This window comes from Lapillicoccus sp. (assembly GCF_036559105.1).
Lineage (GTDB): Bacteria > Actinomycetota > Actinomycetes > Actinomycetales > Dermatophilaceae > Lapillicoccus.
In genome coordinates, this window is sequence record NZ_DATBTV010000069.1 from 1 (window position 1) to 54,972 (window position 54,972).

The 54,972-nt window shown below is 70.6% G+C and carries 53 protein-coding genes; 34 read left to right on the forward strand and 19 right to left on the reverse strand.

The genetic code is table 11. The features are described from left to right. The 10 genes from VIG79_RS08905 to VIG79_RS08950 form a co-directional block, all read left to right on the forward strand. Positions 1–208, forward strand: a 208-nt coding sequence (locus VIG79_RS08905; protein ID WP_331884714.1) for a hypothetical protein, incomplete at its 5' end; no start/stop codon positions are given. Positions 209–428: 220 nt separating this feature from the next. Further along, on the forward strand, positions 429–1,454 hold the full coding sequence (locus tag VIG79_RS08910) for an ABC transporter permease (RefSeq protein ID WP_331884716.1): 1,026 nt from the start codon (positions 429–431) through the stop codon (positions 1,452–1,454). Positions 1,455–1,602: 148 nt separating this feature from the next. Then, positions 1,603–3,339 carry an ABC transporter substrate-binding protein gene (locus VIG79_RS08915; protein WP_331884718.1) on the forward strand — a complete coding sequence of 579 codons (1,737 nt, stop codon included), beginning with the start codon at positions 1,603–1,605 and terminating at the stop codon, positions 3,337–3,339. A 165-nt stretch (positions 3,340–3,504) separates the two neighbouring features. Beyond that, positions 3,505–4,518 (forward strand): ABC transporter permease, encoded by a 1,014-nt coding sequence (locus VIG79_RS08920; protein WP_331884720.1) that lies wholly within the window; start codon positions 3,505–3,507, stop codon positions 4,516–4,518. A gap of 72 nt (positions 4,519–4,590) precedes the next feature. After that, positions 4,591–5,676 (forward strand): ABC transporter ATP-binding protein, encoded by a 1,086-nt coding sequence (locus tag VIG79_RS08925; RefSeq protein WP_331884722.1) that lies wholly within the window; start codon positions 4,591–4,593, stop codon positions 5,674–5,676. 10 nt (positions 5,677–5,686) lie between these two features. After that, positions 5,687–7,114: an oligopeptide/dipeptide ABC transporter ATP-binding protein gene (locus VIG79_RS08930; RefSeq protein WP_331884724.1), complete on the forward strand. Its 1,428-nt coding sequence runs from the start codon at positions 5,687–5,689 to the stop codon at positions 7,112–7,114. Positions 7,115–7,140: 26 nt separating this feature from the next. Beyond that, positions 7,141–8,016 carry an N-acetyl-1-D-myo-inositol-2-amino-2-deoxy-alpha-D-glucopyranoside deacetylase gene (gene mshB / locus VIG79_RS08935; RefSeq protein WP_331884726.1) on the forward strand — a complete coding sequence of 292 codons (876 nt, stop codon included), beginning with the start codon at positions 7,141–7,143 and terminating at the stop codon, positions 8,014–8,016. A gap of 11 nt (positions 8,017–8,027) precedes the next feature. Then, the gene (locus VIG79_RS08940) at positions 8,028–9,044 is read left to right on the forward strand and encodes a zinc-binding metallopeptidase family protein (protein ID WP_331884728.1); all 1,017 of its coding nucleotides are present in this window, start codon (positions 8,028–8,030) and stop codon (positions 9,042–9,044) included. Further along, positions 9,041–9,553 (forward strand): flavin reductase family protein, encoded by a 513-nt coding sequence (locus VIG79_RS08945; RefSeq protein ID WP_331884730.1) that lies wholly within the window; start codon positions 9,041–9,043, stop codon positions 9,551–9,553. Before VIG79_RS08940 ends, VIG79_RS08945 begins: the two co-directional genes overlap by 4 nt. A 20-nt stretch (positions 9,554–9,573) precedes the next feature. Beyond that, positions 9,574–10,494, forward strand: a complete 921-nt coding sequence (locus VIG79_RS08950) for a DNA-3-methyladenine glycosylase family protein (RefSeq protein WP_331884732.1) — start codon at positions 9,574–9,576, stop codon at positions 10,492–10,494. Positions 10,495–10,585: 91 nt separating this feature from the next. On the opposite strand, the gene VIG79_RS08955 is transcribed toward VIG79_RS08950, so the two are convergent. Continuing rightward, positions 10,586–11,566, reverse strand: coding sequence for a GNAT family N-acetyltransferase (locus VIG79_RS08955; protein ID WP_331884734.1), 981 nt, complete (start codon positions 11,564–11,566; stop codon positions 10,586–10,588). A gap of 136 nt (positions 11,567–11,702) precedes the next feature. On the opposite strand from VIG79_RS08955, the gene fdxA reads away from it, so the two are divergent. The 3 genes from fdxA to VIG79_RS08970 all read left to right on the forward strand — a co-directional run bounded on the left by fdxA (position 11,703) and on the right by VIG79_RS08970 (position 14,670). After that, positions 11,703–12,029 carry a ferredoxin gene (gene fdxA, locus VIG79_RS08960; protein WP_331884736.1) on the forward strand — a complete coding sequence of 109 codons (327 nt, stop codon included), beginning with the start codon at positions 11,703–11,705 and terminating at the stop codon, positions 12,027–12,029. Further along, complete coding sequence (gene dapC, locus VIG79_RS08965) at positions 12,026–13,135, forward strand: succinyldiaminopimelate transaminase (RefSeq protein ID WP_331884738.1); 1,110 nt, start codon at positions 12,026–12,028, stop codon at positions 13,133–13,135. The genes fdxA and dapC overlap by 4 nt, the downstream gene beginning before the upstream one ends. A 239-nt stretch (positions 13,136–13,374) precedes the next feature. Next, complete coding sequence (locus VIG79_RS08970; protein ID WP_331884740.1) at positions 13,375–14,670, forward strand: citrate synthase; 1,296 nt, start codon at positions 13,375–13,377, stop codon at positions 14,668–14,670. A gap of 18 nt (positions 14,671–14,688) precedes the next feature. Here the strand turns inward: VIG79_RS08970 and VIG79_RS08975 are convergent, their stop codons facing one another. From VIG79_RS08975 to dapD, 4 genes are read right to left on the reverse strand one after another with little or no spacing between them, the layout of a single operon-like run. Continuing rightward, a complete protein-coding gene (locus VIG79_RS08975) occupies positions 14,689–15,450 on the reverse strand; it encodes a maleylpyruvate isomerase family mycothiol-dependent enzyme (protein WP_331884742.1) in 762 nt (253 codons plus the stop codon). Positions 15,451–15,509: 59 nt separating this feature from the next. Next, a complete protein-coding gene (locus tag VIG79_RS08980; RefSeq protein ID WP_331884744.1) occupies positions 15,510–16,745 on the reverse strand; it encodes an MFS transporter in 1,236 nt (411 codons plus the stop codon). A gap of 28 nt (positions 16,746–16,773) precedes the next feature. Continuing rightward, positions 16,774–17,691 carry a hypothetical protein gene (locus VIG79_RS08985; RefSeq protein ID WP_331884746.1) on the reverse strand — a complete coding sequence of 306 codons (918 nt, stop codon included), beginning with the start codon at positions 17,689–17,691 and terminating at the stop codon, positions 16,774–16,776. Next, complete coding sequence (gene dapD / locus VIG79_RS08990) at positions 17,669–18,625, reverse strand: 2,3,4,5-tetrahydropyridine-2,6-dicarboxylate N-succinyltransferase (protein ID WP_331884748.1); 957 nt, start codon at positions 18,623–18,625, stop codon at positions 17,669–17,671. The genes VIG79_RS08985 and dapD overlap by 23 nt, the downstream gene beginning before the upstream one ends. Before the next feature lie 139 nt (positions 18,626–18,764). On the opposite strand from dapD, the gene dapE reads away from it, so the two are divergent. The 6 genes from dapE (at position 18,765) to VIG79_RS09020 (ending at position 23,340) form a co-directional block, all read left to right on the forward strand. Then, positions 18,765–19,829, forward strand: a complete 1,065-nt coding sequence (gene dapE, locus VIG79_RS08995) for a succinyl-diaminopimelate desuccinylase (RefSeq protein WP_331884750.1) — start codon at positions 18,765–18,767, stop codon at positions 19,827–19,829. After that, entirely contained in the window at positions 19,829–20,626 is a 798-nt protein-coding gene (locus VIG79_RS09000; protein ID WP_414672609.1) for a TIGR00730 family Rossman fold protein, read from the forward strand. The genes dapE and VIG79_RS09000 overlap by 1 nt, the downstream gene beginning before the upstream one ends. Positions 20,627–20,690: 64 nt before the next feature. Next, a complete protein-coding gene (locus VIG79_RS09005; protein ID WP_331884754.1) occupies positions 20,691–21,068 on the forward strand; it encodes a DivIVA domain-containing protein in 378 nt (125 codons plus the stop codon). Next, a complete protein-coding gene (locus VIG79_RS09010; protein ID WP_331884756.1) occupies positions 21,069–21,530 on the forward strand; it encodes an SRPBCC family protein in 462 nt (153 codons plus the stop codon). Next, on the forward strand, positions 21,527–22,120 hold the full coding sequence (locus tag VIG79_RS09015; RefSeq protein ID WP_331884758.1) for a DNA-3-methyladenine glycosylase I: 594 nt from the start codon (positions 21,527–21,529) through the stop codon (positions 22,118–22,120). The genes VIG79_RS09010 and VIG79_RS09015 overlap by 4 nt, the downstream gene beginning before the upstream one ends. Next, the gene (locus VIG79_RS09020) at positions 22,117–23,340 is read left to right on the forward strand and encodes a hypothetical protein (RefSeq protein WP_331884760.1); all 1,224 of its coding nucleotides are present in this window, start codon (positions 22,117–22,119) and stop codon (positions 23,338–23,340) included. Before VIG79_RS09015 ends, VIG79_RS09020 begins: the two co-directional genes overlap by 4 nt. Before the next feature lie 9 nt (positions 23,341–23,349). On the opposite strand, the gene VIG79_RS09025 is transcribed toward VIG79_RS09020, so the two are convergent. Beyond that, a complete protein-coding gene (locus tag VIG79_RS09025) occupies positions 23,350–24,192 on the reverse strand; it encodes an enoyl-CoA hydratase/isomerase family protein (RefSeq protein WP_331884762.1) in 843 nt (280 codons plus the stop codon). Positions 24,193–24,381: 189 nt separating this feature from the next. Between VIG79_RS09025 and VIG79_RS09030 the strand changes: the two genes are divergently transcribed. Next, positions 24,382–24,555, forward strand: a complete 174-nt coding sequence (locus VIG79_RS09030) for a DUF3117 domain-containing protein (RefSeq protein ID WP_331884764.1) — start codon at positions 24,382–24,384, stop codon at positions 24,553–24,555. 123 nt (positions 24,556–24,678) lie between these two features. Here VIG79_RS09030 and VIG79_RS09035 read toward each other — a convergent pair whose 3' ends face one another. Then, positions 24,679–25,311 (reverse strand): O-methyltransferase, encoded by a 633-nt coding sequence (locus VIG79_RS09035; RefSeq protein ID WP_331884766.1) that lies wholly within the window; start codon positions 25,309–25,311, stop codon positions 24,679–24,681. Positions 25,312–25,524: 213 nt separating this feature from the next. On the opposite strand from VIG79_RS09035, the gene sigE reads away from it, so the two are divergent. Genes sigE through VIG79_RS09055 form a run of 4 tightly spaced genes read left to right on the forward strand, consistent with a single transcriptional unit; the run spans position 25,525 to position 28,771 of the window. Continuing rightward, entirely contained in the window at positions 25,525–26,208 is a 684-nt protein-coding gene (gene sigE, locus VIG79_RS09040) for an RNA polymerase sigma factor SigE (protein WP_331884768.1), read from the forward strand. Positions 26,209–26,212: 4 nt separating this feature from the next. Then, positions 26,213–26,839, forward strand: coding sequence for a zf-HC2 domain-containing protein (locus VIG79_RS09045; protein ID WP_331884770.1), 627 nt, complete (start codon positions 26,213–26,215; stop codon positions 26,837–26,839). Between the two features lie 10 nt (positions 26,840–26,849). Continuing rightward, positions 26,850–28,373, forward strand: coding sequence for a trypsin-like peptidase domain-containing protein (locus tag VIG79_RS09050; protein WP_331884772.1), 1,524 nt, complete (start codon positions 26,850–26,852; stop codon positions 28,371–28,373). A gap of 26 nt (positions 28,374–28,399) precedes the next feature. Continuing rightward, entirely contained in the window at positions 28,400–28,771 is a 372-nt protein-coding gene (locus VIG79_RS09055; protein WP_331884774.1) for a twin-arginine translocase TatA/TatE family subunit, read from the forward strand. 129 nt (positions 28,772–28,900) lie between these two features. On the opposite strand, the gene VIG79_RS09060 is transcribed toward VIG79_RS09055, so the two are convergent. The 5 genes from VIG79_RS09060 to VIG79_RS09080 form a co-directional block, all read right to left on the reverse strand. Then, entirely contained in the window at positions 28,901–30,052 is a 1,152-nt protein-coding gene (locus VIG79_RS09060; protein ID WP_414672608.1) for an Mrp/NBP35 family ATP-binding protein, read from the reverse strand. A 43-nt stretch (positions 30,053–30,095) separates the two neighbouring features. Beyond that, positions 30,096–31,559 carry a sugar porter family MFS transporter gene (locus VIG79_RS09065; protein WP_331884778.1) on the reverse strand — a complete coding sequence of 488 codons (1,464 nt, stop codon included), beginning with the start codon at positions 31,557–31,559 and terminating at the stop codon, positions 30,096–30,098. 108 nt (positions 31,560–31,667) lie between these two features. Continuing rightward, the gene (locus VIG79_RS09070) at positions 31,668–32,231 is read right to left on the reverse strand and encodes a DUF1003 domain-containing protein (RefSeq protein WP_331884780.1); all 564 of its coding nucleotides are present in this window, start codon (positions 32,229–32,231) and stop codon (positions 31,668–31,670) included. Continuing rightward, positions 32,224–33,534, reverse strand: a complete 1,311-nt coding sequence (locus tag VIG79_RS09075; protein WP_331884782.1) for a magnesium transporter MgtE N-terminal domain-containing protein — start codon at positions 33,532–33,534, stop codon at positions 32,224–32,226. Before VIG79_RS09075 ends, VIG79_RS09070 begins: the two co-directional genes overlap by 8 nt. 144 nt (positions 33,535–33,678) lie before the next feature. After that, positions 33,679–34,251: a hypothetical protein gene (locus VIG79_RS09080; protein WP_331884784.1), complete on the reverse strand. Its 573-nt coding sequence runs from the start codon at positions 34,249–34,251 to the stop codon at positions 33,679–33,681. An 83-nt stretch (positions 34,252–34,334) separates the two neighbouring features. On the opposite strand from VIG79_RS09080, the gene VIG79_RS09085 reads away from it, so the two are divergent. Both VIG79_RS09085 and VIG79_RS09090 read left to right on the forward strand, forming a co-directional pair. Continuing rightward, positions 34,335–35,396 carry a CoA ester lyase gene (locus VIG79_RS09085; protein WP_331884786.1) on the forward strand — a complete coding sequence of 354 codons (1,062 nt, stop codon included), beginning with the start codon at positions 34,335–34,337 and terminating at the stop codon, positions 35,394–35,396. Continuing rightward, positions 35,393–36,259, forward strand: coding sequence for a CoA ester lyase (locus tag VIG79_RS09090; RefSeq protein ID WP_331884788.1), 867 nt, complete (start codon positions 35,393–35,395; stop codon positions 36,257–36,259). Before VIG79_RS09085 ends, VIG79_RS09090 begins: the two co-directional genes overlap by 4 nt. A 13-nt stretch (positions 36,260–36,272) precedes the next feature. On the opposite strand, the gene VIG79_RS09095 is transcribed toward VIG79_RS09090, so the two are convergent. Continuing rightward, positions 36,273–37,370 carry a beta-propeller fold lactonase family protein gene (locus tag VIG79_RS09095; protein ID WP_331884790.1) on the reverse strand — a complete coding sequence of 366 codons (1,098 nt, stop codon included), beginning with the start codon at positions 37,368–37,370 and terminating at the stop codon, positions 36,273–36,275. A 147-nt stretch (positions 37,371–37,517) separates the two neighbouring features. After that, a complete protein-coding gene (locus VIG79_RS09100) occupies positions 37,518–38,360 on the reverse strand; it encodes a serine protein kinase RIO (protein WP_331884792.1) in 843 nt (280 codons plus the stop codon). 324 nt (positions 38,361–38,684) lie between these two features. Between VIG79_RS09100 and VIG79_RS09105 the strand changes: the two genes are divergently transcribed. From VIG79_RS09105 to VIG79_RS09130, 6 genes are all read left to right on the forward strand, one after another. Next, the gene (locus VIG79_RS09105; RefSeq protein ID WP_331884794.1) at positions 38,685–42,002 is read left to right on the forward strand and encodes a DUF7379 domain-containing protein; all 3,318 of its coding nucleotides are present in this window, start codon (positions 38,685–38,687) and stop codon (positions 42,000–42,002) included. Between the two features lie 86 nt (positions 42,003–42,088). Further along, positions 42,089–42,925, forward strand: a complete 837-nt coding sequence (locus VIG79_RS09110) for a caspase family protein (protein ID WP_331884796.1) — start codon at positions 42,089–42,091, stop codon at positions 42,923–42,925. A gap of 9 nt (positions 42,926–42,934) precedes the next feature. Next, on the forward strand, positions 42,935–43,786 hold the full coding sequence (locus VIG79_RS09115) for a uracil-DNA glycosylase family protein (protein WP_331884798.1): 852 nt from the start codon (positions 42,935–42,937) through the stop codon (positions 43,784–43,786). A gap of 3 nt (positions 43,787–43,789) precedes the next feature. After that, the gene (locus tag VIG79_RS09120) at positions 43,790–45,157 is read left to right on the forward strand and encodes an amidohydrolase family protein (RefSeq protein WP_331884800.1); all 1,368 of its coding nucleotides are present in this window, start codon (positions 43,790–43,792) and stop codon (positions 45,155–45,157) included. A gap of 276 nt (positions 45,158–45,433) precedes the next feature. Then, positions 45,434–46,633, forward strand: coding sequence for an acyl-CoA dehydrogenase family protein (locus tag VIG79_RS09125; protein WP_331884802.1), 1,200 nt, complete (start codon positions 45,434–45,436; stop codon positions 46,631–46,633). A 42-nt stretch (positions 46,634–46,675) separates the two neighbouring features. Next, positions 46,676–47,251, forward strand: a complete 576-nt coding sequence (locus tag VIG79_RS09130) for a general stress protein (protein WP_331884804.1) — start codon at positions 46,676–46,678, stop codon at positions 47,249–47,251. 106 nt (positions 47,252–47,357) lie between these two features. Here the strand turns inward: VIG79_RS09130 and VIG79_RS09135 are convergent, their stop codons facing one another. Next, entirely contained in the window at positions 47,358–48,866 is a 1,509-nt protein-coding gene (locus tag VIG79_RS09135; protein ID WP_331884806.1) for an aminopeptidase P family protein, read from the reverse strand. Between the two features lie 115 nt (positions 48,867–48,981). Then, positions 48,982–50,721: a hypothetical protein gene (locus tag VIG79_RS09140; RefSeq protein WP_331884808.1), complete on the reverse strand. Its 1,740-nt coding sequence runs from the start codon at positions 50,719–50,721 to the stop codon at positions 48,982–48,984. Between the two features lie 292 nt (positions 50,722–51,013). On the opposite strand from VIG79_RS09140, the gene VIG79_RS09145 reads away from it, so the two are divergent. Then, a complete protein-coding gene (locus VIG79_RS09145; protein ID WP_331884810.1) occupies positions 51,014–51,217 on the forward strand; it encodes a DUF2945 domain-containing protein in 204 nt (67 codons plus the stop codon). On the opposite strand, the gene VIG79_RS09150 is transcribed toward VIG79_RS09145, so the two are convergent. Next, a complete protein-coding gene (locus tag VIG79_RS09150) occupies positions 51,204–51,866 on the reverse strand; it encodes a Crp/Fnr family transcriptional regulator (RefSeq protein ID WP_331884812.1) in 663 nt (220 codons plus the stop codon). The two genes, VIG79_RS09145 and VIG79_RS09150, sit on opposite strands and share 14 nt — an antisense overlap. A gap of 195 nt (positions 51,867–52,061) precedes the next feature. Between VIG79_RS09150 and VIG79_RS09155 the strand changes: the two genes are divergently transcribed. Next, positions 52,062–52,220 (forward strand): hypothetical protein, encoded by a 159-nt coding sequence (locus VIG79_RS09155; RefSeq protein WP_331884814.1) that lies wholly within the window; start codon positions 52,062–52,064, stop codon positions 52,218–52,220. Between the two features lie 128 nt (positions 52,221–52,348). Here the strand turns inward: VIG79_RS09155 and VIG79_RS09160 are convergent, their stop codons facing one another. Continuing rightward, a complete protein-coding gene (locus VIG79_RS09160) occupies positions 52,349–53,926 on the reverse strand; it encodes a peptide ligase PGM1-related protein (RefSeq protein WP_331884816.1) in 1,578 nt (525 codons plus the stop codon). Further along, on the reverse strand, positions 53,923–54,972 hold a 1,050-nt coding region (locus VIG79_RS09165; RefSeq protein WP_331884818.1), incomplete at its 5' end, for a response regulator. The genes VIG79_RS09165 and VIG79_RS09160, both read right to left, overlap by 4 nt.

The window sequence follows — 54,972 nt, forward strand, 5'->3', positions numbered from 1 at the left end:
GGCGGCGGAGGCCGAGGGAACGTCCGACACCACGTCCCGCAACCGGGCGTGGGGCGACCTCGACGCCACCCTGACGACGGCCGGCGACGTGGTCCCCCTGGCCGAGCGGCAGCGCGTACTGCTGCGCGGAACCGGCATCCAGGCCTATCGAGTGAGCGCTCTTCTCGGGGGTCTCCCTGACCTTGCGAGCATCACCGTCACCCGCTGACGACGCCATCCCCACCGGCCCCCGGGGCCACCCTCGTACGACCTCCTCACAGAAACGTCCCAGGGACGCCATGGTTCGGTCACGATCCGGCGACGTATTGCGTTCTCGTTTCGGTAGGTGGACGGGCTGGACTATGGTTTCGACGTTCAGGAGGTGTTCACCAGGCGGCCGCGGGACTGCCGAGGGATCCGCCCCAGGCCCCCACCAGTGAGGACGACGGATGACGATTGCCCCGGGTACGGGTCAGGAAGACACCGGCGCGATCCTGGAAGCGGCGGAGACCGCCGCCATCGACGGGGCCGTCGCCATCAAGGGACGTACCCCGTGGCAGATCGTCTGGGGCCGCCTGAAGCGCGACAAGGTCACCATGGTGGCGCTGATCGCCTCGTCGCTCATGATCCTCCTCGCCATCCTCTCGCCCCTCCTGGCTCATTTCGGCATCATCGACCCCGACCTCAACCACCCCGACCTCGTCACCGGCCTCGGGTCGCTGCCCGAGGGCTTCGGCGGGGGGATGAGCTTGGAGCACTGGCTCGGGGTCGAGCCGGGCACCGGTCGCGACATCTTCGCCCGCATCCTCACCGGGCTGACGACCTCACTCACAGTGGCCATTCTCGCGACGATGATCTCGCTGCTCATCGGAGTCATCCTCGGGATCATCGCCGGCTTCGCCCGCGGCCGCACCGACTGGTGGATCAGCCGGTTCATGGACCTCGTGCTCAGCTTCCCGAGCACCCTGATGCTGCTCTCCCTGCAGCTGATCCTCGTCCAGCTGATCGCCGACGCCATGGGCCAGTCGGCCAGCGCTGCACCACCCAAGCTGGTCTTCATGGTCGTCGTGCTCGGCTTCTTCGGCTTCCCGCAGATCGCCCGCATCATCCGCGGTCAGGTCCTGTCCCTGCGCGAGCGCGAGTTCATCGAGGCGGCCCAGTCCTTGGGTGCCAAGCGCGGGCGGCTCTACTTCAAGGAGCTGCTCCCCCATCTCTGGGCGCCGATCCTCGTCTTCTCGACGCTCATCATGCCGGCCAACATCGCTGCCGAGGCGACGCTCGGCTTCCTCGGCGTCGGCCTGAACCCGCCGGCCGCATCGCTGGGGTCGCTGCTCAACGCGTCCGTGAACTACGCGCTGCCGGACCCCGCGTACTTCCTCTTCCCCGGTCTGGCCGTGTTCTTCGTCGTGCTGGCGTTCAACCTGCTCGGTGACGGCCTGCGCGACGCGCTCGACCCCAAGTCGGGACGCTCGTGACGGTGTCCCCCCACGTCGGTGACGCTGCGGTATCACCGACCTCAGTCCGCATCGTGACCGACCCGGGTCACGATGTTCAGCCCGTGGCAATCGTCTCGGGAAGGTCCATCACGCCGTTCGTGGTGGAAAGTGCACACAAGGAGAACACATGATGCGCACCAGGAAGGGCGCGACCGGTCTCGCCCTTGGCGCGGTCGTTGCCCTCGCGGCGGCGGCGTGCAGTAGCTCGGGAGGTGGCGGTGGATCCGCGACGTCGAGCGCTGCGGCCGCACCTCAGAAGGGCGGGACGCTTTACACCCTGAACCTCGGCCCACACAACGGCCTGGACCCGCAGGCGAGCTACGTCGGTGCGGACATCGAGTTCGCCTCCCGCGCGTACGCCCGCAGCCTCGTCACCTACTCGGTGGGTGCGGACAGCAAGCTGGTCCCCGACCTCGCGACCGACACCGGTCAGGTGTCCGACGGTGGCAAGACGTGGAAGTTCACTCTCGTCGACACCGCCAAGTGGCAGGACGGCCAGAAGGTCACCTGCGACGACGTCAAGTACGGGATGTCGCGGACCTTCGCGACCGACGTGATCTCCAACGGCCCGACCTACATCCTTCAGTACCTCGACGTGCCGAAGGACGCCGACGGCTCGTCCGCCTACAAGGGCCCCTACAAGGGCACCGGGCAGGACCTGTTCGACAAGGCGATCACGTGTGACGGCCAGACCCTGACGCTGCACTTCAGCACCCCGTGGGCGGACTTCAACGTCGCCACGGCGTCGCTCGCGGCGTACTCGCCGTTCCGCAAGGACAAGGACAAGGGTGACAAGTCCCTGTTCGACGTCTTCAGCAACGGTCCCTACATGCTCGAAGGCACGTTCGACCCGAACAAGGGTGGCACGTGGGTCCGCAACCCGAACTGGGACGAGAGCACGGACAAGGTCCGCAAGGCCTACCCCGACAAGATCGTCGACGTCGAGGGGATCCAGAGCGAGCAGGTCTACCAGCGGCTGATCGCCGACGGTGGCGAGGACAAGACGGCCATCACCTGGACGACGGCCCCCCCGGCTGCCCTCCCGCAGATCGCGTCCAACCCGTCCGCGGCCGGCCGCACGATCAACACCGACGCCCCTTACGTCGACTACGTGCAGCCGAACGTCACCTCCGAGGTCATGAAGGACCCGAAGGTGCGTCAGGCCTTCGCGATGGCGACCAACCGTGACGCCTACGTCACAGCCAACGGCGGCAAGCAGGTCATGACGCCGACCTACATGATGTGCAACCCGGTCATGAAGTGCTACAACAAGGACTTCAACCCGTTCGGTGCGCCCACTGCGGGTGACCCGGTCGCGGCGAAGAAGGTCCTGCAGGACGCAGGCAAGACGCTCCCGATCAACATCACGGTCGCGTACCGGAAGACCGCCACGCGTGACGCCTCCTTCGCGGCGCTCAAGCAGACGTGGGACCAGGCCGGCTTCAACGTGACGCTCGAGGGCGTGGCCAGCACCGGCTACTACCGTCAGATCTCGAACGTCTCGTTCAAGAACCGTGACGCGTTCTACGCCAGCTGGGGTGCTGACTGGCCGTCCGGCTCGACGGTGCTCCCGCCGCTGTTCGACGGTCGCGTCAACCTGACGCCGACGAGCTCCAACCAGGACTACGGCTGGTACAACAGCGACGCCGTCAACAAGGCGTTCGACGCTGCCTACCTCATCCCGGAGTCCGACGCCCGCGAGAAGGCCTGGGGCGACACCGACCAGCAGATCAGCAAGGATGGCGGTGTCATCCCGCTGGTCAGCCAGAAGTTCACCTTCGTCAACGGCTCCGGCGTCAAGGGTGCCCAGGTGAACGCACAGTTCGGCGGCTACCTCGACCTCGCCACCATCTCGGTCAAGTGACCTAGGACCGTGCGGGTGGGCTCCGGCCCACCCGCACGGTTCGGCGGCACGACACTGCTGACACCACACGCCGTGCCGGGCGGGGGAGTTGCTTCTCCCGCCCGGCATCGCGTAGACACGGAACGTCTCTGAGAGGCAGGTGAGTGGCCCCACCGGGTCTGCGCCATGTTCTTCTACATCGTCCGACGGCTGATCTCCGTCGTCGTCATGCTCCTCGTCATCAGCGCCACGACGTTCCTCATCTTCTTCGCCTCCCCCATCGACCCCGCCTCCCTGACGTGTGGCAAGAGCTGCACCCCTGCGGTCATCGAGGGCAACCGGATCAAGATGGGCTACAACGACCCCGTGCCGGTGCAGTGGCTCAAGTTCATCCAGGGTCTCTTCGTCGGACGCGACTATCCGGACAACCCCGAGGTCAAGGCGAAAACTCCGCAGCTGGTCACGCACTGCGACGCACCCTCGCTCGGCTACTCCACGGTCAAGACCAAGTGCGTGACCGACATCGTCAAGGAGTCCCTGCCGATCACCGCGTCCATCGCCATCGCCGCCTTCATCCTCTGGATCGTCACGGGCGTCCTCTTCGGCATCATCGCCGCGCTCAACCGAGGGCGATGGCCGGACCGATTCCTCGTCGGTCTGGCGCTCGTCGGCTACTCGGTGCCGAGCTTCTTCATCGGCGTGCTCCTGCTGACCTTCGTGTCCATCAAGTGGCAGCTGTGGCCCCTACCGGTCTACACACCACTGACCGAGAACCCGGCACTGTGGGCGCAGGGCCTGGTCCTGCCCGCGCTCGCCCTCGCCGCCGTCTTCGCCGCCAGCTATGTCCGGCTGACCCGGGCATACATGCTCGAGACCATGTCCGAGGACTACATCCGCACCGCGCGCGCCAAGGGTGTCAAGGAGACGACGGTCATCCGTCGGCACGGCCTGCGCGCCGCCCTGACGCCGATCGTCACCGCCGCGGGCCTCGACCTCGGAGGCCTCCTCGGCGGTGCGATCATCAGTGAGCAGGTCTTCAACTTCACCGGGCTGGGATGGCAATCCATCCAAGCGATCCAGAACAGCGATCTGCCGATCATCGTCGCCGTCGTCGTCGTGGCGTCGTTCTTCATCGTCATCGCGAATCTCGTGGTCGACGTGCTCTACGGTGTGATCGACCCCCGGGTAAGACTGTCCTGACGGACCGCAACCCAGCGGACCCCCCAGCATCTGACCGCCGGCCGACACCCAGGGTCGAAGGAGAGCACCACCATGGCAGTGCGCGACGCGACGACAACCGAACAAGCCCCCGCATCCGGCTCCGCGGCAACCGCCGCGGGGTACCTGGAGCTGCGGGACGTCAAGGTCCACTTCCCGACCGACGACGGCGTGGTCAAGGCGGTCGACGGCCTGAGCTTCACGCTGGACCGAGGTCAGACCATCGGGATCGTGGGGGAGTCCGGCTCGGGCAAGTCGGTGACCAGCCAGGCCATCCTCGGCCTGCACCGCCGCAGCCGGGCCAAGACGTCGGGGTCGATCTTCCTCGACGGCGAGGACCTCATGACGGTCAGCACCGAGCGCCTGCGCAACCTGCGCGGCAACAAGATGGCGATGATCTTCCAGGACCCGCTGTCGGCGCTGCACCCGTACTACACGGTGGGCACGCAGATCGTCGAGGGCATCCGGGTGCACCACTCCGACATGTCCAAGGCCGCGGCCAAGAACCGCACCATCGACCTGCTCGGCCGCGTCGGCATCCCGAACCCCAAGAAGCGGTACGACCAGTACCCGCACGAGTTCTCCGGTGGTATGCGCCAACGCGCGATGATCGCCATGGCCCTGGCCAACGACCCGTCGCTGCTCATCGCCGACGAGCCGACGACCGCCCTGGACGTGACCGTCCAGGCGCAGATCCTCGACCTCATGCGCGACCTGCAGCAGGAGTTCGGCTCGGCGATCATCATGATCACCCACGACCTCGGCGTCGTTGCGGAGATGGCCGACGAGATCCTCGTCATGTACGGCGGCAAGGCCGTCGAGCACGGCACGGTCGACCAGGTCTTCTACACCCCGGAGCACCCGTATGCGTGGGGCCTGCTGACGTCGATGCCGCGCCTCGACCGGGTGCGCAAGGAGCGTCTCGACCCGATCCCGGGCAACCCGCCTTCACTCATCAACGTGCCGTCCGGCTGTGCGTTCCACCCGCGCTGCGGGTACCGCTCTGAGGTGCCCGACGACGACTGCAAGACCAAGGTTCCTGGGCTGGACGACGCCGGCGGCGAGCACTTGGTGCGGTGCCACATCCCCCCGCCGCGACGGCGCGAGCTCTACGAGACCGACGTCAAGCCGCGGCTCTGAGGAGGACCCTATGAGCAGCTACGACAACGAGGCCGACAACCCGGAGCAACGCGAGGACCGCCGCGAGGGCAACATCCTCGGCGCGACCCCCGGGCCCTACGACGACACGGAGCAGGCTGAGAAAGACAGCCGCTTCTCGCCCCGCCCGACCCCGGAGGGCGCGGACGACAATGAGCTGACCCCCGAGGAGGCGGCGGAGGAGCGGGCTCGGCTCGCCGAGCACCCTGACGAGCGGGTGACGCCGAGCGCCGAGCTCGAGGCCGCGCGGGTGTCGCAGGAGGTCGCGGACGACGCTCCGCACAGCCTTCCGGCCGATGCCACCACCGAGGAGTTCACCGAGGCGACGACGCCCGACGACTCCCAGGGCACGGCTCCGGTCGACGTCGACGAGGTGGTCATCGTCCGCGACGCCGACACCGGCCGGATCGTCGAGAGCTCGGCTTTCACCGGCCCGCCGCTCTTGAGGATCACCGGGCTGCAGAAGCACTTCCCGCAGTACCGCCAGACGCTCATCAAGCATGTGGACGCCCCCGTCAAGGCCGTCGACGGGATCGACCTCAGCCTGTGGCCCGGGGAGACCGTCGGACTGGTGGGGGAGTCCGGCTGTGGCAAGTCGACGGCGGGCCGCACCCTGTTGCGGCTGCTCGAGCCGACCGGCGGAACCATCGAGTTCGCCGGCAACGACATCACGCACATCAGCGGCGACAAGCTGCGCAAGCTACGTCGTGAGATGCAGATGGTCTTCCAGGACCCCTACGGCTCCCTGAACCCCCGGCAGACGATCGGGTCGATCATCGCCGCTCCCTTCGACATCCAGGGCATCAAGCCCGAGGGCGGAACCCGGAAGACCGTCCAGGGCCTCATGGAGCGCGTCGGGCTCAACCCGGAGCACTACAACCGCTACCCCCACGAGTTCTCCGGTGGCCAGCGCCAGCGCATCGGCGTCGCACGGGCCATCGCCCTGAAGCCGCAGCTCATCGTCTGCGACGAGCCGGTGTCGGCCCTCGACGTGTCGATCCAGGCTCAGGTCATCAACCTGCTCGAGGAGATCCAGAACGAGCAGAACCTCGCTTATGTCTTCATCGCCCACGACCTGTCCGTGGTCCGGCACATCTCCGACCGTGTCGTCGTGATGTACCTCGGGAAGGTCATGGAGGAGGCGCCGCGCGACACGCTCTACGAGCACCCGCTGCACCCCTACACCCACGCCCTCCTCTCCGCGGTCCCCACCCCGGACCCGAACAAGGAGGCCATGAAGGACCGCATCCTCCTCAAGGGCGACCTGCCGTCACCGCAGAACCCGCCGAGCGGCTGCGTGTTCCGGACCCGGTGCCCCAAGGCGCAGCAGAAGTGCGCCGACGAGGTTCCGCTTCCGGTCGAGAAGGCTCCGGGCCACCGAGTGGCCTGTCACTTCCCCGAAGAGCGCCAGATCGTCTGAGGCCGCCCGCACACCAGTCCCGGGCAATGAGTCGGCTGCTGTTCGTCCACGCCCACCCGGACGACGAGACCCTGACGTGCGGCATCACGATGGCCCATCACGTCGCCCTGGGCGACGAGGTGCACGTCCTCACCTGCACCCTTGGTGAGGAGGGCGAGGTCGTCCCACCGGAGCTGGCCCACCTACAGGGCGCGCAGGGCGACCCGCTGGGTCCGTTCCGGCTCGGCGAGGTGCGTGAGGCGATGCGCCGCCTGGGCGTGCACCACGCTGTTCTCGGAGCGGACGAGGCCGCCGGACGGCTGTCCCGTTTCCGGGACACCGGCATGGTGGGTATGCCCTCGGCCGAACACCCTCGCGCGTTCGGGGCAGCGGACGTCGAGGCGGTCGGCTCCCTGGTGGCGGACCACCTGCGTGCCCTGCGTCCGGACGTCGTCGTCACCTACGACTCGACCGGGGGTTACGAGCACCCCGACCACGTGCAGACCCACCGGGTGACGATGGCGGCGCTGCGGCAGCTGGGGGCCGGCGAGCGACCCGCATACGCCTTCCACATCCACACCCTGCGGTCCTGGGTGCTCCCCGACCGCCGTTGGCTGCGGGAGCACGTGCCACCGGGTCTCGGACTCGCCTACCCCGCGGACGACGACCCGATGATCTCCTCGACGGTGGCCGACGACCTCGTCACCCACGTGGTTGTCGACCCGGTGCACCTCCCCGCTCAGATCGACGCCCTCGACGCGCACCGGACGCAGCTGCGGGTGTGGCCCGGTGGGTACTACGCGCTGACCAACGACCTTGCCGCGCGGCTGGCCGGCCGTGAGGCGTTCATCCGGGTCGACCCGGCGACGGGCGAGCGGATCGCGAGCGGGACCGTCGAGAGCGGCCTGCTCCCCGCTCGCTAGGCTCGGACGTTGTGCGTGACTTCGCCTGCCCTCACTGCGGCCAGCGGCTGGCGTTCGAGAACTCGGTCTGCCTCGCCTGCTCGAACGGTGTCGGCTTCGACCTCGACCTGCTCGACTTCATCGTGGTCGACCGGGACGGCACCGTGGCGGGCGAGTCGTCGCGCACCATGTGCGCGAACCTCGACACCGCCGGCTGCAACTGGGTCGTCGCCACCACGGGAACCCTCTGTCGGTCCTGCTCGCTGACGCGTACGCGGCCGGCCGACGGCGACCCGGAGATGCCGGCGTTCGTGGCGGCGGAGCGGGCGAAACGGCGGCTCGTCGTCGAGCTGGTCGAGCTGGGCCTACCGATCACCGACCGGCGCGCGGACCCCGACAAGGGACTCGCGTTCGACCTGCTCTCGAGCCACCAGGTCGCCGTGACCACCGGCCACGACTCGGGGGTCATCACCCTCGACCTCGCCGAGGGTGACGACGTGCACCGGGAGCAGCTGCGCATCTCGATGGACGAGCCCTACCGCACCCTGCTCGGCCACTTCCGGCACGAGATCGGGCACTACTACTACGCCGTCCTCGTCGAGGACGTCGCTGAGCAGCAGGAGTTCCGGATCCGGTTCGGCGACCCGGGAGCGAGCTACCAGGCCGCGCTGGACCGTCACTACTCGCAGGGGGTTCCGGGCGGATGGGAGTCGGACTACGTCTCCTCCTACGCGACGATGCACGCCGCCGAGGACTGGGCCGAAACTTTCGCCCACTACCTGCACGTCCGTGACACCGTCGACACCGCGGCCGCCTTCGGCTTCGCGCCCGCGGGCTCGACGGCGGCCAGCCCGATGAACGGGCCGGGCGGTTTCACCCGGCTCGTGGAGCTCTGGATCCCGTTGGCGTGGGCGCTCAACATGGTGAACCGTTCGATGGGGCACCGCGACCTGTACCCCTTCGCGCTGTCCCCTCGGGTGCTGGAGAAGATGGCGTTCGTGCACCGCCTGGTGACCCAGGTGCGCGACGACGTCGCGGTGGCGTCGTGAGCGCCGCGCATCTCGAGCCCTACCGGGAGCCGTCGTCCGACGTCTACCGGCTGGCGGTCGGGCGCCTCGCCACCGGCGTCACCATCGTCACCAGCCGCCTCGGCACGACCGACCACGCGATGACCGCCAACGCGCTCGCGTCGGTGTCCTTGGAGCCGCTGCTGGTCCTGGTCTGCGTCGAGCGCGAGGCCCGGTTCCACGACGCGATCGTCGAGAGCGGCCTCTGGGGCGTCAGCATCCTGCCGGCCACGGCGCGGGCCACGGCCGACTGGCTGGCGACTCGCGGCCGGCCGCTGCACGGCCAGCTGGAGCGCGTCCCCACCCATCGGGGGGTGACCGGGGTGGCCCTTCTCGACGACTCGCTGTCCACGCTGGAGTGCGAGACGACGGACGCCTATCCCGGAGGCGACCACACCATCGTCGTCGGGCGCGTCGTCTCGGTCGAGATCAGCGACCACGCCGGCGACGCCCTGGTGTACTACCGCGGCCGTTACGACACCCTGGCCTGAGTGCGCTGAGACGGGCTGACGTGGGCTCCGAGCGGCTGGCGCTGCCGCCGCCGTACGACCTGGCCTGGATGACGTGGTACCTCTCGGCCCACGCGGTCGCGGGTGCCGAGCGGTACGAGAACGGCCGGTATGCGGGTGCCGTCCGGACGCCGGACGGTCCGGACGTCGTGGTGCTGGACTTCGGCTCCCGGACCGGCGAGGTGGTCGTGACGTCGGAGCGTTCCGGCCGCCCGGCGCCGGAGCTGCTGACCCGCATCCGGTCGCTGCTCGACCTCGACGCGGACGCGGCCGGGATCGCCGACCACCTCACCGAGGACCCGGCGCTGGCGCCGGCGGTGGGGGCGGCTCCCGGCGTGCGGGTACCGGGGGCCCTCGACGGCTGGGAGCTGCTGCTGCGGACCATGGTGGGGCAGCAGATCTCGCTCGCCGCCGCGCGGACCCACCTGTCCCGGTTGGTGGCGGCCCTGGGCGAGCCGGTCGAGGGCACGGACGACTGGCGGCTCGTCCCGTCCGCGGGTGTGGTCGCGGAGCGGGGCCGTGAGGTGCTCGCCGGACCGCGCGCGCGGGTGGAGGCCGTGGTGGCGGCCGCGGCCGTGGTCGCGAACGGATCTCTCGACCTGTCGGCGGGCCGCGACCCCGACACGCTGCGCGCCGACCTCCTCGGGCTGCGCGGGATAGGCCCGTGGACCGCCGCCTATGTCGCGATGCGGCTCGCGCACGACACCGACGTACTGCTCACGACGGACCTCGTCGCCCGTCAGGGGGCCGACGTGCTCGGCGCCGACCTGGCGAAGTCCGAGCGCTGGTCGCCGTTCCGCTCCTACGCCACGATGCACCTCTGGCGAGCGGCGCTCGCGGCGAGGCCCGGGCACCGCTCGCCCCTCAGGTCAGAGCGAGGTCATGAGTCGTGCCGCGCGTCACGTCACCTCGGCGGCTCGTGATCACGACGACCGGCGTGACATGACCGGGACGTGACCCGACGGGTGACCACCGACGCGGCTCGGCGTCAGCGGCGCCCGCGGTATGCCGGGGTTAGCCGCGACGCAGGTAGGCGTAACGGTGGTGCGGACGAAAACCCTCGGACTCGTACAGCCCGATCGCGACCTCGTTCTCGGCCTCCACCTGCAGGTACATCGACGGCATGCGCCGTTGTCGGGCCAGCAGACCCGCGGCGTGGACGACGGTGCGGCCCAGCCCGCGTCCGCGCAGTGCCGGGTCCACCCAGAGGGCCTGGAGGCCGCCCCACCCGGGATGGACCGACATCCGGGCGACCGCGGTGAGGGCGCCCGTCCGGTCGGCGGTCGAGAGGAACAGCTGCCCGGGCGACCCCGTGAGGAGCTGCTCGGTGACGCCCGGCAGGGTGCTCCGCTGCTTCGCGTAGGTCGCCAGCCACGCCGGCTCGAGCGACGCCGAGACGTGGACGGCCGCGGCGCTGTCGGTCAAGGGGTCGATGTCGGACGACGCCGCCGTCATGACGACGGTCGGCGTGACCTCGCGGTACTCCCGCTCGACCAGGAGCATCCCGAGAGGGTCGTCGGCGGCGTTGCGGCTCGGCGGCAGGTCGAGGTGCACCTGCGACGGCAGCCCGCGCGCGGCGTACCACCCCTCGACGTGCTCGACGGAGCTCTCCATCGACGAGCCCGAGTCGCCCAGCGGGAGAACGGAGTTGCCGCGCCCAGTGAACCCGGACGATGCGCGCAGCACCCAGTCGCCGAGCCACTCCTCCTCCACCGCCCGCCACCCGTCGGCCATCAGCCGTTCGAGGTCCAACGTCGAGATGGCGGTATGCGGACGGCCCCGTCGCACGGGGGCGGGCGGGACGGCCTTGACGACGACGACATCGGCTCGCCGGACGTGCACCGGCCCGGCGATGGCCTCGACCGTGAGCCCCTGGTCGTCGACCGCCGTGACCACGCCGATGACGTCGGTGAGGGGCGGCTGCGAGCCCTCGGGCCGTCGGTACCGGACGACGACGCGCCGGCCCACCTGCTCCGGGCGGTCGGGCACGGTCATCGGAGATCCCCCGGTCGATGTGGCGATGAGATGTGGCGATGAGCACGGTCGCCCTCGCGACCCCGACACCCCGAGAAGGGTGGCGACTCGGCATACTAGGCACTGAACATCCGCCGCGCAGGAGGACTGCAGTTCCATGACCTACGTCATCGCCCAACCGTGTGTAGACCTGAAGGACAAGGCCTGCATCGAGGAGTGCCCGGTCGACTGCATCTATGAGGGCGAGCGGTCGCTCTACATCCACCCGGATGAGTGCGTCGACTGCGGTGCCTGCGAGCCGGTGTGTCCCGTCGAGGCCATCTACTACGAGGACGACGTCCCGGAGCAGTGGACCGAGTACTACAAGGCCAACGTAGAGTTCTTCGACGACCTGGGGAGCCCGGGAGGCGCCGCGAAGATGGGCGTCATCGCCAAGGACCACCCGATCATCGAGGCGCTGCCCCCGCAAGAACACGACGAGTGAGCCGTCAGCTCGCCGCGGAGCTCCCCGACTTTCCCTGGGACACGCTCGAGCCGTACAAGAAGGTCGCGCAGGCGCACCCTGACGGGATCGTCGACCTCTCCGTGGGCACCCCGGTGGACCCGACGCCCGCCATGGTCCGCGAGGCGTTGACGGCCGCGTCGGACGCCCCCGGTTACCCGCAGACCTGGGGCACACCCGACCTGCGGGAGGCCGTTGCCGGCTGGTTCGCGCGCCGACGCGGCGTTCCTGACGTCGATCCGGACGGCGTGCTGCCGACCGTGGGCAGCAAGGAGCTGGTGGCGTGGCTGCCGACCCTGCTCGGCCTCGGCGTGGACGATGTGGTGGGCATTCCCGCGGTCGCCTACCCCACCTATGACGTCGGCGCCCGTCTGGCCCGGGCGACACCCGTGGTGGTCGACGGACTCGCGGCCTACGGCCCGCAGACCACGGCCACCCGACCGAAGCTGCTATGGCTCAACAGCCCGAGCAACCCCACGGGGGCGGTCCTCGGCGCGGCGCACCTTGCCAAGGTGGTCGCCTGGGCTCGCGCCAACGGCGTCGTGGTGGCCTCGGACGAGTGCTACGCCGAGCTGGGCTGGACCGACGCTCCCGTCCCGAGCATCCTCGACCCGCAGGTGTGCGGCGGTAGTCACGAGGGTCTGCTTGCCGTGTACTCGCTGTCCAAGCAGTCGAACCTCGCTGGGTACCGCGCGGCTTTCGTCGGCGGGGACGTGGCGCTGGTGCGCCGGCTCCTCGAGGTGCGCAAGCACGCGGGGATGATCGTCCCGTGGCCGGTCCAGCGCGCGATGCTCGCAGCCCTCGGCGACGACGCCCACGTCGCCGCACAGAAGCAGCGGTATGCGGGCCGCCGGACCTCGCTGCGTGAGACGTTGGAGCGGGCCGGGTTCCGGATCGACGCGTCCGAGGCCGGGCTCTACCTGTGGTCGACGAGGGGGGAGGACGCGTGGGCGAGCGTCGCGTGGCTGGCCGACCGCGGGGTGCTCGTGGCGCCGGGGACGTTCTACGGCGCGGCGGGGGCGCAGCACGTCCGGGTGGCGTTGACGGCGACCGACGAGCGGATCGAGGCGGCCGCCTCCCGCTGGTGAGGCCCAGCCCAGGCCGACCGCTCTTCCGCGACCGGACTCAGATGTTCATCGGTTCGGGACGGCCAAGCTCGAAAACCGGGGGAACATCTGAGTTCGGTCGCCGAAACGGGTAACCATCTGAGTCCGGTCGCGGGACGCCCGGGAAGGTGGACGCCGCATACAGGTCGCTCGCTGCTCTGCGGTAGCGTCGAGAGCCAACACGCCGGCCCACCCTGCGGGCCGGCCGAGGAGGAACCCAGATGAGCACGCACGTTGCCGAGGCCAAGCTCACCGTCGAGGACAAGAGCCTGACCCTGCCTGCTGTCCACGCCACCGACGGTGCCGACGCGTTGGGGATCTCGGCGCTGCTCAAGGACACCGGCACGGTCACCTACGACGCCGGCTTCGTCAACACCGCGTCGTGCAAGAGCGCCATCACCTACATCGACGGTGACGCGGGCATCCTGCGCTACCGCGGGTACCCGATCGAGCAGCTCGCGCAGAAGTCCTCGTTCGTCGAGGTGTCCTACCTGCTCATCTACGGCGAGCTGCCGAGCCAGAGCCAGCTGGCGGACTTCGAGGACCGGATCCGCCGGCACACGATGCTGCACGAGGACCTCAAGGCGTTCTTCTCCGGGTTCCCTCGTGACGCCCACCCGATGCCGGTCCTCTCGTCGGCGGTGTCGGCGCTGTCGACCTTCTACCAGGACAGCCTCGACCCCTTCAACAAGGAGCAGGTCGAGCTCTCCACCGTTCGGCTGCTCGCGAAGCTGCCGACCATCGCCGCATACGCGCACAAGAAGTCCGTCGGGCAGCCGTTCCTCTACCCCGACAACTCGCTGTCGCTCACCGAGAACTTCCTGCGGATGACGTTCGGGTTCCCGGCCGAGCCCTACGAGATCGACCCGACCATCGTCAAGGCGCTCGACCTCCTGCTGATCCTCCACGCCGACCACGAGCAGAACTGCTCGACGTCGACCGTTCGGCTGGTCGGATCGGCTCAGGCCAACATGTTCGCCAGCGTCTCGGCCGGTATCAACGCCCTCTTCGGTCCGCTGCACGGAGGCGCCAACCAGGCTGTGCTGGAGATGCTGGAGAAGATCCAGAACGCCGACTACGACGTCGACACCTTCATGAAGAAGGTGAAGAACAAGGAGGACGGCGTCCGTCTGATGGGCTTCGGGCACCGGGTCTACAAGAACTACGACCCCCGCGCGGCGATCATCAAGGAGACGGCCGACGAGATCATCAGCAAGCTCGGCGGCGACGACGAGATGCTCGACATCGCCAAGCAGCTCGAGGGCATCGCGCTGTCCGACGACTACTTCATCGAGCGCAAGCTCTACCCCAACGTCGACTTTTACACCGGCCTGATCTACAAGGCGATGGGCTTCCCCAACAAGATGTTCACGGTGCTCTTCGCCATCGGCCGGCTGCCGGGCTGGATCGCCCAGTGGCGCGAGATGATCGAGGACCCGGAGACCAAGATCGGCCGGCCGCGCCAGGTCTACACCGGCGCGACCGAGCGCGACTACGTCGAGCTCAACCACCGCTGAGCCGGGTCACGACCCGGCTCAGAACCCGGGGAAGGCCTTCCGGAGGTCGCGCAGCCGCTCAGCGTCGCCGGAGACCGACGACGGGGTGTGCGAGGGGTCGAGCCGGCCGTAGACCAGCCGGACGAAGGCCTCGGCCGGGAGGGTCAGGTCGGCGGCGGCCACGCCGTCGACCAGCTGCACCGACAGGTCCGGCTCGAAGGTGACGCGGTAGGTCCTGGCCGGCTCGGTGGTGGCGACGACGACGGGAGTCGCTCCCGCCCCCGCCTTGGCGGCCCGGCTCGCGGTGGCTGGGAGGGTGTCGACGATGAGGTCGACGGCCTCCGGTGACACCGTGGCTTCGGGGTCCAGCGCGACGGCGATGTCCCACGTGTGGACGGCGTGCTCACTGAGCCGCATCGCGGCCAGCCCGTCGAGATCACGGGTCGCGCCGAACATCTCCACGGCGAACGCGTCCCGCTCGTCGACCGGAATGCCCTCGATGCGCGCCACGAGGCTCTCGTTGGCGGCGACACTGTCGGCGACCTGTTCCGCCGGCGGCTTGGCGTTCCAGCGGTCCCAGATCGCGAGGAACGCGTCGTGGTCCGGGGGCTCGGCCCCGTCGATGCCGGCGTCGAGGAAGAGGTTGAAGATCTCGGCCTGGCTGCCCAGGTGGGAGGCGACGTCGGCGATGCTCCACTCGTCGTCGTAGGAGCGGTCGCGGACCGCGGTGTCGCCTAGCGGGCTGACGACCGAGGCGAAACGCTGCTGGGACTGGCGGAGGGCATCGATGACCGGGCTCATAGAAGGGTCAATCACTTCCGGCCCGGATTTATTCGCCGCCGCTCGGTGTCTGGTCGTCCTCAGTGCCCGGTCGTCAGGTCGGGGGCGCTGCGGCCGAGGAGGCTGGGAACTCGACGCAGCGCCATCGAGCAGCCGAGCGCGGCGACGAACAGCACGCCCACGACCGTGACGACGCGATCCCACCCGCCGCGGCTCCAGGCGACCCCGGACAGGGTGCCGAACACCGAGGACCCGAGGTAGTAGGCGAGCAGGTACAGCGACGCGGCCTGTCCGGGTGCCCCGGCGAGCAAGGCGGCCCGCGCCGACGACCACCCGCTGGCCACGCCGTGTGCCGCGAAGAAGCCCACCGTCTGGACGGCAATGCCGACCACGACGACCCACAACGGCTCGGCCAGGGTGAGGAGCAGGCCGCCGATGGCGATGACGAGACAGAGCGGGAGGACCGCCCGACGCCCGACCCGGTCGACGAGCACGCCGGCCACCGTCGACCCGACGGAGCCCAGCGCATACGTGAGGAACACCAGGCTCGCGACTCCGATCCCGAGCGAGTACGGGGAAGCGGCCAGCCGGAAGCCGAGGGTGTTGTACGTGGCGACGAAGCCGCCCATCGCCAGCGCGGCGACGGCGTAGACCAGCAGCAGTCCTGGGTCGGTGGTGACGGCACGGGTGCGGGCCCAGGCGCCGGCGAGCCCCCCGGTGGAGGGTCGGAAACCCCGAGAGGCCGGGAGGCTGAGCAGCACCAGCGCCGTGCACACCACGCCGAGCGCGGCCACCGACCCTACGGCCCACCGCCAGCCGGCGACCTGCGCGACCCCGCCCGACAGCAGACGGCCGACCATCCCGCCGATCGCGGTGCCGCCGATGTAGAGCCCGGCCGCGCGGCCCTGGGAACCGGCGTCGAGCTCCTCGCGCAGGTACGCCAGGGCCACCGCCGAGAACCCCGCCAGCGCGAGGCCCTGGAGGAACCGCAACGTGAGCAGCACCGGCCAGCTCGGCGCCAGGGCGCACGCGATGCCGACAACGCTGGCCGCCACGAGGGACGCGCGCATGAGTGGCGTGCGGCCGACCCGTTCGGTCAGCGGCCCCACGACCAGCAGCGCGATCCCGATCCCCAGCGTGGCGGCGGAGACACTCAGCGCGCTCCCAGAGGGGGAGAGGTCGAAGTCGGCGGCCAGCTCGGGCAGCACGGCCTGGGTCGAGTACAGCTCGGCGAACGTCGCGACCCCGGCCGCGAAGAGTGACAGGGTGACGCGCCGGTATCCGGCGCTGCCCGGTCGGTACCCCTCGAACGACACGGGCGACAGACTCTCACCCGACGCGGTGTCAGGCCGTGGGCGTGGCCAACCGGATGGTCACCGTCGTGGGGGAGGGCGCGGTCTCCCCGGTCGACCACGACTCGGCCGAGCCGCCGGTGCCCCTGGTCCACGCGCGGTCGCCGACCTGCACGCGGTCGACCCCGTAGGCCTCGGCCCGCGCCACGCCCCACTGCCCGGCCGCCCAGGCGAGCTGGTCCGACGGGGCCGAGATGGTCAGGGTGGAACCGTCGACGGTGGCCGTCACCCCGAGCTGCGAGTCCAGGTCGGCGGCGACCGTCGCGGCGGGGGAGACCGTCGTAGCCGGCCGTAGCTGGCATACGACACCGGCGGGGGTCTGGCCCCGCAGCGTCGAGGCGAGGGTGCGGCCCTCCTGCTCGTGGTCCGCGTAGGCGCCGGGGTAGGCGCTCTTCTGGACCTTCTGGGCGACCTCGGTGATGACCATCGACTCGTACCCGTCGACCTTGACCAGGGCGTCGTAGAACCCGTTGGTCGAGTGCACCGGGTCGAGGATCTGCTCGCGGGTGCCCCAGACCTTCATGCTCGGCCGCTGCTGGAACAGGCCGACGGAGTCGCGGTCGCCGTAGTTGAGGTTGCGCAGCTTCGACTCCTGGATCGACGTCGTGATGGCGATGGACGCGGCCCGCGGCGGCAGCCCGCGCTTGTCGGAGACGGCCGCGATGAGGGCGGCGTTGGCGACCTGCTCCGGGCTGAACGTCACCGACCCGGCGGAGGTGGTGGCGGTACAGCTGGGCGAGAACAGCTCGCCCTGCAGCTTGGTCCAGACGGCGTAGGCCGAGCCCCCGACGATCCCGAGGACGACGAGGATGGTGACCGGCGCGAGCCAGCGACGGCGCCGACCGTCGCGGTGGCGGGTGCGCTCGTCGACGTCCCGGGACCCTCGGTCAGACGTTGGCGTGGAGGACATCGTTCAGCCGGATGCCCGAGCCGGAGCGGTCGCGCGCCTCGACGGTGCCGGTGACCGAGTTGCGGAGGAACAGCAGGTTGTCGCGTCCCGAGAGCTCGCGCGCCTTGACGACCGCCCCGTCGGGCAGGGTGACCTTCGTCCCCGCCGTGACGTAGAGGCCGGCCTCGACCACGCAGTCGTCACCGAGGGCGATCCCCAGGCCGGACTGGGCGCCGAGCAGGCAGCGCTTGCCGACCCGGACCCGGTCCGTGCCGCCACCGGAGAGGGTGCCCATGATCGACGCGCCACCGCCCACGTCGGACCCGTCGTCGACGACGACGCCCTGCACGATGCGGCCCTCGACCATCGAGATGCCGAGGGTGCCGGCGTTGTAGTTGCAGAAGCCCTCGTGCATGACCGTGGTGCCCTCGGCGAGGTGGGCGCCGAGGCGCACGCGGTCGGCGTCGGCGATGCGAACGCCGGTCGGCAGCACATAGTCGGTCATCCTCGGGAACTTGTCGACAGAACGGACCTCGACCGGCCCGTCGGCGAGCAACGACAGGCGTACGGCCTCGAAGCCCTCGGGGAGGCAGGGTCCGCGGTTCGTCCACACAACGTTCGCCAGCTGCCCGAAGATCCCGTCCAGGTTGATGGTGTTCGGCGGCACCAGCCGGTGCGACAACAGGTGCAGGCGCAGGTAGGCGTCGGCGGCACCGTCCGGCGGCGCGTCCAGGTCCACGACGGTCCGGACCACCGCACGGCGGGTGTGCCGCACCGCGTCCTCGTCGACGAGCGCGCGCAGGGCGCGGGGTGGTTCGCCGTCGTCGCCGGGCGGGTCGCCGAGGGCGGGGGCGGGGTACCAGGCATCGAGGACGACACCGGGGCGCGGGGAGGAGTCCGTCGTCACGGTGGCGACGCCGTCACCCCAGGCCTGGAGGGGTCCGTGGCTGGTCATGGCGGCAGCCTAGCCAGCCGCGCCATCACCGCCCGAACCCAGCGGCCGAGAGGCCAAGTTCGGCCGGTATGGGTGGGGTCAGAGCGGCCGAACTTGGCCTCTCGGCGGGCTGGAACGGGTGGGCGCTAGCCTGCGGAGCATGCCGACCCTCGACCTGGACGCCGACGTCGTCACCCTCACCGCGGCCCTCTGCGACATCGCCTCGGTGAGCATGGACGAGGACGCCGTCGCCACCGCGATCGACGCGGCGCTGCGGCCACTCGGCCACCTCACGGTGACCCGCCACGGCAACACGGTGGTCGCCCGCACTGAGCTGGGCCGCGCCGAACGGGTCGTCCTCGCGGGCCACATCGACACCGTCCCCCTCACCGACCCGCCGAACCTGCCCACCCAGCGGGTCGGCGACGAGCTGGTCGGGCGGGGAACCGTGGACATGAAGGGCGGCGTCGCCGTCCAGCTCCGGCTCGCGCAGCAGGTCCGCGAGCCGTCGCGCGACGTCACCTACGTCTTCTACGAGGGCGAGGAGATCGACGGCGAGTTCAACGGGCTGGCCCACCTGGTCCGCGACCGGCCGCAGACCCTCGACGCCGACTTCGCCGTCCTTCTCGAACCCACCAACGGCGCGGTCGAGGGCGGCTGCAAGGGCACCCTGCGGGCCGAGATCGTCACCAAGGGGGTCGCCGCGCATTCCGCGCGCCCCTGGAACGGCCACAACGCGATCCACGACGCGGACCAGGTGCTGCACCGGCTGACCGCCTACGAGGCGCGGACCGTCACGGTGGACGGCCTCGACTACCACGAGGCCCTTCAGGCGGTCGGCATCCAGGGCGGCATCGCCGGGAACGTCATCCCCGACCGTTGCGTCGTCACCGTGAACTACCGGTATGCGCCGGACAAGTCGGGTCCCGACGCCGAGGCCCACGTGCGGGAGGTGTTCGACGGCTTCGAGGTCGTCGTCGCTGACAACGCGCCGGGCGCCCGGCCCGGGCTCACGCTCCCCGCGGCCAAGGCCTTCGTCGATGCGCTCGGCGTCCCGGTGGGACCCAAGGAGGGCTGGACCGACGTCGCCCGGTTCTCGGCCCTCGGGGTCGCCGCCGTGAACTTCGGACCCGGCGACCCGAACCTCGCGCACACCGACGACGAGCGCGCGCCGGTCCAGCAGTACGTCGACGCGGAGCAGGCCATGCTCCGGTGGCTGGCGTGATCGAGCGGCGCCAGCCCGCCGGGGACGATGAGAGCGCCACCTCCGAACCGAGCCGACAGGTCGGACCGGTCACCGTCCGCGGCGACCAGGTCCCGCGGACGACCACCGACCAGCGCCTCCTCGATGCCCCGCCGCCCGGTGAGCTCGCCGACTGGCTGCACGCCGACCCGTGGCGGGTGCTGCGGATCCAGAGCGAGTTCGTCGAAGGGTTCGGGACCCTCGCCGAGCTCGGACCCGCCGTCAGCGTGTTCGGCTCGGCCCGTACCAAGCCCGACCACCCGACCTACGAGCTCGGCGTGCGCGTCGGCCGCGCCCTCGTGGAGGCCGGTTACGCCGTCATCACCGGCGGCGGTCCCGGAGCCATGGAGGCGGCCAACAAGGGCGCCTGGGAGGCCGGTGGGACCTCGGTCGGTCTCGGCATCGAGCTGCCGTTCGAGTCCGGCCTGAACCCCTACGTCGACCTCGGCGTGAACTTCCGCTACTTCTTCGCCCGCAAGACGATGTTCGTCAAGTACGCGCAGGGGTTCATCGTGCTGCCCGGCGGCTTCGGCACGCTGGACGAGCTGTTCGAGGCGCTCACCCTGGTCCAGACCCGCAAGGTCACCTCGTTCCCCATCGTGCTCATGGGGACCGACTACTGGGGCGGCCTGTTCGACTGGCTCCGCAGCACGGCCCTGTCCAACGGCACGGTCAACGCCGCCGACCTCGACCTCCTGAGACTCACCGACGACGTCGACGAGGCCGTCCGACACGTCACCCAGGGGGCCACCGACATCGAGCCGCACCCAGCCGAGTAGGGCGAACCAGCCACGCCGGTCCCTCCCTGAAGCCACTGACGACTCGACGTGGCACCATCGTCCGGTGATCTGGTTGGCCCTCTTCGTCGCCGTCGTCGTGGCGGTCATCACCGCGGCCGCCGTCCTCGGACGGGTCGACGGCTCGCTGGCCGACGCCACGACGACGATGAGCCACGTCCCGCTGCCCGACGACCAGCTCACCCCCGACGACATCGACGCGCTGCGGTTCGACACGGCGATGCGCGGCTACCGGATGAGCCAGGTCGACGCGGTCATCGACCGGCTGCGCCGCGAGATCGGCGACCTCGACGACGAGCTGTCCCGGGCCCGCCAGGCGGGCCGCGCACTGGGTACCACGGCGACATCCCCCGGGTCATCCGAGTCCTCCGAGTCCCCCGAGTCCCCCGACGACCTCGGCGGGACCGAGGCGGAGCGGGCCTGAGTGGCCCCCGTCGAGGTCTGGCGTACCGTCCCCACACCGCTCGATGCGGTGTGGGACACGCTGACCGACTTCGCCGCCTACGGACGCTGGATCCCGCTGACCTCGATGCGCACCGACCCGGGGCCGGCCCGGCTGGGGTGGGGGTTCGGCGGCTTCACCGGTCTCGGCCCGGTCGGCTTCCTCGACTCGATGCTCCTCGTGAAATGGCAGCCACCGCTGGGCGGTGAGGCCCGGTTCGCGGTCCGGAAGACCGGGCGGGTGCTCCGGGGGTGGGCGGACGTCCACCTGGCCGCCACCGGTGCCGGCGGCACCGACGTGGCCTGGCGGGAGGAGATCGTTCCCCGTCCGGAGATCATCGGCCGGCTGGTCGCACCGGCTGCCGACCGCGTCACCGCGCGGCTGTTCGCCGACGCCCTGGACGGCATGCTCGCGGCCGCGGCGACCCGGTCGACGTCGTCATGACCGACGTCACCACTGCTGGGCTGCTGGTCGGACCGGACGGGGTGCCACGGTGCTCCTGGGCCGGTTCCGCCCCCGAGTACCTCGCCTACCACGACGACGAGTGGGGCGTCCAGGTCCACGGCGAGACCGCCCTCTTCGAGCGGTTCACCCTCGAGGCCTTCCAGTCCGGTCTCTCGTGGATCACCATCCTGCGCAAACGGCCCGCCTTCCGTGCCGCCTTCGCCGCGTTCGACGCCGAGCAGGTCGCCAGCTTCGACGACACCGACCGGGCCCGGCTGATGGCCGACGCGGGGATCGTCCGCAACGCGCGCAAGGTGGACGCGGCGATCGCCAACGCCCGCGCGGTTCTGGACCTGCGCGAGGACGGCGGGCTCGACGCGTACGTCTGGTCGTTCGCCCCCCAGCGCCACCAGCCGCCCCGGAGCACCGCGGACTTCCGCGCCACCAGCCCCGAGTCGGTCGCCCTGGCCAAGGGGCTGAAGCACCGCGGGTTCGTGTTCGTAGGGCCCACGACGGCGTACGCGGCGATGCAGGCCTGTGGGCTCGTCGACGACCATGTCGCGGGCTGCTTCCGCGCCGCCGCGACGTGACCCTGCCGCAGCTGGGGACGCGTGGAGGCACCCGCGCTGGGACGGCGAGGTTCCTGACCTACGTGCTCCTCGCGTATGCGGCGTGCCGCCTGGTCAGCGGCGTCCTCCTCGCGATCGTGGCCATGCGGCAGGTCCCGACGGGGTGGACCGGCCCGGACGTCAGCTACCTGACGTTCACCGCCCAGTGGGACGGCCAGTGGTACCTGCACATCGCGGAGCAGGGGTACCCGAAGCGGCTCCCCACCGACACCAACGGGCTGGTCCAGCAGAACGCCTGGGCGTTCTACCCGCTGTTCCCGTTCCTCAGCCGCATTCTCATGGACCTCACGCACCTCGACTTCTACTGGGTCGGCTCGACGCTGTCGCTGCTGCTCGGGTTCGTCGCCGCGGGCGCCATGGCGCTGCTGCTCCGTGACCGGATCGGCTCGCGGTTCACCATCGCGACGGTCGTGCTGTGGGCGAGCCTGCCGGCGGCGGTGGTCCTCCAGGTCGGCTACACGGAGGCCATGGCGATGGCCCTCCTCACGCTGTTCCTCCTCGCGCTGAGCAAGGAGCGATGGCTCTGGGCCATGTCGCTGGCGCTGCTGCTCGGGCTGACGCGCCCCATCGCCGTGCCGATCGGTGCCGTCACCGTCGTGGCGCTCTGGTGCCGGTGGCGGGCCAGGTCCGAGCGGCCGCTGGTGGCCACCGAGATCGGGGCCGGTGTCGCCGCCCTCGCGGGGTGCGTCGTCTCCGGCCTGCTGTGGCCGGCGATCGCCGGCGCGGTGACCGGCCAGGCCGACGCCTACACGGTGACCATGTCGACCTGGCGGGGGAGCCGGGAGATCGTCCCGGTCAAGCCGTGGCTGGACATGTCGCGGTACTACTTCGGCCAGAGCTGGGGCCCCGTCTGGCTGACCGTCCTCTTCGTCGTCATCGCCGTCATGGTGCTCGGCCCGTGGGCGACGCGACTCGGACCGCAACTACGGACTTGGTCACTGGCATACCCGTTGTACCTGTTGGTCGTCCTCGACCCGTTCACCTCGATCTTCCGCTACCTCATCCCGCTGTTCCCGCTGGCGGCCGTGCTGATCGGCGCTGCGGGCTACCCCCGATGGCGCACCTGGCGACGCTGGGCGTGGGTCCGGTTCGGGGTGCTGCTCGCCCTGTTCGTGGTCGGGCAGTGGTACTGGATCGACGTCCTGTGGCGGTTCGTGCCGCCGACCGACTTTCCGCCCTAGGGACGCGACTCAGCGGCCCTCGAAGACCGGCTTCTCCTTCGCCAGGAACGCGTCGACGGCGGCCCGATGGTCCGCGCTCGCCCCGGTGAGCGTCATCAGCTCCGCCTCGTGCGCGAGGGCGGTCTCGAGATCCTGGCCGGCACTCGCGGCCACGGCCCGGCGGATCGACCCGTAGGCCAGGGTCGGGCCGGCCGCGAGGGTCCTGGCGAGCTCGGAGACGGTCTGCTCGAACTGGTCCGCCGGGACGACCTGGGTCACCAGGCCGAGGCTGAGGCACTCGTCGCTCCCGATGGTGCGGGGGAGCATGAGCAGCTCCTTGGCCTTGGCGGTGCCGACCAGCCTGGGCAGCCACCACGAGGACCCGGTGTCGCACGAGAGGGCGATCGCGGCGAACGCGAGGTTGATCCCGGCGCCCTCGACGAGGATCCGGACGTCGCAGGCGAAGGCCATCGACGCCCCCGCGCCCGCGGTCACGCCGTTGAGGGCCGCGACCACCGGCTTGTTCATCGTCGCGAGCAGCATGGCGACCTTGTTGTAGTGCTCGACGACGGTGCTGCCCAGCGCCTCGTCGCCGCGCATCAGCGCGCCGATGTGCTCCTTGAGGTCCTGGCCCACGCAGAACGCCCGGCCGCGGCCGGTGAGGACGACGCACCGCACGGCGGGGTCGTCGGCCACCTGCTGGAGGATCTCGAGCAGCCGGACCTTGAGAGCGAGGTCGACGGCGTTCATCGCGTCCGGCCGGTTCAGCACCACCGTCGCCACGCCGCCGTCGACCCGAAGCTCGACGGTCCGATCGGCAGTGTCGGCCGTGGGCTCGGGGGTCGCTGCCTGCTCCTGCGACGTCGTCGTCATCGGTCCTCAACTCCTTCGTCCGGGCGCTTGCCCCAACCCGGCTCGCCAGTTTCCGCCGCACTCATCATCGTGCCCGACGACCGATTTCGTCTCGCCACAACGGGCAGGTGATAATGGTCTCCAGCAGTTTCCAGGTGATGCTCGGCGTTCTCACCACTCAGGTCGGACCATTCTGAAGGAAGGCCAAACATGGCGGCGATGAAGCCCAGGACGGGCGACGGACCTCTCGAGGTGACGAAGGAGGGTCGCGGGATCGTCCTGCGCATGCCGCTCGAGGGCGGTGGCCGACTGGTGGTCGAGATGACGCCCGACGAGGCCGCCAACCTTCGCGACGCGATCCAGGGGTGCGACGGCGTGGCCTGAGGCCACCGTCAGCGTGACGACGCCCCCCGGCCGACCTCGGTCCGGGGGCGTTCCTCTGCCCGCAGCCTCCGGAGGGGCGGGGATCACCGAGATCGCCGGGCCTCCGGGCCTCCGGGCCCAGGATCAGCGCTTGACCGCGACGAGCAGCCCGTCGCCGGCGGGGAGCAACGTCGTGAAGAACCGCTCGTCCGCGCGGATCGACTTGCCGAGGTCGCGCAGCACCTTCGTGGTGTCGTCACGCGCGGCCGGGTCGGCCACCTTGTCGTGCCAGAGCATGTTGTCGATGACCATGACACCGCCGGAGCGCAGCAGGCGGGACGCCTCCTCGACGTAGCCGGGGTAGCCCTCCTTGTCGGCGTCGATGAGCACGATGTCGTAGGCGCCGTCGGTCATCCGCCGCAGCACGTCGATGGCCCGTCCGGTGATCACCCGGGTGCGCTGGTGGGCGACGCCCGCTGACGCGTACGCCTCCTTGGCCGACCGCTGGTTCTCCGCCTCGATGTCGATGGTGGTGAGGATTCCGTCGGACGGCATGCCCTCGAGGAGCCAGAGCCCCGAGACGCCGGCCCCGGTCCCGACCTCGACGACCGCCCTGGCGCCCACGGCTGCGGCGATCATCCGCAGGGCGGCCCCTCCCCCCGGGCCGATCGGCGTACAGCCCAGCTCCTCGCCGCGGTGACGTGCCTTCTCGGCGATCTCGCTCTCCGCGACGAAGTCCTCGGCGTACCCCCAGCTGGCCGCCTTCTGTGCGCTCATGGCTCGACCCTACTCGGCCGGAATCCTGGGCATCTGCACGAACCGGAGCACGACTCAGCCCCGAGAGGGGGCTCCCAGATCAGGGGCGGGTCAGGGTCGGCCCGGATGGTTGGCTGGCTCCTAGGGGAGGCACAGTAAACTCATCAACTCCTCGGGAACTCTGAGGCATACCGGTTCGTCAGACGACCGGATACCTCTCGAAAGGCGTATCACGTGACCGACACCCTGACCGCACAAGCGGGCCTCAAGGATGCGGCCTCCTCCGACGACTCAAGCCTCGACTCGACCGGCGACTCGACCCTCGACACCGCCGCCTGGACCCCTCCCACCTGGGAGGAGATCGTCCAGCAGCACTCGGCGCGCGTCTACCGGTTGGCCTACCGACTCACCGGCAACCCGCACGACGCCGAGGACCTCACCCACGACGTCTTCATCCGGGTGTTCCGGTCGCTGAACTCCTACACGCCCGGCACCTTCGAGGGCTGGCTGCACCGGATCACGACCAACGTCTTCCTCGACAAGATGCGTCGCAAGCAGCGGATCCGCTTCGACGCCCTCCCCGAGGACGCCGGCAGCCGGATGGCCAGCCGCGAGCCCGGGCCGGCCCAGACCTTCGACGACACCCACTTCGACGACGACGTCCAGAAGGCGCTCGACGCCCTGCCGCCGGACTTCCGCGCGGCCGTCGTCCTCTGCGACATCGAGGGGCTCTCCTACGAGGAGATCGCCGCGACGCTGGGCGTCAAGCTCGGCACCGTCCGCTCCCGCATCCACCGAGGCCGCGCGCAGCTGCGCGAGGCGCTCGCCCACCGGGCTCCGCAGCGCGAGATCGTCGCCGCGGGCTCTACCTCCCGTCCCGCGATCCGTCCTTCCGGTGTGCTGTCGGGGGCGCGCTGACCGGATGTCTCGTCACCTCGGTATGCAGGTCAGCGCGTACGTCGACCATCGGCTCGACGCGCGGGCGGAGCATGCCTTCGACCAGCACCTCGCGGTGTGCCTCGTTTGTCGGCACGCCGCCGACGAGGAGCGGCGCCTGCTGACGTCGCTGCGCTCCGGCCCCACCCCCGGTTTCTCGGCGGACCTCCAGACCATGCTGCTGGCGATGGCCCAGCCCGCTCCGGCGGCTCAGTCCGCCGCGGTCTCCACGGTCCCGGACGAGACGTTCGCCGCGGCTGCGGTCCCCACCGGCTGGCTACGATCGCGCTCCCGGCCGAGCGGCCCACCCCCGATCCCACGGGCTCCCGAGTCGGTCCGCCAGCTGCGCGTCCCGACCGTGGCGCCGGCCTCGCCGGCGCTGCACCGGTCTCCTCGCCGTGCCGCGGCGATCGCGGGTCTCGCCGCGGGCGCCTCGGCGGCCGCCGCCATCGGCCTGGCCGTCGTCGGCCCGGGTCCCGGCGCCTCGGCCTCGCTCCGGTCGACGCCACCTCGGACGTCGGGAGCGAGCGTGACCGCCGTTCCCGTGACGTTCGTCGCGTCCGGACTCACGTCCTCACCACTGCGGCAGGCGCTCCAGCGCCCGGGGCGGTGAAACAGACCTCATGACCGACTCGCGGCCGGACCAGGACGACGACCGGCGGGCCGAGCAGGACGCGCCGGCGTGGCACAGCTTCGGCGTCCCCTACGGCGGCGCGCCCGAGCCGCCGCCCTACACGCCGGCGATGCGCGAGCGGCCGCAGGGGGACCTCACCCAACGAATCGACACGTCGTCGACCCAGGAGGTCCACCCCGAGACGCGGCCCGAGGAGTCGCGACCGGAGGAGTCACGACCCTGGTGGACAACCCCCGGCGACGGCGGTGCGGAGTCCTCCACGACGCGCGCCCCCACTCCGGCCCGATCCCTGCTCCCGACTCCGACCGGCGACCCGTATGCGGCGCCCTGGGCTACCTACCCCACCGCCCCCTCGGACCTCGGAGCCCCGCCCGGGGGGGCGCCGCCCCTGGGACCGGGCGGTCCGCATACCGCTGCTCTACCCGCAGGTTCTCCGCGAGCCGACCGCCGAGGCCGCTCCTGGATGCCGATGGCAGCGATCGCCCTGGTGGCGGCGCTGATCGGCGGCGCCGTCGTGCTCGGAGGGCAGCAGCTGCTGAACCGCACGGGCACGCTCGGATCGTCGGTCCCGGCCCCCGGCCCGGGCTCGACCGCCCGGCCCGACGGCAGCATCGCCAAGATCGCGGCCGACGCACTGCCCAGTGTCGTGACGATCCGGATCAAGACGACCGACGGCAGCGGGACGGGGTCCGGCTTCATCATCGACAACCAGGGGCACATCCTCACCAACAACCACGTGGCAACGGCCGGTGGCGGTTCGGGCACGATCACCGTGGAGCTGAACAACGGCAAGACGCTGCCGGCGACCATCGTCGGGGCGGACGCGTCCTACGACCTGGCCGTGCTGAAGATCGACGCGACCGACATCCCGCCGCTGCAGTTCGGGGCGTCCAAGGACGTCGTCGTGGGCGACGGGGTCATCGCGGTCGGGGCACCGCTGGGCCTGGACGCGACGGTGACCAGCGGGATCGTGTCGGCGCTGAACCGGCCGGTCACCCCCGGCGCTGCGAACGACCAGAGCTTCATCAACGCCATCCAGACCGATGCGGCGATCAACCCCGGTAACTCCGGTGGCCCGCTGCTCGACATGAACGGAAAGGTCATCGGCGTGAACTCGGCGATCGCCCGCATCCCCGGGTCGACGTCGGACTCCGGCGGCAACATCGGCGTCGGGTTCGCCATCCCGAGCGACCAGGCCGCCAAGACCGCGCAGCAGCTCATCACCACCGGCAAGGCCGACCATCCCGCGCTCGGTGTGCGCGTCGACCGGAGCTTCACCGGCGAGGGCGCCAAGCTGGCGTCCGGCGCGGTACAGGGGGGCAGTGCCGCGGACCAGGCTGGACTCAAGGACGGCGACGTCATCCTCGAGTTCGAGGGCAAGAAGGTGCCGGACGCCGACTCCCTCATCGTGGCGATAAGGGCGCGAAACGTCGGCGACACCGTCAAGATGAAGGTCCAACGTGGCAACCAGACCCTGGATGTCACCATGACGCTGCAAGCGGCGTCGAGCTGAGCTGAGAGGGCACGGGAGGTGACGACATGCTGGACGTGAACGGCTGGGAGCTGATCATGCTCGCCGTCGTCGGCATCCTCGTGCTCGGGCCGGAGCGCCTGCCGGAGTACGCGGGCAAGCTCGCCGCGATGGTCCGGCAGGTCCGCAACCTGGCGACGAACGCCCGGTCCCAGCTCAAGGACCAGATGGGTCCGGAGTTCGAGGACGTCGACTGGCGCCAGTTCGACCCGCGCCAGTACGACCCGCGCCGGATCGTGCGTGAGGCGTTGATGGACGACCCGGCACCGGACGAGGCGGCGGACGAGCCCGACAAACCGCAGTCCGGCGTCATGGCTCCAGTACCCCAGCCGTTCCACGACCCGGCCAAACCGACCCCCTGGGACGCCGACGCCACCTGACCCCCTCGAGGTGTGCATCGAGGCGGCGGTCGGCATGATCGTGGGCGCTTGACGACCCCAGAGGGTCGACGATCGTCCACGTCTCCAACGGTGCGTGCGTCGTCGTGGGCTGGGGTGCTGCGCGACCGGTCAGCGGCCGGCGGGGGTGAGACCCAGGGACCGTCCGGCCAGGCCACGCGCTCGCGTCGAGAGTCCGCGCGCCACCGCGCGAAGCGCCACGGCCGCTGCCGAGTCGGGGTCGCCGAGCACCACGGGCAGCCCCGAGTCGCCGCCCTCCCTCAGCCGCGTGTCCAGCGGTACCTGACCGAGCAGCGGGACCGGGGCGCCGATCAGCCGGGTCAGCGAGTCGGCCACGATCTGGCCGCCGCCGGACCCGAATATCTCCTGGCGAGAGCCGTCCGGAAGCTCCAGCCACGACATGTTCTCGACGACGCCGACGAGCCTCTGGTGGGTCTGGAGGGCAATCGCGCCGGCCCGCTCGGCCACCTCGGCCGCGGCCTGCTGCGGCGTCGTCACGACGAGGATCTCGGCGTTCGGGATGAGCTGAGCCACCGAGATGGCGATGTCGCCGGTGCCCGGCGGCAGGTCCAGCAGCAGCACGTCCAGGTCACCCCAGAACACATCGCCGAGGAACTGCTGAAGGGCCCGGTGCAGCATCGGGCCGCGCCACACCACGGGCTGATTGCCGGGGACGAACATCCCGATCGAGATGACCTTCACGTCGTGCGCCAGCGGCGGCAGGATCATGTCGTCGACCTGGGTCGGCCGCCCCGACACGCCCAGCATCCGCGGCACGGAGAACCCGTAGACGTCGGCGTCGACGACGCCCACCCGCAACCCCGACGCGGCCATGGAGGCCGCCAGGTTGACGGTCACCGACGACTTGCCGACGCCACCCTTGCCGGAGGCGACCGCATACACGCGGGTCAGCGAGCCGGGTCGGGCGAAGGGAATCTCCTTGTCGGCCTGGCCGCCACGGAGCTGGGTCTTCAGGGCGGTGCGCTGCTCCTCGCTCATGACGTCGAGGGTCACCTCGACCGACGAGACGCCCTCGACGGCCGACAGCGCTGTGGTGATGTCGCGGGTCAGCGTCTCCTTCATCGGACAGCCGGCCACGGTGAGGAAGATCGCGGCCGCCACCCGTCCGGTGTCGTCGACGTCGACGGACTTGACCATGCCGAGCTCGGTGATGGGTTTGCGGATCTCGGGGTCGTTGACCTTCGAGAGCGCGGTCAGCAGCGCATCCCTGGACGGCAGCACAGTGGTCGGCACGTCGTCCATCGTATGTCCGGCCGGACGACCGCCCGGACGCCGGCCCAGGACCTCAGTGGGGTGCGATCAGCAAGTCGTCGTCCATGTCCTCGAGCTCCTTGCCCTTGGTCTCGCGCACCCACTTGATGACGAAGAACAGGGACAGCAGCGCACACGCCGCGTAGAAGCCGTAGGAGAAGGCGAGCGAGATGTCCTTCATCTTCGGGAAGCTGACCGTGATCAACCAGTTCGCGACCCACTGGGCCATGGCCGCGACGGACAGCGCGGCGGCGCGGATCCTGTTCGGGAACGACTCGCCGAGCAGCACCCAGACCACCGGCCCCCACGACATGCCGAACGCGATGACGTAGACGTTGGCGGCGACGAGGGCCGCGGGACCCTGCCACCCTTCGAGGACCGGGGTGACCGTGCCACTCGCGTCGGTCGTCGTCCGGGCGATGCCGAACACGAACGCCATGATCCCCAACGTGATCGTCATGCCGATCGACCCGATGATCAGCAGCGGCTTGCGGCCGACCCGGTCGATCGTGGCGATGGCGATGAGCGTCGTGACGATGTTGACGATCGCGGTGATGACGGTGATCTTGAACGAGTCGGACTCACTGAAACCGACCGCCTCCCAGAGGACGTTCGAGTAGTAGAAGATCACGTTGATCCCGACGAACTGCTGGAACACCGACAGCAGGATGCCGATCCAGACGATCGGCAGCAGGCCGCCCTTGGGCGCTCTCAGGTCCTTGAACGACGGTTTGTGGTCGGACTGGAGCGAGCTCTGGATCCGCTCGATCCGCACCTCCGTACCGGCCGTACCGAGCATCGTCGTGAGGACCTTGCGGGCCTCGGGGATCCGTAGGTTGGCGATGAGGTAGCGCGGCGACTCGGGGATCGTCAACGACAGCCCGCCGTAGACGATGGCGGGGATGGCCATGGCGAGGAACATCCAGCGCCAGGCCGGCAGTCCCCACACGACCTCGGTCGAGCCGCCCGCGGCCGTGGCGAAGAGGTAGTCGACGAGCAGCGAGATGAAGATGCCGGTCACGATCGCGAGCTGCTGCAGCGAGCCCAGCCGGCCGCGCAGGCTCGCCGGGGCGATCTCGGCGATGTAGGCCGGGGCGATCACCGAGGCGATACCCACTCCGAGGCCGCCGAAGATGCGGAAGACGATGAGCATGCCGACGTTCACCGAGAACCCGGCGCCCAGCGCGCTGATGAGGAAGAGCACCGCGGCGATCTGCATGACCCGAAGCCGCCCGATGCGGTCGGCCATGCGGCCCGCCAACATGGCTCCGGCGGCGGCACCGAGCAGGGCCGAGGCGACCGCGAACCCGAGGGTTGTGGACTCGACGTTGAAGACCTCACCGATGGCGCTGACGGCGCCGTTGATGACGGCGCTGTCGTAGCCGAAGAGGAACCCACCCAGTGCGGCGACCGTGGCCACCTTGATCGACGCTCCGGTGTGGAACTGTTCCTCCGGGGTGACGTCGCCGCCGCCGGGTGCCGCACTCGCCTCAGACATGGAGCCCCGTCCTCACGCCATCGTAGGAGTCGGAAGTTAACGGCGCTATTCTGTACCCGACTATCGGGAAATGGCCGTAGCCCGAGGTAAAAGTTCGTCCTCCCGGGATCAGCGCCGTCCCTCGTCGTCGGGGGCCAGGCGCGGGGACGACATGCCACGCTCCTCCATCTCGTCGAGCAGCTGCCGCAGCTCGGAGCGGAGGAAGTCGCGAGTTGCCATGTCCCGTAATGCGATCCGCAAAGCAGCGACCTCGCGGGTGAGGAACTCCGTGTCGGCGAGGTTGCGCTCGTCGCGGGCGCGGTCCTGCTCCAATGCGACCCGGTCGCGGTCGGCCTGGCGGTTCTGCGCGAGCAGGATGAGCGGGGCGGCGTAGGACGCCTGCAGCGACAGGATCAGGGTCAGGAGCGTGAAGTTCGTCTCGCGGGGGTCGAACTGCAGCGACGGGTTGGCGAAGGTGTTCCACGCCAGCCAGATCGTCACGAACACGGTCATGCCGAAGAGGAACTGCGCCGTCCCCATCCACCGCGCGAAGCCTTCGCTCAATGCGCCGAACGTCTCCTGCGAGAACGACGGTGTCGGCACGAAGCGGCGGCGGAACTCCTGCGGCTGGTCGAGGCGCGCAACGTCCGACGCCCGCCGACGAGGGCTCGGGCGGTCCGGGCGGTCAGCCACGGGTCACCTCGGTCGGGCTCACCGACGGATAGGTATGCGGGTGGTCCTCATGGCGGTCCTCGCGCCAGTCCTCGGGGAGGATGTGGTCGAGGACGTCGTCGACGGTGACCGCTCCGAGGAACCGGCCCTCCCGGTCGACGACCGGTACGGCGACCAGGTTGTAGGTCGCGAGCATCCGGGTGACCTGCTCGAGCGGTGCGTCCGCCGGCATCGGCTCGATCCCGCGGTCCACCACCGAACCCACCGACGAGTGCGGCGGCTCGCGCAGCAGCCGCTGGATGTGGACGACCCCGATGAACCGACCGGTCGGCGTCTCCAGCGGGGGGCGGCACACGAACACGGTCGAGGCCAGTGCCGGCGCCAGCTCCTCGCGGCGCACGACGGCGAGCGCCTCGGCGATGGTGGCCTCGGGTCCGAGGATGACCGGCTCGGTGGTCATCAGACCGCCGGCGGTCTTCTCGTCGTAGGCCAGCAGCCGTCGCAGCGGGGCAGCCTCGTCGGGTTCCATGAGCTGGAGCAGCTGCTCCTGCCGGTCCGTGGACAGCTCGGCCAGGAGGTCGGCCGCGTCGTCCGGCTGCATCGCCTCGAGCACGTCGGCGGCGCGTTCGGTGTCGAGACCGGCGAGGATCTCGACCTGGTCGTCCTCGGGCAGCTCCTCGAGGATGTCGGCCAGCTTGTCGTCGTCGAGGGCCGCGGCGACCTCGGCGCGGCGCTGCGGGGACAGGTCGTGGATCACCTCCGCGAGGTCGGCGACCCGCAGGTCCTCGTAGTTCTCGAGCAGCTTCGCCACGCTCTGCGCTCCGGTGTGGACCTGGAGGCCGGCAACATCCTCAATGTCGACGAGGACCGTCTCACCTCGACGCCGCAGGTGCAGGCCACGCCCGCTGGAGACGGAGTCCTTGCGGCAGAACACCTTGGTGACGTTCCAGTTCCGCCCGCGCGGCTCCATGGCGATGTCCTCGACCGTGCCCGGGAACGACCCGTCGGTCGTGTGCACCGTGACGCTGCGCTCGAGCAGCTCGGCCAGAACCAGCGTCTCGTTGGGCCGCTGCTCGAACCGGCGCATGTTGACCAGTCCGGTCGTGATCACCTGTCCAGCGTCCAGCGAGGTCACGCGGGTCATGGGGACGAACACCCGGCGACGCCCCGGCACCTCGGCGACCAGCCCGATCACCCGGGGCCGGAGGGTCGTCGAGCTGAACGTCACGACGACGTCGCGCACCCGCCCGACGGGGTCTCCCAACGGGTCGAAGACGCGCAGTCCCGCAAGACGCGCGCAGAAGACACGGGGAGCCGGAGCCACGGGGCCAAGGCTAGATCACCCCAGGACGTTCGCCCCACGACGTTCGCCGCTCCGCGTCGAGCCGTCGCGGGGACCCCACGCTTCGCTTCGACACGCCGCGAGGACCCTAGAACGAGCCGTCTCGTTCCCTCGGACCGTCGCGCCTCAGCGGGTCCCGCGCCGTCGTTTGGGACGTCCACCGAGGTGCCACGGATGCCACCGGACGGTCGTCGCCCGGGAGGGCGGCGGAGGTGCCGCCCCGGAACCGTCCGCATACGAGCCGGGCCCTTCGACGGGGTTGCCGAACGGCGTCAGCGCGGTGACCGCGCACTCGGTGCGCCAGCGCTCGACCACGTCGTCGACGGCGTTGAGGCGACCCGCCTGCAGCGCCGTGACCGCCGTCTGCCACTCGCTCGCGGAGTCGGTGAGGACCCGTGCGCGAGCACGCACCCGCAGCAGACGGCCGCCGCTGTCCTGGCTCCGGAGCACCAGGACGACCTCCTCCGGCAGCCACGGCAGGTTCTGCTCACCGGGTCCGTTGACGAGGTACGCGGTCGGCGCGACCCAGGCGTGCCAGACCGGCCAGGCACGGTCGCCCGGGACCTCGACCCAGATCACGCCGGACTTCGTCATCGCCTCACCGACGAGGGCGGTGACGTTGGTGGCGGGCGGCACCGGTGCAGGAGCCGCCACGGGCACGACCGGGGCCACCGGCTCGACGCGCGGGTGCTCGGTCACGCTCCGAGCGTAGGCGACTCGGCCTCTCAACGAGGTGATGGGCGTCATAACCCCCGGCGTCACCGCGCTGCTACCTTCGCCCCGTGCGCAGCCCCAAGAACTTCTTCGCGCCCTTGGCGGTGGGGGCACCGGCGCCGCTCCGCGAGGTCCCGGCCACCGCGTCACGGGTCATCCACTTCCTCGACCCCAGCAACGAGAAGATGACCGCCAAGGTCCCGGCAATGGTGGGCACCGTCGACGTCCTGCTCGGCAACCTCGAGGACGGCGTCAAGGCGGACCGCAAGATCGCCGCGCGGGAGGGACTGGTCCGGCTCGGCCAGAGCGTCGACTTCGGTCCGACGCAGCTCTGGACGCGGCTGAACGCCCTCGACTCACCGTGGTTCCTCGACGACGTCACGACCCTGGTGCCGGCGATCGGCGCGACGCTCGGCGTCGTCATGGTCCCCAAGGTCGAGGGCGCCGAGGACATCCACTACGTCGACCGGCTGCTCGCCCAGCTGGAGGCCAGGGCCGGGCTGACCCGGCCGATCCTCGTCCACGCCATCCTCGAGACCGCTCGCGGCGTCGCGAACGTCGAGGAGATCTGCACGGCATCCCCTCGGATGCAGGGACTGTCGCTCGGCCCGGCCGACCTTGCCGCCTCCCGCCGGATGAAGACGACGCGCGTCGGCGGTGGCCACCCCGGGTACGTCGTCCGTGCCGACCCCACCCCTGGCGATCCCGATGCGCCGCGGGCGAGCGTGCAGCAGGACCTCTGGCACTACACCGTCGCCCGGATGGTCGACGCCTGCGCCGCCGCCGGGATCTACCCGTACTACGGGCCGTTCGGCGACATCGGCGACTCGGTGGGGTGCGAGGACCAGTTCCGGGCGGCGTTCCTGCTCGGCTGCGTCGGTGCCTGGTCGCTGCACCCCAGCCAGATCGCCATCGCGAAGCGGGTGTTCAGCCCGTCAGCGCAGGATGTGGCGCACGCGCGGCGGGTCGTCGCGGCCATGGGTGACGGGACCGGCGCGGTCATGCTCGACGGCCGGATGGAGGACGACGCCAGCCTCAAGCAGTGCCGGGTCCTCCTCGACCTCGCCGAGCGCCTCGCGACCCTCGACCCGGAGCTGGCCGAGGCGTACTCGGCGGAGGCTGGTTCGTGAGCGACGTCCGACCGCGGCGGTCGGTCCTGTATCTGCCCGCGTCCAACGAGCGCGCTCTCGAGAAGGCCAAGAGCCTGCCGGTCGACGGGCTGATCCTCGACCTCGAGGACGCCGTCGCCCCGGACGCGAAGAGCTCGGCACGCGAACTCGCTTGTGCCGCAGCCGTTTCCGGCGCATACGGTATGCGTGAGCTCACCATCCGCATCAACGGGCTGGGTTCGCCCTGGCACGAGGACGACCTCGTTGCGGTGTGCGCGGCCGGCCCGGCCGGGATCGTCGTGCCCAAGGTGAGCCGGGCGGACGAGGTGCGGTCGCTCGCCGCGGCGATGGCGGCGGCCGGGGCGCCCGAGCACACCGCCCTGTGGGCCATGGTCGAGACTCCGCGGGCGATCCTGGACTGTGCAGCGATCGGGGACGCGTCAGAGCGCCTCACCGTGCTCGTGCTGGGCACCAACGACCTGGTCAAGGAGCTGGGGGCGCAGGTCGTCCGGGGTCGCACGCCGCTGGTCACCGTGCTGAGCATGGCGGTCCTCGGTGCCCGCGCTGCCGGCGTGGCGGTCCTCGACGGCGTCTACAACGACGTGCGCGACGCCGACGGGTTCGTGGCGGAGTGCCGACAGGGGCGCGAGCTGGGGTTCGACGGGAAGACCCTGATCCACCCCGGTCAGGTCGAGTCGGCCAACCGCGTCTTCGCACCGAGCGACGACGAGGTCGATACCGCCCGGCGGACGATCGCGGCGTTCGAAGCCGCACAGGCGGACGGCCGCGCCGTGGCGACTCTCGACGGACGTCTCGTCGAGAGCCTCCACGTCGACACGGCTCACCGCGTACTGGCGATGCACGCCGCGGTCATCTCCCGCTGACGGGACAGACCAGTCAGCTGGCCGCGAGCCCGGCGGTCCCGAAGGTGGGTGCACCCTGTGTCGTCCCGAGCGCGGTCAGCGAGCCGTCGCGGGCCACCGCCCACGAGGACACGAGGCCGCCGCCCATGCGGACGTACAGGAAGTGCTGGTCCGCCGAGAGCGCGGCGTCCGTACCGCCGGCGCCGGTGGTCGCGGCGACCGCCGCCTTGAGCGCCAGCGAGCCGTCCTTGGCGATGGTGTAGCTCGAGACCGTCCCGCTGGCGGCGTTCACCGCAAACGCGTACCCACGGGCCACAACCAGCCAGCAGGCGGCCGCCTGGGTGTCGCTGACCGCGGGGGAGATGACCCCGAAGCCGCGGCGGCCGACGTCGTACGAGGACGCGGACCCGCTACCCGCCTCGGAGACGACCGCGTGCCCGCGGGCGTCGAAGTCGAAGCCGTACGGCGTGGTCCCGGCGGCCGCGTGCGGCACCGCGTAGCCCGCGTACCCGCCGCGCACCGCGAAGATGTCGAGGGTGTTGCTGGCCTTCTCGGTGACGAGCAGTGACGATCCGTCCGGGGTGAACTGGATCTGGGCGGCGTCGGTGATGCCACCGGCGGCGTTCGGCGTGAGCGCGCGCGACGACCCGGGCAGCGGCGAGAGGTTGCCGCGTGAGCTGTACCGGAATCCCGTGATCGTGTCGCTGCCCTGGTTCACGACGTACCCGACCCCGTCTCGCGCCGTGACGCTCACCGGCAGTGTGCCGTGGGTAGCGATGGTGTCGCGCAGGACCAGGCCGTGATCGGTGATCTCCAGGGCCGCGACCGTCGCGGAGCCGGCGTTCACCGCGAAGAGCAGGTCGCCCTGACGCACCAGGCCGCTCTGGGAGTGGAGCGACCCACCGCTGCCCGACCCACCGGTTGCGACCAGCCCGGCGGCGGTGAGGCGACCGTCGGCGGCTCGGTCGAAGACCTGGATCGCATTGCCGTTGCTGGCGTTCGTGGTCTCGTAGACGTGGTCTGCGGGTTGGTGCGGACCACCGTGTGCGGAGGCGGCGGTCGCGAACGCGGTGCCGAGTCCGACGGCGAGCGCGGCGGCCGAGAGGGTCCGGCGGGCGAGATGGCGGTGCATGGTCAGGCCTTTCGTGACGGGAGGGTCGCCGACCGCTGCCGGCGACCTCCACATCAAGGCCCATCCATCGGTGCCACAGTCCCTCCGGATGGCCGCCGTAACCGCCGCGTTAGCGGTTTCCGGTCGGTCGTCATCGCCGCGTAATGATCACCACCGAGAGGTCGCGGCGGCGACGAGGTCGCCGAGCAGCTCGCCGGCGTCCACGTCGTGACCGCGCCGGGCGAACCAGTCGCACATGTTCCGGACGTCGCGCTCGAGGAAGTCGAACCCGTGCGGGTTGCCGATGATGTCGACGACCTGCGGCCAGTCGATGACGACGAGCCGCTCCTCGTGGAGGAGGACGTTGTAGGGCGAGAGGTCGCCGTGCGCCCAGCCGTGCAACGCGAGCCGGGCCATCGTCTCTCGCAGCTGCTCGAACAGCTCGGGGAGCAACGCGGGTTCGGGACGGGTCTGCGCCAGCCTCGGCGCGGCCACCCCGTCGGTCCCGACGAACTCCATGAGGATCTCGGTCTCCTGCATCTGGACCGGGTACGGCACCGGCAGATCCATGGACCAGAGCTTCCCGAGGACGTCGAACTCGGTCATCGCCCACTGTCCCGCGATCACGGCCTTGCCGAACTCGGTGCGGCGCCCCATGGCTCGGGTCTCGCGACTGCGCCGGACCCGGCGCCCCTCGAGGTAGCCGGCGTCCCGGTGGAAGAGCCGTCGGTCGTGGCCGCGGTAGCGCTTCGCGGCCATGACGACGTCCTGACGGGGGTCGCCGGGGACCCAGCGGCGGAGCAGGTGGACGTCGGCTTCCTTGCCGGTCTTCAGGACGCCCAGGTCGGCGTCGACCGCGCCGAGCGCGGTGAGGACCCAGTCGGGTCGAGGTTTCGGGCCGTGCATCGACCCGTCCCAGGACGACCAGCGTTCGCCTTCCGGCGGGCCGTCGGGGTTGGTGTCAACGGCGAAGCTGTCGGGCTCCCAGCCGTCGGCGAGATGGTGTGTCACTGCGGTTCTCCAGAGGTGTGAGGGATGGGGTGCGGTGAGCACCCAGGACAGTCGTCGACATGTCGGCCCTCCTCGGAGACGTGACGGTTCGGGTGTGCGCCGGTGGTGGCGCGACCCAGGGAACCTGGCCAGGATGACGTAGCCGGGACGGAGCCGGCAACGGGTTTTCCGGTCGCCGGTGAGGCGCACGTATCGGAATGCCGGGATCCGGCTCTACCTAGGCAGCAGATATGTCCGAATTTCACCCCTCCGGGCGACGCTGAGGTGCACCCTGGTGGTCTTGGTGTCCTTGGGGGGCTTCCACCTGCGTCGGAGGAGGCGAGTGTGGCGACGACATCGTTCGTCGGCGGCCGGCTTCGGGTGACGCACTCCGATGCCTACCGCGCCTCCACGTCCCGCACCCGGTCCATCGACCTGGCGACTGCTGACGACGTCGATGCTCTCCTGGTGGACACGCTGCGGCGCAACGGTTTTGACGCGGTACATCGCGTGGTCGTCGGGCCGGACAAGACAAAATCCCGTGACGTCGGAGCCGGTAAGGGCACCTCGGTCTCGCTCGCCTTGGACGTCGCTCCCGACGAGGACGCCGTCGTCCTCCTCGAGCACGAGGGCTGCTACACCTGGTTACGCCCGCGGCACGAGTCCTCGCGCGACCCGAAGGTCATCGGCCGCGTTGCCGTCTTCGAGTTCGTCGTGCCCCCCAGGGGGGGAGCCACGCGCGACCTGGGCGGCCTGGCCGCCGGGGCTGCCCGCGCGACGGTGTTGTCGTATGCGTCGCCGCTGCTCTCCCAGGCCGCAATCCGGGCGCTCGAGCTGTTCGTCGACCCCGGTCTCGTCCACATCGCCGGCGTCGACCCCTCCGAGTGGCGGCACGTCGGCTCGCTCGCCGACACCGGCCTCTCGCCGGACCGGAACAGCCGGGTCCTGTTGCTCGTCCACGGGACCTTCGACTCGACGGTGGGTGCGTTCGGTGCGCTGGCCGCTACCGAAGCGGGGCGCGACTTCCTGACCCAGGCGCTCGGCGACTACGACGCCGTCATCGGCTTCGACCACAAGACGCTGAGCGTCGACCCGCTCGAGAACGCCCGCGAGCTCGCTGCCGTGTTGACGCCGTTCCGGGGACGACAGGTGACGTTGGACGTGGTCTGCCACAGCCGCGGCGGGCTCACCGCCCGCAGCTTCGTCGAGTCCGTCCTTCCGAGCCTCGCGTGGCGCGGCAAGGTGGACCGGGCGGTCTTCGTGGCCGCCACCAACGCGGGCACCCACTTCGCGGACGAGACCCGCTGGGCCGATCTGGCTGACGTCTACACCAACCTCGTCGCCGCCAATGCGCGGGCGATCGCCGCGCTGCCGGGCGGAGCGCCGATCGCCGCCCTCGTCGTCGGCGCGGTCCGCGGCATCGGTGCGCTGGTCCGCTGGCTGGCCTCGTATGCGACCGACCCCGACAGCGTCCCCGGTATCGCCGCGATGGTGCCGGGCGGGCCCTTCGTCACCGAGATCAACCGGGACCAGCGTGGCCAGCCCCGTTCGGGGACGCCCTGGTTCGTCGTGTCGTCGGACTTCGAGGTGACGGTCAACGACCACCCACCGGAGCTTCCGGCGGCCGTGGTCGCGCGGCTCGTCGACGGTGTCGTCGACCAGGTCATCACCGGGCCGAACGACCTCGTCGTCGACGTCGAGTCCATGAGCGCCATCGACCTCGAGCACGGGGGTGGGTACGTGCGTGGTGCCCTGGCCCTGAGGGCTAACTCGACCGTCTACCACACGAACTACTTCTCCCAGGAGTCCGTGTGCCGGGCTCTGGTGGCGTGGCTCGTCCAGCGGGTCGACCACCTCGAGGGGGAGGAGCGGGCGGCCCCCGTCCCGGACATCGGCGGTGACGACGGTGACCTCGGATGGCGTGGGCCGACGCGCGGACCGTCGCCGGTCGTCCCACCGCCCGTGGTCGAGCCGCCGCCGACAATGGCCGAGCCGCCGCCGACGATGGCCGAGCCGCCGACGATGGCCGAGCCGCCGCCCACCCCAGGCGCCGATCCGCCGCCGACGTCCGGTGCCGAGCCGCCGCCGGAGCCCGGACCTCCGGGACCGCGACCCGAGATCGCCCCCATGCATGCTCCGGGCTCGATCCAGGCCACCTTCGTCGCCGAGCTCCCGCAGAACCCACCGGTGGGGGTGACCACGACGTTGCGGGTCCGGGTGTCGCGCACCGCGCTGGTCGCGGCCGACGGGACCGCCTCGGCGCGAACCGTGCTCGCCGTACGGCCGGACAGCCCCGTCGACGTCCAGGTCATCCCGAGCAAGAACGTGGCCCTGGACGGCCCCGACCTCGATCGGCTGCTGCTTCCGCCCGGCGGCGGCTGGTCGGAGCTGCAGTTCGCGGTACACGCCGTTGCGGCAGGGCCGGTCAGGCTGAAGATCCTTGCGCGCCAAGGCCGCGAGCTGCTGGGCAGCGTCACCCTGGAGGCTGACGCCGTCGACCCCGACGCCGTCATCGGCGGTGCGCAGGCGCTGACCCGCGCGCAGGTCGAGGTGGCGTCCGCGTCGTCGCCGGTGCTCGCGGACGTGGCGTGGCTGGAGATCGCCCAGGTCGAGGCGGACAACGAGACGCGGTTCCGCTACGAGCTGCGGCTGCCGGGGGTGAGCGAACGGATCATCGGGACGTCACCGCCGATCCGCGACGCGGATGGGTTCGTGTCGAGTCTGTTCCGCGAGGTCCAGCAGCTGTGGTTCGACAACTCGGACAAACCCGCGAAGTACCTCGCCGACCTCCAGGACCTCGGCTCGTCCCTGTTCGAGCAGCTGTTCCCGCAGGATCTCCAGGCGGTGCTGTGGAAGAACCGCGACCACCTCGACAACCTGTTCCTCATCGCCGACGAGCCGTTCATCCCGTGGGAGCTGGTGCATCTGAAGCCGCCGGTCGGCCCACGGCAGAAGGCTCCCCGATTCCTCGGCCAGCTCGGGCTCGTGCGCTGGCAGTTCACGCCATTCCCGCCGCAGCCGCAGCTGCAGGCCCGGGCCGGCAAGGTGTTCTCGGTCTGCCCCGAGTACGAGGACCCGTCGCTGGACCTGACCGAGGTGCAGGCCGAGGCGCAGTTCCTCACCACGACGTTCGGGGCGACTGCGGTCCACGCTACGGAGCAGAAGGTGCGGCAGCTGCTGCGCCGGCGTGGCGGGTTCGACCTGCTCCACTTCAGCGGCCACGGCCTCGCCGACCAGGGCAACATCGGCGAGGCCAAGATCGTCCTCGCGGGGCGGACCGTGGGTGGTGCGCTGGTGTCGGACTACCTGACGTCCACCACCGTCGCGGAGAACGCGAAGTTCGGGAACCGTTCCGGCGCAGGCCCGCTCGTTGTCCTCAACGCCTGCCAGGTCGGGCGCTCCGGCGAGGAGCTGAGCAGCCTCGGTGGCTTCGCTCGCGCGTTCCTCGAGGCCGGCGCGTCGGCGTTCGTGTCCTGCCTGTGGTCGGTCAACCAGACGCCGGCGCGGATCTTCGTCGAGACGTTCTACGGGCGACTGCTGGACGGCGACACCGTCGCCATGGCCGCTCTCACCGCCCGCGAGGCGGCCCGGGCCTCGGGGGATGCGACATGGCTCGCCTACGTCATCTACGCCCGTCCGGACGCGGTCCTCGTCCGGACCTGACCCGCGTCCCCGCGTACCCGCATATCTCCGTCCACACCAACCCACCCAAACCTGCGGTACCCACACCCACGAAAGGTCTGAAACCCATGGCTGCACAGGCTTTGTGCGTCGGTATCAACGAGTTCGCCCACCTGCCCAACGCCAACTGGCTGAACGGCTGCGTCAACGACGCGAACGACATGGCGGCGATGCTGCGGACCCAGCCCGGGTTCTCACGCCGCAACATCACCGTGCTCACCGACGCGGAGGCGACCAAGGCAAACGTGATGGCCAAGCTGACCGACATCATCGGCAAGGCCAAGGCCGGCAAGCTCGACCATGTCGTGTTCTCGTTCTCCAGCCACGGGACCCAGGTACCGGACCAGAACGGAGACGAGACCGTCGACCACGTCGACGAGGCCTTCGCGTGCCACGACATCGCGCAGAAGGGCGCCGACTGGGACCGCGACTCGGTCATCATCGACGACGAGCTCCACGCACTGCTCTCGGATCTCCCGAAGGAGGTCCTCGTCGAGGTATTCCTCGACACCTGCCACAGCGGTACCGGTCTGAAGGACCTCCTGCCCGGCCAGAAGGCACGGTTCCTGCCGCCGCCGACGCGACGCGGTGTCCAGCGGCTCGCCGCGACGTCGGACCCGAAGGGCCTCCAGGAGCTGGTGAAGACCACGCCGGCCGCGACACGCGCCGTCCTTTTCGCCGGCTGCAAGGCGGACCAGACCTCGGCCGACGCGTACTTCAACGGCCGTTACAGCGGCGCGTTCACGTACTACTTCCTCAAGGCCCTGGCGGCCGACGGCGCAGCCAGTCGGACCGCCCTGCTCAACGCCACCAGCCAGAGCCTCAGGGCCGGAGACTTCACCCAGCGCGCCCAGCTGGAGGCCTCACCGAAGGCCAAGAAGGCCCCGCTCGGGCTGTTGGCGTAGGGGACGGGGATGACCGAGTTCTGTCCGGGGTACCCGGCGCCGTTCGACGCCCTGGTGGCCGACTACCCGGGGCAGGACGTCTACCCCAGTGCCGACTTCCGGGTCGAATGGGGACCGGTCTTCCACCGCGGCCGGCTCGACGGTTCGGCGCGCGTCGTCGTTCTCGGGCAGGACCCGGCCACCCACGAGGCGATCAGCCGCCGGATCCTGGTGGGTGAGGCGGGCCAGCGAGTGCAGGGCCTCCTCGCCAAGCTGGGGATCGACCGCAGCTACGTCATGGTCAACACGTTCCTCTACAGCGTGTACGGCCAGGGTGGCGGCAACCGGCACGAGGACGACGAGGCGATCGCCGCATACCGGAACGCCTGGCTCGACGCCCTGCTCGTGGGGACCGGCGCGACCGCGGTGGTCTCCCTGGGCCAGCTGGCCGAGACGGCGTACCAGGCGTGGGCGGCCACCCAGCCGGCCGCGGCGGCGCGGCTCCACCACGCCCCCCTCCGGCACCCGACGTACCCCGAGAGCGCGTCGCGCGCCGGCAACAAGACGCTGGCCGAGACCACGGCGATCCTGCTGGCCGACTGGAACGAGCACCTGCCCGCCCTGCGCGACCACGTCATGCCCGATGGGATGTCGCAAGACACTCTCTACGGGACCGGCTGGCAGGACGGCGACCTGGTGCGGATCCCGCAGGCGGACCTGCCGCCGGGGTCGCCGAGCTGGTGGTTCGACCTGGCTGCCTGGGCGTCCCGGACCGGTCCCGACGTGCAGACCAAGCGCGCGACGATCAGCGTCGTCGTGCCGAGAAGGGCCCGGCTGTGGCCGGTCCTCCCGACACCCACCCCTCCTACTCCGGAAGGCTGAGCCGTGGCTGGACCGTTCGAACGCGCGTACCAGCGAGGTGTCACCGAGAAGGTCGGCCCGCCGCCGAGCCGGCCGCGCGCACTGCCGCCGGCGCCGTTCGCGTTGCACGGCGCGGTGATCACGCCCGAGGAGGCGTGGTCGAGCGGGTACGTCACCGTCGCGGGCGGGTCGATCTCGGCGGTCTCGAAGGACAAGCCCACCGACGTGCCGGTCGTCGAGACCGACGGGGTGATCCTTCCCGGGCTCATCGACCTGCACGGCCACCCGGACTTCAACGTGTTCGCCGCGTGGGAGCCGCCGAAGCTCTACGCGAACCGGTACCGGTGGCGGGCCAGCGCGCCATACAAGGCCCTGGTGCGCGACCCGCAGAACACCATCCTCAGCACGCTCCCGCCGCAGACGCAGAGCCGGTACGCGGAGGTGCGAGCCCTCGCTGGAGGCGTGACGGCGATCCAGGGGTCGTCGGCCGCGAGTACCAGCACGAACGCGGAACCGCTGGTGCGCAACGTGGATCTGTGGATCTTCGGCGACCACAAGGCGCGGGCGATGATCGACCTTCCGTCGAGCTCCTCCCGGGACGTGCCGCGACTGAAGAAGATCGTGGCGGACATCGGGACCAACGACGTCAACGCCTTCTACCTGCACCTGTGCGAGGGAGTCCGCGGTGACGAGCGGAGTGCCGGGGAGTTCCAGGCGTTCCTCGCGGCGGGGGCGGCGACGCCGGCGACCAACGTGATCCACGGTTCGGCGCTGTCGGAGGCGGACCTGCATACGCTGACCGACGCCGGGTGCCGGTTGGTGTGGTCGCCGCAGTCGAACCTGCGGCTCTACGGCTCCACGACGCTGGCGGGAGCGGCGCGCGCTGCGGGTATGCCCGTGGCGCTCGGGGCGGACTGGTTGCCGTCCGGGTCGACCAGCCTGCTGGGGGAGATGAAGGTGGCGCGGCGCCAGCTGGCGCTGGAAGGGCACCCCATCGCGGCCGCCGACCTCGTCGCGATGGTCACGTCGGTGGCAGCTGGCGTGGCTGGGCTGTCGGAGCATCTGGGATCGGTCTCGGTCGGCCGGCCGGCCGACCTGCTCGTGCTCGAGCGGCACCACACGGACCCGTACGAGAGCGTCTGCCTGGCGGACCCGTCGTGGGTTGAGCTGGTCTCGATCGGCGGGGACATCACGTATGCGCGGGACGACTGGTTCGGCCGGCTGTCCGGCAACGCGGCATCCCCGACGATCGAGAGCCTGCTGGCGTGGGGGAAGCCGATGCGCCTCGACAACGGGTTCCAGTCGTCGGCGACCTCACCGACGCCCTCGCTGTCGGCGATCCGGGGCCTACTGACGGGCGCCTACCCGGCAGTGGGACCGATCTACGCCTGACTCTTCCGCCCACTGAGGGTTTGGCTGCCGCGATCACACGTGCAGGTCCCCCGGTGGAGCGAAGTTGGTGCTCCGACGCTGACTTCGCTCCATCGAGATCGGTCAGGGCGCGGATCACGAACGACTGGTTCGAGTGGAGAGGTGTGAGAGCGCTAGAGCGCTCGGATATACCTCCAACCGGGTCAGGCGCGTAACCGGCGGCCGGGGAGAGGCCGGGAGAGGCGCGCGTCACGTTTGGGTCGCCGCGCGAGGCGCCCTCGCGCATACTCGCGTGTCATGGCGCGGTTGCAGCAGACCGAGGGGCTCAGCGACGAGCAGCAGGACTTGTTGAAGCTCGTTCGTGCTTTCGTTGATGACCAGGTCATCCCCGTGGCCATGGCCCTCGAGCACGCCGACGAGTACCCGACCAAGATCGTCGAGCAGATGCAGGAGATGGGGATCTTCGGGCTGATGATCCCCGAGGAGTATGGCGGTCTCGGCGAGTCGCTGCTGACCTATGCGCTGACCGTCGAGGAGCTCAGCCGCGGCTGGATGTCGATCAGCGGGATCATCAACACGCACTTCATCGTCGCGTACCTGCTGCTCCAGCACGGCACCGAGGAGCAGAAGCAGCGGTACCTGCCCCGGATGGCCATCGACGAGGTCCGCGGCGCGTTCTCGATGAGCGAACCCGGCTGCGGCAGCGACGTCGCCGCCATTCGGACGAAAGCCGTTCCCACACCGGGCGACTCGTGGTCGATCACCGGGCAGAAGATGTGGCTCACCAACGGCGGCTCGTCGAACCTCGTTGCCGTCCTCGTCAAGACCGACACCGGCGCGAGCAGCGTCTACAAGAACATGACGACCTTCCTGGTCGACAAGGAGCCGGGCTTCGGCGAGGTCGCGCCCGGCCTCACCGTCCCCGGCAAGATCGAGAAGATGGGCTACAAGGGCGTCGACACCACCGAGCTCATCCTCGACGGGTACGAGACCTCGACCGCCCAGATCCTCGGCGGCGAACCCGGCCGCGGCTTCTACCAGATGATGGACGGCGTCGAGGTGGGTCGCGTCAACGTCGCGGCCCGGGCGTGCGGGGTCGCCCGCCGCGCCTTCGAGCTCGGGATCGCCTACGCCCAGCATCGCGAGACGTTCGGCAAGAAGATCGCCGAGCACCAGGCCGTGCTGTTCCGCCTGGCGGAGATGGGCACCAAGGCCGAGGCCGCGCACCAGATGATGGTCAAGGCGGCCCGGCTCAAGGACGCCGGCGAGCGGGGCGACCTCGAGGCCGGCATGGCCAAGTACCTCGCCTCCGAGTACTGCGCCCAGGTCGTCGAGGACTCGTTCCGGATCCACGGCGGGTACGGGTACTCGAAGGAGTACGAGATCGAGCGGCTCTACCGCGAGGCACCCATGCTGCTCATCGGCGAGGGCACCGCCGACATCCAGCGGATGATCATCGGACGGCGGCTCCTGGAGGAGTACGCCGCGCGGGGATGACCACGTCGCGACCCCTCACCGAGGGTTTGCGATAATCGGGTCATGACCACGCAGCCCAAGGGCTTGAGCCAGGTCCGCGCCCGACTCAACCTCGAGTACCCGATGTCGCTCGGGACGTTCGAGAAGTACGAGGAGGCGCAGAAGCTCGTCGACACGCTGTCCGACAAGGAGTTCCCGGTCCAGAACTGCCTCATCGTCGGCACCGACCTGAAGCAGCTGGAGCGCATCACCGGGCGGCTCACCTGGGGACGGGTGCTGCTCGGCGGCGCCCTCTCCGGCGTGTGGCTCGGGTTGTTCGTCGGCCTGATCTTCGCCCTGTTCGCGCCGCAGGGGGGCAATGTGATCCAGATCGTGCTCTCGACGGTGCTGTTCGGCGCCCTGTTCGGGCTGGCGTGGGCGGCGGGCACGTATGCGTTGACCGGCGGTCAGCGGGACTTCAGCTCGGTCAGCCTCATCGTGCCGAGCAAGTACGAGGTGCTGGTCGAGCACAAGTTCGCCCAGCAGGCGCGCGACATCCTCGGCGGCTCCGGGCTTGGCGGCGCGAGCCACGGGTACGTGCCGACCGGCGGGTATGCGACGGACGCGCCCGGCGGTCAGCCGCCCACCAGCCAGCTCTGAGCCTCGCGTTTTCCCGCTTCCAACCTGGAGCAGTACCCAGTTTCACGGGTCAGGCGGGCCCTGAAACTCCGTAGTACGTCCGGTTGGAAGTGGGGAGCGGGAATGGTCAGCGGGACGTGATGCGGGCGATCCAGGCCTCGACGTCGTCGGCGGTCCGGGGCATCGCCGAGGACAGGTTCTCGTAGCCGTCCTCGGTGACGAGGATGTCGTCCTCGATCCGCACCCCGGTGCCACGGAACTCGACCGGTGCCAGCTCGTCGTCGGCCTTGAAGTAGAGCCCCGGCTCCACCGTGAGGACCATGCCCGCGCGGAGCTCGGCGTCCTTGTAGTCGGCCCGCCTAGCCTGCGCGCAGTCGTGGACGTCGATGCCGAGGTGGTGACTGGTGCCGTGGACCATCCAGCGGCGGTGGTACTGGCCGTGCTCCTTGTCGATGGTGTCCTCGACGCTGACCCCCTCGGGCAGCAGCCCCCACTCGTGGAGGAACTCGGCGATCACCCGGATGGCGGTGTCGTGGATCTCGCTGAACTTGACCCCGGGCTTGATCGCCTCCATGGCCGCCTGCTGCGCCGCGTACACCGCGTCGTAGATCGTGCGCTGCGCCTCGGTGAACGTCCCGTCGACCGGCAGGGTGCGGGTGATGTCGGCGGTGAACAGCGAGTCGACCTCGACCCCCGCGTCGAGGAGCAGCACCTCGCCGTCCTCGAGGTCACCGGTGTTCTTGATCCAGTGCAGCGTGGTGGCGTGGTCCCCGCCCGCACAGATCGAGTCGTACCCGACGCCGTTGCCCTGGTGGCGCGCGTGGAGGCCGAAGACGCCCTCGACCCACCGCTCGCCGCGGCCCTTGGCGACCGCGTCGCGCAGCTGGGCGATGACCGCCTCGAACCCCTCCTGGGTCGCGGCGACCGCGAGCCGCATCTGCTCGATCTCCCACTCGTCCTTGACCAGACGCAGTGTGGAGAGGAACCGGGACAGCTCGTCGTCGGCCTCCGCCGCGCTCTGGACCGCCGCGGCGTCCGTGGCCTTCTCGGACGAGGCGGCACGGCCCTGCTCGACCTGCTCCGTCACGTCGTGGTCGGCGTCGCGCACCACCCGCACGGTCACCTTGCCGGCGTCCTTGGCCACGGCGTCGGCGAACTCGTCGATGCTGCGTGCGGTCAGCCCGTACTCCGCCTCGATGTCCTCCAGCGTCGGCCGGCCGCCGACCCAGAACTCGCCGTAGCGGGTGTCGCCGAAGAACTCGTCGGAGTCCCGCCCACCCCAGGGCTTGAAGTAGAGCACCGCGTCGTGGCCGCCCTCCGGGAGCGGTTCCAGCACCAGCACGGCGTCCGGCTCCTGGTCGCTGCCGAACCCCGTGAGGTGTGCGAACGCCGAGTGCGGCCGGAACACGTAGTCGGTGTCGTTGCTGCGGACCTTGAGGCCGCCGGCCGGGACCACCAGCCGGTCTCCCGGGAACTGGGCGCTGACCGCGTCCCGTCGGGTGGCCGCATACGGAGCGACCTCGGCGCGCTCGGGGCTCCCGGTATGCCGGGGAGCCCATCCGGACTTCACGAACGCCCGGAACTCGTCGGTCGTGGGGTTGCTGCGGTTCTCGCTCTTCTTCTGCTCCTCGCTCACCGGGCCATCGTCGCACTTACCCACCCCACGAAGTTCTCCGCACGACGATCTCGCCTTCGCCTCGATGTGTCGCGAGGACCCCACGCTTCGCTCCGATACTTCGCGGGGACCCGGTCTACGAGGCGTTGGTGATAACGACGGCCTGGCGGACCGTTCGGCCGCCGGCGCCCGGTCCGGCCAGCTCGGTGACCCGGCCGGAAGGGAGGTCGTAGGCGACGAGTCGGCTGCCGTCGCTCGCGCAGCGGGTGCCGCCGAGGTAGAGGGTGCCCCCGACGGCCACGTTGGGGACCAAGCCGGTCGCGGCCTTCGGCACCGTGATCGGCGTGACGTGACCGTCGGTCGCGAGCCTCGCCAGGGACCCGGAGCATAGGTTGTCCATCTGCACCACCGGGGAGCCGGTGGCCGCCCAGACCACCGCCGCGCGGGTGGGCGTCGCCCCCACTGGGGTCACGATGAGGGGCCGACCGACGAGGTCGTCGTAGGTGTTGACCTGCACCGACGAGCCACAGCCGACGACCGCCTCGGTCGGCGACCAGCGAGCCAGTGGCTCGCACGACGGGGGTTGGGTGAACGGCCCAGGACCGGCCACCGCGTCGGTGGCGAGGTCCAGCAGCAGCAGGGGACCGTCGCGGGACGAGAGCAGGGCGGTCGACCCGTCGCCGCTGACCAGGACGCCCGGGTGGCGCGGCCCACCGGACGTGCTCGAGAGCGCCGTGTCGTAGTCGGTGCGCGGGGTGCCGTCCGATGTCCACCGCTGGAGGCGGACCGACGAGGTCGAGTCGGTCCACAGCACCAGGTAGCCGTAGCTCGGGTCCGGCCCCGCGTAGAGCAGTGACTTCCACCCGTAGGGGGTCGGGACATCTCGAGCGGTCCCGGCCTGGAGGTCCCACTCCTGGGCGACCGACCCGACCGCGACCGTGACGTGCCGTCGGTCCGCGCTCACGTCCTCGATGACGATGCTGTCGGGCGCACTGCCCAGGGGGTAGCGGGTCCCGTCCGGGCTCACCAGCAGCAGCGTGGTCGTGACCGCGGTCGGCGGCGTCGCCGTCGCGACGACCGCCCATCCAGCGCCCACCTCGGACCAGGGGATCGACCCCCGGGTGCGTTCGCCGGGAGCGAGGGCCGGTGACGAGAGCGCGGTCGGGCTCGAGGTCGCCGAGGGCGTCGGCGAGGGCGTGGGCGCCGGGGCGGGACCGCTGTAGCGCTGGACCCCGACGGCCACGGCGACGCCGAGGGCGACGACGACGAGCGCGCCGACGGCGAGGAGCCACCAGCGCCGGTGCCGAGCGGTCCGGCGCGTGTCCGCGTCGAGGACCTCGCCGAACCGGTGCCGCAGGTCGTCGGCGCCGATCGCGTCCGCCCGGCGCTCCAGGGCCTCCGCGAGCCGATCGGTGGTCTCGGTCCCGTCGGAGGGCTCCTCGGGCCGCCGCAGGGCGACGAGCGCCGACTGCCACGTCGACTCGACCGCTCGCTCGCTCATCCGCAGCGACGCTGCCACCTGCGACCGGCTGAGTCGCGCCCAGACCTCGAGAACGACCACCTCGCGCTGCCGCTGGGGTAGGCCGAGAACGTCGCCGACGGTGTCCCGCACCGCACCCGTAGGCCGCTCGACGGGTAGCCCCCCGCGCCGGACCGCGCGACACTCGGCGACGACGCGTGCGCGTAGGTCCGCGACCGCCATCCCCGGGTCGCTACGTCGGTCGTGGCGGCGGACCAGGACGACGAAGGCCTGCTGGACCACCGACTCCGCGACGGACCGGTCACCCAGCAACAGAAGGGCGAGCCGGACCATCGACAGGCGCTGCGCCGCGTACAGGCCGTCGAGGTCGGTCGACGAGGCGGACCGAGCTCGCACGCAGACCTCCCGCCACGGGTGGCGCGGTCGGGAGCCGCGCGTTCAGGTGTTCATCGTCGCATTCGGATCCGGTCGGTGACTCGGATCGACGACCGTCACCCGGGCCGGCGGTGGGCGCACTCCACCGTCGAGAGGACGAGGTGTGCGACGTCGCCCGCCACCGCGACTGGTCGGGGACGGCGTGCGGGACGGGGGGTGGCGTACGGCCGACGCGGTGCGGGCCATGGTTGCCTCATCCGACCTGGGAACTTTCCAGGACGCGCCTCGAAACTCGCTCGTATACCGTCGGGCGGTGGCGATCAGCGAGGGCAGCAAGATCTCCTGGAACACCTCGCAGGGTCCGACGCACGGCCGGACCGTGGAGAAGCGCACGACGGAGCTCACCTTCGACGGGCAGACGTTCAACGCCAGCGACGACGAGCCCTACTGGATCGTGAAGTCCGGCAAGACCGGCGCGACAGCAGCGCACAAGGAGTCGAGCCTCACCGCGCGCTGACCGCCCGGAGCGCCTCCACGTCGAGCACGGTGACGTGGCCGCGGTTCAGCCGGACCAGGCCGTCCTCCTCGAGCCGCCGCAGGTAGCGGTTCGTGGTCGGGCGTGACGCGCCCGACAGCTCGGCCACCTCGACCTGCGTGAGCGGCAGCGTCACCTCACCCGATCGGGCGTGGTCCGCGTACTGGCCGCAGAGGTCGACGAGGGTGCGCAGGACCCGACGGTCCGCGGGCAGGTAGAGGGCGTCGATGAGGTGCGTCGACAGGCGGTCGACCCGGTGCGCGAGCATCCGCACCAGCAGGGCCTGGACACCGGAGTGCTCCTCGCACAGCTGCCGGAACTCGTCGAACCGGAGGGTGAGCGTGACGACCGGTTCGAGGGCGACGATGGTCGAGGACCGACGGTGGTCGTCGGCCAGCATCGCCATCTCGCCGAACGCCTCGCCCGGGCCCAGCACCGCGTAGGTGACCACGTCGCCCTGGGGCGTGGTCCGGCGGGAGACGACCCGTCCCTCCTGGATGAGGTGGATGGTCTCGGCCAGGTCGCCCTCGTGGAAGAGCGTCTCGCCCTTGGCGTAGCGATGGCGGTGCGTCCGCCCCAGCACGAGGCGCTGCTCCGACGGGTCCAGCGAGGCGAGCAGCCGCCACTCCATAGGGGCCAGTGCACCACGCCGCGGATGCGGGGGCAACGACGGTCAGGCCCTCGATGTCGCAAGCGAGACGTCCGCTGTGTCGCCGCGGGCACAGACCGGGAACCCGGCAGCCCCGACCGTTGAGGCAGCCGGAAACACCCGGTACCACCAGATCGGAGGTCGGTCATGGCTCCACTTCGTCGCAGTCACCGGGACATGTCCCACCATCACCCGCAGATCCGCAAGGTCGGCAAGGGGACGTGGGTCTGGGAGTGCAGCTGCGGAGGCGCATCGCGCCGCGCGGTCAGCGAGCCGCTGGCGTGGCCGGCGGCCGTCGTCGAGGCGCTCCTGCACTCGCAGCTGATCGCGCCGTGACCCAGCAGGGGTAGGCGAGCACCCATAAGCCGGTGCCGGGCCCATGGGGCGGCCCGGCATCACCGGGACCACGGGGCGTGGTCCCGGCCGGGGCCGGCCGGACCGCTGGGGGTCCGGTCGGCCCCGCGCTACCAGATCGTGTGCGGCTCCAGCGACACCCGAGCCTCGTCCCGAAGCCGCGTCTCGGCGTCCGCGTACCGCTCCTCGGCCTCCTCGGCGGTGGCTCCGACCGCCGTGATCCCGACGCGGCCGAGCTCGGTGATGGCACTCATCATGTGGAAGACGATCCCGCGCTCCCGGGCCTGGTCGTAGTGGATCCCGGAGACCGCGACGAGGTCGAACAGGTCGGCGATGCGCAAGCCCGTCAGGGACGGGTCCTCGAAGTGATCGGTGGCCACGAGGTGACGCTCGTCGCCAGAGGGGGTCAGGAACCGACTGCTCTCCGCGTCGTACCGGCCGTCGGTGAGGAACTGCAAGGTGAGGAACGGGTGGGTGGTTCCGCCGCGGCGCAGGTTGATCTCGATCGCGTCCGAGCTCCACTGACCGCCGGTCCGGCTGACCACGAAGTCGATGGCGAACCGGCCGAGGACGCCCTTGCTCGCGAGGACCTCGCCCACCTTCCTCGCCTCCGAGGAGATGAGGCCGGCGTACGCCGGGTCGGCGGGGAAGCGACACCCGAGGTACGACTGCCCCGTCGCCCCGCCGAGGATCTGGTCGTGCGTCGACAGCAGCTCGACGACGCCGAGAGGGGTCACCCGCAGCTGCACGCTGGGGCTCCGCAGATCCTCGCCGGTGACCCGCTCCTCGACGATGCCGGCCCGCGACGTCAGCCGGTCGAGGAACATCGGGAGGTCGGCCTTCTGGCTCTCCAGCGTCATGGTCATCACGCGGTCGCGCAGGGCAGCACGCTCGGAGGCGTCCCCGCTGGCGGGCAGGCCCGCGAGGTCGACCTCGGCGTTGCCGGCCCCGGACACCCCCTCGTTGAGCTTGACCATGGCGGCGGTCGCTCGGGGACGCGCGGACCGCAGTCGAGCCAGGGCGGTCACGACGTCGTCGACGGTCCGGACGTCGTTGACCCCCATGGGGTGCGAGATCCCCGCCGCGGCAAAGGCCTCGCGGGAGCCGCTCTTCGTGCCCAGGGGGACGTGGCGGGGGTCGGGACCGTACATGGGTATGCCGAGCAGCAGGGCGAGGTCCCGTTCGAGCCTGGTCGTGTTGTAGGGCAGCAGGTGCGAGAAGGCCGGGTCGGGAATGAGGGAACGGATCTGGCTGACCATCCGCGGCCGGGCCAGCAGCTTCTCGGTCAGCGGGGTCGCCGAGGAGTCGCCCACGGAGACCAGCGACAGCCGGGCCCTGGCGTGGCTGGGGATCACCCCCGGGAGCAGGGACAGGTAGTACTCGATGACCGCCGGGTCGACGGGCATCGACGTCACGTAGACGAGCTTGAGCCGGGGCTGTCGGAGCAGCAGCAGCATGAACAGGTAGCGCTCCTCCAGAGCGCGGTTGGACGCACCGGAACCCGGTACCAACCGTTCGATTGACATCGACGGGACGACGACGACCGACTCCCGAGGGTCGTTCGCCCGCATCGCCCGCCACACCGCGGGCAGTCCTTGTTGGAGGCGGTCGAAGGCCTCGTTGCGCTCGTCCTCGGAGAGGTCGTCGAGCCGGGCCGGGGAGGTGGGGGACAGCAGGGAAGTGGTCACGCGCGTACCTCATCACTCAGGCCCACGATTTCGTAGGCGACCATCGGTTTGGAGAACCCTCGAAGCTCTATCGGGCCGACCTCGTGGGCCACCGCGACGTCCCCGGCGCCGGCCATCACGCGCTGGCTGACGAGGATCTGCCCGGCGTTCGCCTGCGCGGAGAGCCGCGCGGCGAGGTTGGTGACGGTGCCGATGGCGCCGTAGTCGTAGCGCCCCTCGAACCCGATGCGCCCCAGGGTCGCGAACCCGCGCGAGATCCCTACGCCGAACCCGAGCTCGTAGCCGAGCCGCCGCCAGCCCTCGGCCAGTGCACTGACCGCCTCCCGCATCCGCACCGCCATCCGCACGGCGCGGGCGGGCGCGTCCGGGATGGGCACCGGGTCGTTGAAGAACACCAGGAGGCCGTCACCGGCGAAGTGCTCCAGGGTTCCCTCGTACTCGAAGACGAGGTCGCCGAGGGCGTGGTGGTATGCGGCGAGCACCGCCATGACCTCCTCCGGGTCGGAGGTCTCGGCGAACGAGGTGAACCCCCGCAGGTCGCAGAAGACGGCGGTGATCTCGCGTCGGTGGCTGGTGAGGAACGAGTCGTCGCCCTGGTCGAGCAGGAGCCGGGTGATCTGCGGGGAGAAGAATCTCCGGAGCGCGCCGTACCGTTCCAACCGCTCCACCTGCGCCGCCACTCGCGCCTCCAGCTCGTGGTTCCATGACGCGAGCTCGGCGGCCTGCGCGACGACCGTGTCGTGGTAGCGCTTGACCCGCAGCAGGGAGCGGACCCGGCCGAGCAGCTCCCCCTGGTCCAGGGGCTTGTTGATGAAGTCGTCCGCCCCGGCGTCGATGGCCCGGATCTTCTCGGCCGGGCCGCTCGCGGTGACCATGACGACGGGCAGGTATGCGGTGTCGGGGTTGGCGCGGATCCGGCGGCAGGTCTCGTGCCCGTCGAGGCCGGGCATGAGCAGGTCGACCAGGACGAGGTCGGTGCGGCCCTCGGCGAGCCGCTCGAGGCCCTGCTCGCCGGACTCGGCCTCGACCACCTCGTAGCCGTGGGG

What these genes read in the sequence shown, in the direction of transcription:
- VIG79_RS08970 (WP_331884740.1), top strand. Translation starts at nt 13,375, where the DNA reads ATGAGCACGCACGTTGCCGAGGCCAAGCTCACCGTCGAGGACAAGAGC.
- VIG79_RS08920 (WP_331884720.1), top strand. Translation starts at nt 3,505, where the DNA reads ATGTTCTTCTACATCGTCCGACGGCTGATCTCCGTCGTCGTCATGCTC.
- dapE (WP_331884750.1), top strand. Translation starts at nt 18,765, where the DNA reads ATGCCGACCCTCGACCTGGACGCCGACGTCGTCACCCTCACCGCGGCC.
- VIG79_RS09115 (WP_331884798.1), top strand. Translation starts at nt 42,935, where the DNA reads ATGACCGAGTTCTGTCCGGGGTACCCGGCGCCGTTCGACGCCCTGGTG.
- mshB (WP_331884726.1), top strand. Translation starts at nt 7,141, where the DNA reads ATGAGTCGGCTGCTGTTCGTCCACGCCCACCCGGACGACGAGACCCTG.
- VIG79_RS09045 (WP_331884770.1), top strand. Translation starts at nt 26,213, where the DNA reads ATGTCTCGTCACCTCGGTATGCAGGTCAGCGCGTACGTCGACCATCGG.
- VIG79_RS09050 (WP_331884772.1), top strand. Translation starts at nt 26,850, where the DNA reads ATGACCGACTCGCGGCCGGACCAGGACGACGACCGGCGGGCCGAGCAG.
- VIG79_RS08955 (WP_331884734.1), bottom strand. Translation starts at nt 11,566, where the DNA reads ATGACCGTGCCCGACCGCCCGGAGCAGGTGGGCCGGCGCGTCGTCGTC.
- VIG79_RS08930 (WP_331884724.1), top strand. Translation starts at nt 5,687, where the DNA reads ATGAGCAGCTACGACAACGAGGCCGACAACCCGGAGCAACGCGAGGAC.
- VIG79_RS08925 (WP_331884722.1), top strand. Translation starts at nt 4,591, where the DNA reads ATGGCAGTGCGCGACGCGACGACAACCGAACAAGCCCCCGCATCCGGC.
- VIG79_RS08915 (WP_331884718.1), top strand. Translation starts at nt 1,603, where the DNA reads ATGATGCGCACCAGGAAGGGCGCGACCGGTCTCGCCCTTGGCGCGGTC.
- VIG79_RS09055 (WP_331884774.1), top strand. Translation starts at nt 28,400, where the DNA reads ATGCTGGACGTGAACGGCTGGGAGCTGATCATGCTCGCCGTCGTCGGC.
- VIG79_RS09125 (WP_331884802.1), top strand. Translation starts at nt 45,434, where the DNA reads ATGGCGCGGTTGCAGCAGACCGAGGGGCTCAGCGACGAGCAGCAGGAC.
- dapD (WP_331884748.1), bottom strand. Translation starts at nt 18,625, where the DNA reads ATGACCAGCCACGGACCCCTCCAGGCCTGGGGTGACGGCGTCGCCACC.
- VIG79_RS09130 (WP_331884804.1), top strand. Translation starts at nt 46,676, where the DNA reads ATGACCACGCAGCCCAAGGGCTTGAGCCAGGTCCGCGCCCGACTCAAC.
- VIG79_RS08910 (WP_331884716.1), top strand. Translation starts at nt 429, where the DNA reads ATGACGATTGCCCCGGGTACGGGTCAGGAAGACACCGGCGCGATCCTG.
- VIG79_RS09155 (WP_331884814.1), top strand. Translation starts at nt 52,062, where the DNA reads ATGTCCCACCATCACCCGCAGATCCGCAAGGTCGGCAAGGGGACGTGG.
- VIG79_RS09060 (WP_414672608.1), bottom strand. Translation starts at nt 30,052, where the DNA reads ATGGACGACGTGCCGACCACTGTGCTGCCGTCCAGGGATGCGCTGCTG.
- VIG79_RS09015 (WP_331884758.1), top strand. Translation starts at nt 21,527, where the DNA reads ATGACCGACGTCACCACTGCTGGGCTGCTGGTCGGACCGGACGGGGTG.
- VIG79_RS08985 (WP_331884746.1), bottom strand. Translation starts at nt 17,691, where the DNA reads ATGTCCTCCACGCCAACGTCTGACCGAGGGTCCCGGGACGTCGACGAG.
- VIG79_RS09030 (WP_331884764.1), top strand. Translation starts at nt 24,382, where the DNA reads ATGGCGGCGATGAAGCCCAGGACGGGCGACGGACCTCTCGAGGTGACG.
- VIG79_RS09035 (WP_331884766.1), bottom strand. Translation starts at nt 25,311, where the DNA reads ATGAGCGCACAGAAGGCGGCCAGCTGGGGGTACGCCGAGGACTTCGTC.
- VIG79_RS09025 (WP_331884762.1), bottom strand. Translation starts at nt 24,192, where the DNA reads ATGACGACGACGTCGCAGGAGCAGGCAGCGACCCCCGAGCCCACGGCC.
- fdxA (WP_331884736.1), top strand. Translation starts at nt 11,703, where the DNA reads ATGACCTACGTCATCGCCCAACCGTGTGTAGACCTGAAGGACAAGGCC.
- VIG79_RS09110 (WP_331884796.1), top strand. Translation starts at nt 42,089, where the DNA reads ATGGCTGCACAGGCTTTGTGCGTCGGTATCAACGAGTTCGCCCACCTG.
- VIG79_RS09095 (WP_331884790.1), bottom strand. Translation starts at nt 37,370, where the DNA reads ATGCACCGCCATCTCGCCCGCCGGACCCTCTCGGCCGCCGCGCTCGCC.
- VIG79_RS09065 (WP_331884778.1), bottom strand. Translation starts at nt 31,559, where the DNA reads ATGTCTGAGGCGAGTGCGGCACCCGGCGGCGGCGACGTCACCCCGGAG.
- VIG79_RS08975 (WP_331884742.1), bottom strand. Translation starts at nt 15,450, where the DNA reads ATGAGCCCGGTCATCGATGCCCTCCGCCAGTCCCAGCAGCGTTTCGCC.
- VIG79_RS09150 (WP_331884812.1), bottom strand. Translation starts at nt 51,866, where the DNA reads ATGGAGTGGCGGCTGCTCGCCTCGCTGGACCCGTCGGAGCAGCGCCTC.